The organism is Pantoea sp. RSPAM1, from assembly GCF_038816185.1.
GTDB lineage: Bacteria > Pseudomonadota > Gammaproteobacteria > Enterobacterales > Enterobacteriaceae > Pantoea > Pantoea ananatis.
Genome location: NZ_CP046137.1, coordinates 1378537 through 1436207, shown reverse-complemented (window position 1 = coordinate 1436207; position 57671 = coordinate 1378537). Strand labels below are relative to the sequence as shown.

At 56.4% G+C, this 57671-nt stretch carries 55 protein-coding genes (2 of these 55 only partly in view); 16 read left to right on the top strand and 39 right to left on the bottom strand.

Features of this window, described 5'->3' with window-relative positions:
* Together GKC68_RS07410 and GKC68_RS07405 are read right to left on the bottom strand one after the other, a co-directional pair.
* Window positions 1-664 carry the 5' portion of an ABC transporter ATP-binding protein gene (locus GKC68_RS07410; protein ID WP_028724984.1) on the bottom strand. It extends 422 nt beyond the left edge of the window, so only the first 664 of its 1086 coding nucleotides appear in the window; the start codon lies at window positions 662-664; its stop codon lies off the left edge, out of view.
* A 266-nt stretch (window positions 665-930) separates the two neighbouring features.
* On the bottom strand, window positions 931-2424 hold the full coding sequence (locus GKC68_RS07405; protein WP_064365690.1) for a PLP-dependent aminotransferase family protein: 1494 nt from the start codon (window positions 2422-2424) through the stop codon (window positions 931-933).
* 118 nt (window positions 2425-2542) lie between these two features.
* Between GKC68_RS07405 and GKC68_RS07400 the strand changes: the two genes are divergently transcribed.
* The 4 genes from GKC68_RS07400 to GKC68_RS07385 all read left to right on the top strand — a co-directional run bounded on the left by GKC68_RS07400 (window position 2543) and on the right by GKC68_RS07385 (window position 7093).
* Entirely contained in the window at window positions 2543-3805 is a 1263-nt protein-coding gene (locus GKC68_RS07400; RefSeq protein ID WP_110957342.1) for a 4-aminobutyrate--2-oxoglutarate transaminase, read from the top strand.
* Window positions 3806-3921: 116 nt separating this feature from the next.
* Complete coding sequence (locus GKC68_RS07395; protein ID WP_028724987.1) at window positions 3922-4947, top strand: ABC transporter substrate-binding protein; 1026 nt, start codon at window positions 3922-3924, stop codon at window positions 4945-4947.
* A gap of 45 nt (window positions 4948-4992) precedes the next feature.
* Window positions 4993-6258, top strand: coding sequence for an ABC transporter permease (locus tag GKC68_RS07390; RefSeq protein WP_028724988.1), 1266 nt, complete (start codon window positions 4993-4995; stop codon window positions 6256-6258).
* 10 nt (window positions 6259-6268) lie between these two features.
* Window positions 6269-7093, top strand: a complete 825-nt coding sequence (locus tag GKC68_RS07385) for an ABC transporter permease (protein ID WP_014605373.1) — start codon at window positions 6269-6271, stop codon at window positions 7091-7093.
* A 426-nt stretch (window positions 7094-7519) separates the two neighbouring features.
* On the opposite strand, the gene yfcD is transcribed toward GKC68_RS07385, so the two are convergent.
* Together yfcD and yfcF are read right to left on the bottom strand one after the other, a co-directional pair.
* Window positions 7520-7945, bottom strand: a complete 426-nt coding sequence (gene yfcD, locus GKC68_RS07380) for an NUDIX hydrolase YfcD (protein ID WP_342656720.1) — start codon at window positions 7943-7945, stop codon at window positions 7520-7522.
* 110 nt (window positions 7946-8055) lie between these two features.
* Window positions 8056-8697, bottom strand: a complete 642-nt coding sequence (gene yfcF, locus GKC68_RS07375; RefSeq protein ID WP_029569026.1) for a glutathione transferase — start codon at window positions 8695-8697, stop codon at window positions 8056-8058.
* 182 nt (window positions 8698-8879) lie between these two features.
* Here yfcF and GKC68_RS07370 point away from each other — a divergent pair, with 182 nt between their 5' ends.
* Window positions 8880-9779 carry a TIGR01777 family oxidoreductase gene (locus tag GKC68_RS07370; protein ID WP_014605370.1) on the top strand — a complete coding sequence of 300 codons (900 nt, stop codon included), beginning with the start codon at window positions 8880-8882 and terminating at the stop codon, window positions 9777-9779.
* 33 nt (window positions 9780-9812) lie between these two features.
* Here the strand turns inward: GKC68_RS07370 and GKC68_RS07365 are convergent, their stop codons facing one another.
* Genes GKC68_RS07365 through dalD form a run of 3 tightly spaced genes read right to left on the bottom strand, consistent with a single transcriptional unit; the run spans window position 9813 to window position 13992 of the window.
* The gene (locus tag GKC68_RS07365; protein WP_342656719.1) at window positions 9813-11093 is read right to left on the bottom strand and encodes an MFS transporter; all 1281 of its coding nucleotides are present in this window, start codon (window positions 11091-11093) and stop codon (window positions 9813-9815) included.
* Window positions 11094-11127: 34 nt separating this feature from the next.
* The gene (xylB, locus tag GKC68_RS07360) at window positions 11128-12591 is read right to left on the bottom strand and encodes a xylulokinase (protein WP_058706930.1); all 1464 of its coding nucleotides are present in this window, start codon (window positions 12589-12591) and stop codon (window positions 11128-11130) included.
* A 9-nt stretch (window positions 12592-12600) separates the two neighbouring features.
* A complete protein-coding gene (dalD, locus tag GKC68_RS07355; protein ID WP_342656878.1) occupies window positions 12601-13992 on the bottom strand; it encodes a D-arabinitol 4-dehydrogenase in 1392 nt (463 codons plus the stop codon).
* 192 nt (window positions 13993-14184) lie between these two features.
* Between dalD and GKC68_RS07350 the strand changes: the two genes are divergently transcribed.
* Window positions 14185-15135, top strand: coding sequence for a sugar-binding transcriptional regulator (locus GKC68_RS07350; RefSeq protein WP_342656877.1), 951 nt, complete (start codon window positions 14185-14187; stop codon window positions 15133-15135).
* A gap of 5 nt (window positions 15136-15140) precedes the next feature.
* On the opposite strand, the gene hisP is transcribed toward GKC68_RS07350, so the two are convergent.
* From hisP to pdxB, 14 genes are all read right to left on the bottom strand, one after another.
* Entirely contained in the window at window positions 15141-15914 is a 774-nt protein-coding gene (gene hisP / locus GKC68_RS07345; RefSeq protein WP_028724995.1) for a histidine ABC transporter ATP-binding protein HisP, read from the bottom strand.
* Between the two features lie 8 nt (window positions 15915-15922).
* On the bottom strand, window positions 15923-16639 hold the full coding sequence (locus tag GKC68_RS07340) for an ABC transporter permease (protein ID WP_028724996.1): 717 nt from the start codon (window positions 16637-16639) through the stop codon (window positions 15923-15925).
* Window positions 16636-17322: a histidine ABC transporter permease HisQ gene (locus tag GKC68_RS07335; protein ID WP_013026539.1), complete on the bottom strand. Its 687-nt coding sequence runs from the start codon at window positions 17320-17322 to the stop codon at window positions 16636-16638. The genes GKC68_RS07340 and GKC68_RS07335 overlap by 4 nt, the downstream gene beginning before the upstream one ends.
* 166 nt (window positions 17323-17488) lie before the next feature.
* Window positions 17489-18271 (bottom strand): lysine/arginine/ornithine ABC transporter substrate-binding protein ArgT, encoded by a 783-nt coding sequence (argT, locus tag GKC68_RS07330; RefSeq protein WP_058706936.1) that lies wholly within the window; start codon window positions 18269-18271, stop codon window positions 17489-17491.
* Between the two features lie 270 nt (window positions 18272-18541).
* Window positions 18542-19111 (bottom strand): UbiX family flavin prenyltransferase, encoded by a 570-nt coding sequence (locus GKC68_RS07325; protein WP_013026541.1) that lies wholly within the window; start codon window positions 19109-19111, stop codon window positions 18542-18544.
* A gap of 102 nt (window positions 19112-19213) precedes the next feature.
* Window positions 19214-20731, bottom strand: a complete 1518-nt coding sequence (gene purF, locus GKC68_RS07320) for an amidophosphoribosyltransferase (protein WP_028724998.1) — start codon at window positions 20729-20731, stop codon at window positions 19214-19216.
* Between the two features lie 37 nt (window positions 20732-20768).
* Window positions 20769-21254 (bottom strand): colicin V production protein, encoded by a 486-nt coding sequence (gene cvpA / locus GKC68_RS07315; RefSeq protein ID WP_026021019.1) that lies wholly within the window; start codon window positions 21252-21254, stop codon window positions 20769-20771.
* A gap of 264 nt (window positions 21255-21518) precedes the next feature.
* Window positions 21519-22310, bottom strand: a complete 792-nt coding sequence (dedD, locus tag GKC68_RS07310) for a cell division protein DedD (protein WP_342656718.1) — start codon at window positions 22308-22310, stop codon at window positions 21519-21521.
* Window positions 22300-23568, bottom strand: coding sequence for a bifunctional tetrahydrofolate synthase/dihydrofolate synthase (gene folC / locus GKC68_RS07305; protein ID WP_342656717.1), 1269 nt, complete (start codon window positions 23566-23568; stop codon window positions 22300-22302). The genes dedD and folC overlap by 11 nt, the downstream gene beginning before the upstream one ends.
* Before the next feature lie 91 nt (window positions 23569-23659).
* Window positions 23660-24574 carry an acetyl-CoA carboxylase, carboxyltransferase subunit beta gene (gene accD, locus GKC68_RS07300; RefSeq protein WP_013026546.1) on the bottom strand — a complete coding sequence of 305 codons (915 nt, stop codon included), beginning with the start codon at window positions 24572-24574 and terminating at the stop codon, window positions 23660-23662.
* Window positions 24575-24735: 161 nt separating this feature from the next.
* On the bottom strand, window positions 24736-25386 hold the full coding sequence (locus tag GKC68_RS07295) for a DedA family protein (RefSeq protein WP_342656716.1): 651 nt from the start codon (window positions 25384-25386) through the stop codon (window positions 24736-24738).
* 25 nt (window positions 25387-25411) lie between these two features.
* Window positions 25412-26215 (bottom strand): tRNA pseudouridine(38-40) synthase TruA, encoded by an 804-nt coding sequence (gene truA, locus GKC68_RS07290; RefSeq protein WP_013026548.1) that lies wholly within the window; start codon window positions 26213-26215, stop codon window positions 25412-25414.
* Complete coding sequence (locus tag GKC68_RS07285; RefSeq protein WP_028725002.1) at window positions 26215-27225, bottom strand: aspartate-semialdehyde dehydrogenase; 1011 nt, start codon at window positions 27223-27225, stop codon at window positions 26215-26217. The genes truA and GKC68_RS07285 overlap by 1 nt, the downstream gene beginning before the upstream one ends.
* A gap of 105 nt (window positions 27226-27330) precedes the next feature.
* The gene (gene pdxB, locus GKC68_RS07280) at window positions 27331-28464 is read right to left on the bottom strand and encodes a 4-phosphoerythronate dehydrogenase PdxB (protein WP_064366523.1); all 1134 of its coding nucleotides are present in this window, start codon (window positions 28462-28464) and stop codon (window positions 27331-27333) included.
* A 149-nt stretch (window positions 28465-28613) separates the two neighbouring features.
* Here pdxB and GKC68_RS07275 point away from each other — a divergent pair, with 149 nt between their 5' ends.
* Complete coding sequence (locus GKC68_RS07275) at window positions 28614-29513, top strand: DMT family transporter (protein WP_047714214.1); 900 nt, start codon at window positions 28614-28616, stop codon at window positions 29511-29513.
* Here GKC68_RS07275 and GKC68_RS07270 read toward each other — a convergent pair.
* Window positions 29494-30882, bottom strand: a complete 1389-nt coding sequence (locus tag GKC68_RS07270; RefSeq protein WP_028725005.1) for a sensor histidine kinase — start codon at window positions 30880-30882, stop codon at window positions 29494-29496. The genes GKC68_RS07275 and GKC68_RS07270 overlap by 20 nt on opposite strands.
* A complete protein-coding gene (gene tctD, locus GKC68_RS07265) occupies window positions 30873-31544 on the bottom strand; it encodes a transcriptional regulator TctD (RefSeq protein WP_028725006.1) in 672 nt (223 codons plus the stop codon). The genes GKC68_RS07270 and tctD overlap by 10 nt, the downstream gene beginning before the upstream one ends.
* A 107-nt stretch (window positions 31545-31651) precedes the next feature.
* Between tctD and GKC68_RS07260 the strand changes: the two genes are divergently transcribed.
* The 4 genes from GKC68_RS07260 (at window position 31652) to flk (ending at window position 35757) form a co-directional block, all read left to right on the top strand.
* A complete protein-coding gene (locus tag GKC68_RS07260; RefSeq protein WP_047714216.1) occupies window positions 31652-32644 on the top strand; it encodes a tripartite tricarboxylate transporter substrate binding protein in 993 nt (330 codons plus the stop codon).
* 12 nt (window positions 32645-32656) lie between these two features.
* Entirely contained in the window at window positions 32657-33088 is a 432-nt protein-coding gene (locus GKC68_RS07255) for a tripartite tricarboxylate transporter TctB family protein (RefSeq protein WP_206115121.1), read from the top strand.
* Window positions 33089-33099: 11 nt separating this feature from the next.
* On the top strand, window positions 33100-34602 hold the full coding sequence (locus GKC68_RS07250; RefSeq protein WP_264238313.1) for a tripartite tricarboxylate transporter permease: 1503 nt from the start codon (window positions 33100-33102) through the stop codon (window positions 34600-34602).
* Window positions 34603-34716: 114 nt separating this feature from the next.
* Window positions 34717-35757 (top strand): flagella biosynthesis regulator Flk, encoded by a 1041-nt coding sequence (gene flk / locus GKC68_RS07245; protein WP_028725010.1) that lies wholly within the window; start codon window positions 34717-34719, stop codon window positions 35755-35757.
* 1 nt (window position 35758) lies between these two features.
* On the opposite strand, the gene GKC68_RS07240 is transcribed toward flk, so the two are convergent.
* A complete protein-coding gene (locus GKC68_RS07240; RefSeq protein WP_047714218.1) occupies window positions 35759-36202 on the bottom strand; it encodes a rhodanese-like domain-containing protein in 444 nt (147 codons plus the stop codon).
* An 88-nt stretch (window positions 36203-36290) separates the two neighbouring features.
* Between GKC68_RS07240 and GKC68_RS07235 the strand changes: the two genes are divergently transcribed.
* Window positions 36291-37730 carry a PLP-dependent aminotransferase family protein gene (locus GKC68_RS07235; protein ID WP_264238143.1) on the top strand — a complete coding sequence of 480 codons (1440 nt, stop codon included), beginning with the start codon at window positions 36291-36293 and terminating at the stop codon, window positions 37728-37730.
* Between the two features lie 92 nt (window positions 37731-37822).
* Here the strand turns inward: GKC68_RS07235 and fabB are convergent, their stop codons facing one another.
* Window positions 37823-39043, bottom strand: a complete 1221-nt coding sequence (gene fabB, locus GKC68_RS07230) for a beta-ketoacyl-ACP synthase I (RefSeq protein ID WP_028725013.1) — start codon at window positions 39041-39043, stop codon at window positions 37823-37825.
* 152 nt (window positions 39044-39195) lie between these two features.
* Between fabB and mnmC the strand changes: the two genes are divergently transcribed.
* On the top strand, window positions 39196-41208 hold the full coding sequence (gene mnmC, locus GKC68_RS07225) for a bifunctional tRNA (5-methylaminomethyl-2-thiouridine)(34)-methyltransferase MnmD/FAD-dependent 5-carboxymethylaminomethyl-2-thiouridine(34) oxidoreductase MnmC (protein WP_342656715.1): 2013 nt from the start codon (window positions 39196-39198) through the stop codon (window positions 41206-41208).
* Window positions 41209-41235: 27 nt separating this feature from the next.
* Here the strand turns inward: mnmC and GKC68_RS07220 are convergent, their stop codons facing one another.
* Genes GKC68_RS07220 through prmB form a run of 6 tightly spaced genes read right to left on the bottom strand, consistent with a single transcriptional unit; the run spans window position 41236 to window position 45815 of the window.
* The gene (locus GKC68_RS07220) at window positions 41236-41517 is read right to left on the bottom strand and encodes a YfcL family protein (protein WP_028725015.1); all 282 of its coding nucleotides are present in this window, start codon (window positions 41515-41517) and stop codon (window positions 41236-41238) included.
* Between the two features lie 32 nt (window positions 41518-41549).
* On the bottom strand, window positions 41550-42095 hold the full coding sequence (locus tag GKC68_RS07215; RefSeq protein ID WP_028725016.1) for an elongation factor P hydroxylase: 546 nt from the start codon (window positions 42093-42095) through the stop codon (window positions 41550-41552).
* A 20-nt stretch (window positions 42096-42115) separates the two neighbouring features.
* Window positions 42116-42919 (bottom strand): sulfite exporter TauE/SafE family protein, encoded by an 804-nt coding sequence (locus GKC68_RS07210; protein ID WP_047714221.1) that lies wholly within the window; start codon window positions 42917-42919, stop codon window positions 42116-42118.
* An 8-nt stretch (window positions 42920-42927) separates the two neighbouring features.
* The gene (gene mepA / locus GKC68_RS07205; RefSeq protein ID WP_047714222.1) at window positions 42928-43746 is read right to left on the bottom strand and encodes a penicillin-insensitive murein endopeptidase; all 819 of its coding nucleotides are present in this window, start codon (window positions 43744-43746) and stop codon (window positions 42928-42930) included.
* A 4-nt stretch (window positions 43747-43750) separates the two neighbouring features.
* A complete protein-coding gene (gene aroC / locus GKC68_RS07200) occupies window positions 43751-44836 on the bottom strand; it encodes a chorismate synthase (RefSeq protein WP_028725019.1) in 1086 nt (361 codons plus the stop codon).
* A 46-nt stretch (window positions 44837-44882) separates the two neighbouring features.
* Entirely contained in the window at window positions 44883-45815 is a 933-nt protein-coding gene (gene prmB / locus GKC68_RS07195; protein ID WP_342656714.1) for a 50S ribosomal protein L3 N(5)-glutamine methyltransferase, read from the bottom strand.
* Window positions 45816-45975: 160 nt separating this feature from the next.
* Here prmB and smrB point away from each other — a divergent pair, with 160 nt between their 5' ends.
* Entirely contained in the window at window positions 45976-46524 is a 549-nt protein-coding gene (gene smrB / locus GKC68_RS07190; RefSeq protein WP_047714223.1) for an endonuclease SmrB, read from the top strand.
* Between the two features lie 282 nt (window positions 46525-46806).
* The gene (locus GKC68_RS07185) at window positions 46807-48627 is read left to right on the top strand and encodes a methyl-accepting chemotaxis protein (protein WP_342656713.1); all 1821 of its coding nucleotides are present in this window, start codon (window positions 46807-46809) and stop codon (window positions 48625-48627) included.
* A gap of 76 nt (window positions 48628-48703) precedes the next feature.
* Here the strand turns inward: GKC68_RS07185 and sixA are convergent, their stop codons facing one another.
* From sixA to GKC68_RS07165, 4 genes are all read right to left on the bottom strand, one after another.
* The gene (gene sixA, locus GKC68_RS07180) at window positions 48704-49186 is read right to left on the bottom strand and encodes a phosphohistidine phosphatase SixA (RefSeq protein WP_028725022.1); all 483 of its coding nucleotides are present in this window, start codon (window positions 49184-49186) and stop codon (window positions 48704-48706) included.
* Window positions 49187-49387: 201 nt separating this feature from the next.
* Entirely contained in the window at window positions 49388-51508 is a 2121-nt protein-coding gene (fadJ, locus tag GKC68_RS07175) for a fatty acid oxidation complex subunit alpha FadJ (protein WP_064366517.1), read from the bottom strand.
* Window positions 51508-52818 carry an acetyl-CoA C-acyltransferase FadI gene (gene fadI / locus GKC68_RS07170; RefSeq protein WP_058706946.1) on the bottom strand — a complete coding sequence of 437 codons (1311 nt, stop codon included), beginning with the start codon at window positions 52816-52818 and terminating at the stop codon, window positions 51508-51510. Before fadI ends, fadJ begins: the two co-directional genes overlap by 1 nt.
* A gap of 162 nt (window positions 52819-52980) precedes the next feature.
* Window positions 52981-53277: a YfcZ/YiiS family protein gene (locus GKC68_RS07165; RefSeq protein WP_058706947.1), complete on the bottom strand. Its 297-nt coding sequence runs from the start codon at window positions 53275-53277 to the stop codon at window positions 52981-52983.
* A 358-nt stretch (window positions 53278-53635) separates the two neighbouring features.
* Here GKC68_RS07165 and fadL point away from each other — a divergent pair, with 358 nt between their 5' ends.
* Complete coding sequence (fadL, locus tag GKC68_RS07160; RefSeq protein ID WP_047714228.1) at window positions 53636-54913, top strand: long-chain fatty acid transporter FadL; 1278 nt, start codon at window positions 53636-53638, stop codon at window positions 54911-54913.
* Between the two features lie 163 nt (window positions 54914-55076).
* Here fadL and mlaA read toward each other — a convergent pair whose 3' ends face one another.
* From mlaA to GKC68_RS07140, 4 genes are all read right to left on the bottom strand, one after another.
* Window positions 55077-55841, bottom strand: a complete 765-nt coding sequence (gene mlaA, locus GKC68_RS07155) for a phospholipid-binding lipoprotein MlaA (RefSeq protein ID WP_089528042.1) — start codon at window positions 55839-55841, stop codon at window positions 55077-55079.
* 131 nt (window positions 55842-55972) lie between these two features.
* Window positions 55973-57184, bottom strand: coding sequence for a c-type cytochrome biogenesis protein CcmI (ccmI, locus tag GKC68_RS07150; protein WP_015699817.1), 1212 nt, complete (start codon window positions 57182-57184; stop codon window positions 55973-55975).
* A complete protein-coding gene (locus GKC68_RS07145; RefSeq protein ID WP_015699816.1) occupies window positions 57184-57639 on the bottom strand; it encodes a cytochrome c-type biogenesis protein in 456 nt (151 codons plus the stop codon). Before GKC68_RS07145 ends, ccmI begins: the two co-directional genes overlap by 1 nt.
* On the bottom strand, window positions 57636-57671 hold the end of the coding sequence (locus GKC68_RS07140; protein ID WP_015699815.1) for a DsbE family thiol:disulfide interchange protein. It continues 519 nt past the right edge of the window; 36 of the gene's 555 nt are visible here — the last part of the coding sequence; the start codon falls outside the window, past its right edge; the stop codon is at window positions 57636-57638. The genes GKC68_RS07145 and GKC68_RS07140 overlap by 4 nt, the downstream gene beginning before the upstream one ends.

Here is a 57671-nt window from a genome sequence, read left to right as displayed (position 1 = left end):
TATTCGGGCTGTCCATTTGCTGAATCATGCCGTCGTTAAACACCGCCACCCGGTCAGACATGGTCATGGCTTCGCTTTGATCGTGAGTAACGTAAACAATGGTCAGCCCGAGCATGTTATGCAGCTGCTTAATTTCCATCTGCATGTGTTCACGCAGCTGTTTATCCAGCGCCCCCAGCGGCTCGTCCATAAGTATCAGTTTGGGTTCAAATACCAGCGCCCGCGCCAGGGCCACCCGCTGCTGCTGGCCGCCAGACATCTGTGCGGGATAACGGTCTGCCAGCGAAGTGAGTTTAATCATATCCAGCACCCGTTTAACTCGCTGGGCAATGTCGGCCTTGCTCAAACGGCGAATCGACAAAGGAAACGCCAGATTTTCGGCCACCGTCATGTGGGGAAAAAGCGCGTAGTTCTGGAATACCATACCGATATCACGCTGATGCGGCGGCAACGTGTGCAAAGGTTTATCACGCAGCAGTATCTCGCCATCGGTGGGCGTTTCAAATCCTGCCAGCATCATGAGGCTGGTCGTTTTCCCGGAGCCTGACGGCCCTAACAGGGTCAAAAACTCGCCTTCTGCCACATCCAGATTGAGGTTGCGCACCACCAGCTTGTCGCCGTCGTAGCTCTTTTTGATATTCCGAAAACTGACAAAATTTCTCATGGCGTAATCTCGTAAACAGGATGAAAAAGGGTTTCGGCACGATTCATGCATCATCCTTTTGACGTGCGAATCCTGTCGGGCCTTTTTTTAGCACTACCACAACGCATTTGATTTGCACAAGCAGAATTTGACAATCTAAAAAGAAATGGCTTACAAATTTACCTTGCAGGCCATTGTATTTTATTGCCTTTTTAAATTTAACATTAAATTAACGTGATAACTGTCACAGAATCAGGCAATAGCAGGGAATGCGCACTGATGGTGCATCAGGGCGAGACAGACGCCACCTGCAGGTGATGTTGCAACCGGGTAAGGATAGGCGCGAACGCGGCGGGAATGTCGGCTTCATCAACACAGGCATAACCCAGCAGCAATCCTCGCTGCGGCGTGCCCTGAAGATAATAGGACGACAGTGGACGTGTTAGTACTCCGCCCTGTTCCAGCTCTGCGCTAAAGGCCACATCGTCAATGCTGTCCGGCAGCCTGAGAACCAGATGCAACCCCGCATTGCTGTGATGCACTATCCAGTCGGCGCCCAGCGATGTGCTAATCACCTCCACCAGCGCAGCACGGCGGCGGCTGTAAATCTGCCGCATGCGTCTCACGTGGGCCGCATAGTGCCCTTCCCGAATAAATTCCGCCAGCGTGAGTTGTACTAACCCGTATCCGCCGCGATACAGCTCGGAGTGCGCCATTTTCATGCGTGCCGCCAGGGATTTAGGCACCACCATGTAGCTGAGCCGGATGCCGGGATACAAGGTTTTACTGAAGGTGCCCAGGTAAATCACCGGGGCATCCGCCGCCAGGCCCTGTAGCGCAGGAATAGGACTTCCGGTGAAGCGGAACTCGCCATCGTAGTCATCTTCCACCACCCAACTGCCGCTGCTTTTTGCGCGCTCCAGTAATTCATGGCGCCGCTGCAGGCTCATGACCGCCCCGAGAGGATACTGGTGAGAAGGCGTCACACAGATCAGACGAGGCACCGGGCTGTCTGGCTGCTCGGGCGGCAAAACCAGCCCCTGATCGTCAACCTGCGTGGGGATCAGCGTGATGCCGTTCACCGCCAGCACATTGCGGATCCCCCAGTATCCCGGCTCTTCGACGATGGCCCTGTCTCCCGGATCGCAAAGCATTTTCGCCAGCAGATCCAGCGACTGATGGGTTCCGGCGGTAATCAGTACCTGTTCGGGAGTGCAGTTCACCGAACGGATCACCCGCAGGTAATCCGCCAGCGCCAGTTGTAACTCAACACAGCCGCCGTGGCTGGCATAGCTCAGGTTCTCAACTGGCAGCCGTCGGCTCAGGCGGAGCTGAATTTTGCGCCAGATATCGTGCGGCATATGGCTGACGTCCGGCACACCGGGCATAAATGCCCCCCACTGATGGCTCCCGGCACCGCTGTTCGCCAGCAGGCGTGAACCCCGTCGCGACAGTCTGACGGGTTTCATCGGCGGCGTGACGGGCCTGATCAGCGGCCCACCCGGCACCTGTTCCGGCAGCACGGCACTGACGAAGGTGCCGCTCCCGGTTCGGGTTTGTACATAGCCCTCAGACTGAAGCTGTTCATAGACTGCCAGCACGGTATTACGTGAGACAGAAAGTTCGCGAGCAAGGTCGCGGCTGGCGGGCAGTCGCGTCGCGGTGGCAATGGATCCGTCCTGAATCGCTGCCTGCAGGACATCATACAATCGCTTATTCAGCGTACCGCTGGAAAGCGAGGCCAGACGTTGTGCAAGCAGGTCACCGAGTAAGCTTCGCAAAATTGGTACCTCAAAATAAAAAAAACTGGCTCTGGATTATAAAACCCTGAAAACGCTAAAAAGCAAGGAGGCAGATTCCACTGTAACAATATGGCAACAAACACCATGAGGTCGCGTTATGAGTAACAGTGAAGTGCAGGTCCGTCGTCTCAATGCTACGCCGCGGGGCGTAGGCGTGATGTGCGATTTCTATGCGGTAAAAGCAGAAAACGCTACGTTATGGGATCACCAGGGCCGTGAAATTATCGATTTCAGCGCAGGCATTGCCGTGCTGAATACCGGACATCGCCATCCCAAAGTGATCGCCGCCATCAAAGAACAGCTCGATCATTTTACCCACACCGCGTTTCAGGTTGTACCTTACGAAAATTATATTGCCCTGGCGGAAAAACTGAATGCGCTGGTGCCGGTAAACGGCCCCGCCAAGACCACCTTTTTCTCCACCGGCGCAGAAGCCGTTGAGAACGCGGTCAAAATTGCCCGCGCGGCAACCGGCCGTCCCGGCGTGATCGCCTTTACGGGGGCCTTTCACGGCCGCACCAACATGACGATGTCGCTGACGGGCAAAGTGGTCCCCTACAAAACCGGTTTCGGCCCCTTTGCCGGCTCAGTATTTCACGCCCGCTACCCGAATGCACTGCATGGCTGTAGCGTCGATGATGCGCTGGAGAGTTTACAAACCATTTTCCGCTGCGATATCAGCCCGCAACAGGTTGCGGCCATTATCTATGAACCCATTCAGGGTGAAGGCGGCTTCAATGTCGCGCCGCCAGCGTTTGTGACCGCCCTGCGCACGCTGTGCGATCAACATGGCATTCTGCTGATCGCCGATGAAATCCAGAGTGGTTTTGCCCGCACCGGCAAGCTGTTTGCGAGTGAATACTATCCTGACGTGCAGCCAGACCTGATCACCATGGCAAAAAGCCTGGCGGGCGGTATGCCGCTATCGGCGGTTTCAGGACGGGCTGAGGTAATGGATGCGCCCCTGCCCGGCGGCCTGGGTGGCACCTATGCAGGAAGCCCGCCGGCCATTGCCGCTGCGCTGGCCGTGCTGGAGGTCATTCGCGATGAAAACCTGTGCGAGCGCGCCCTGCTGTTAGGCGGGCAACTGACGGAAACGCTGCAGGGCGCAGGCTGTAGTGCGCTGGCAGAGGTGCGCGGTCGTGGTTCTATGATTGCAGCTGAATTCACCAACAGCGAAGGCCAACCCAGCGCAGACATCGCCAAAGCTATTCAGCAGGAGGCACTGGACGAAGGGTTGCTGCTGCTCACCTGCGGCGTACACGGCAACGTTATTCGCTTCCTCTACCCTCTCACCATTCCGGACGCGCAGTTCCGCACGGCACTGAATCTGCTGAACCGTATCCTGGGCAAGTATTAGGTTTCGCGGGCTGACGCGCCGCACGTTCCGCGGCGGATCAGCCCCTGGCATCATGATTGCAAAGCAAACACCGGGCAGAGGAATCTGTCTGAACATAATAATGCAGGAGTTCGGGGATGATGAAAAACATAGCGGCACTGGTTCTGGCAGCGGTGGCCATCCAGGCACAGGCCGAAAATCTTACGGTGGTGTCCTTTGGGGGCACCAACAAGGACGCACAGGATAAAGCGTTTTATAAGCCTTTCATGGCCTCGGGGAAGGACAGCATTGAAGCCGGTGAATATAACGGCGAAATGGCGCGCATCCGCGCAATGGTCGAAACCAAACAGGTCGGCTGGGATGTGGTAGAACTTGAAACCCCGGAACTGGAACGGGGCTGTGAAGAAGGGCTGTTTGAAACCCTGGACTGGAGCAAGATTGGCAACAAAGCCGACTTTGCCAAGGGGAGCGTGAGCGAATGTGGTGCAGGCTTCTTCGTCTGGTCGACGGTACTGACCTACGATGGTAACAAGCTTAAAACCGCCCCCACCAGTTGGGCAGATTTTTGGGATGTGAAAAAATTCCCCGGCAAACGCGCCCTACGTAAGAGCGCGAAATACACGCTGGAAATCGCGCTGATGGCGGATGGCGTGAAGCGCGAAGACGTTTACAAGGTGCTGGCAACGCCAGCGGGCGTGGATCGTGCCTTCAGGAAACTGGATGAGCTAAAGCCGAATATTCAGTGGTGGGAATCGGGCGCGCAGCCCCTGCAGTGGCTGGTTTCAGGCGACGTGACGCTGGCGTCAGCCTATAACGGCCGCATCGGCACTGCGCAGGCAGAAGGTCATAATTTCAAAATCGTCTGGGACGGCAACCTGTACGACTTCGATAACTGGGCGATTGTAAAAGGCTCAAAGCACAAAGCGCTGGCAGAGAAATTTATCGCCTTCTCGCTGCAGCCCGAGAACCAAAAAGTGTATGCCGAAAATATTCCTTACGGCCCCGCCAATATCAAGGCAGGCAAACTGCTGACGGCCGATCGTCTGGCTCAGTTGCCAACGGCACCGGAAAACATGGCCAAGGCCGTTCAGGTTAACGCCACATTCTGGCTGGAACATGGCGAAGAGCTGGAACAGCGTTTTAACGCCTGGGCCGCGAAATAACCCGCTGCCGGACCCGCGCCGGCAGCCCTCTTTCAGGAGATCGGCATGAGTCAAAACCCCGTGATGAATTCAGCGCCCGTCAGACGTACGGAAGGCGCGTTCAGTCTGCGCCAGCAATTTAACCGGGCAGGTTGGTTAAAAACACAACGCTCCCTGTTTTTAGTTGCCCCGTTACTGATTTTCGTCGTGGTGTGCTTTTTGTTCCCCATCGGCTCTATCCTCAGTATGAGCGTCAATAACCCTGAGCTGCACGACGCACTTCCGCAAACCAGCCAGGCCCTGGCTAAATGGAACGGCAAGGCGCTGCCGGATGAAAGCCTGTTTGCCACGCTGGCGAAGGAAGTCAGCGCAGCGCGCGAGCAGGGCCAGATCTCTGGCATTGCGAAGCGATTGAGCTATGAAGACACTGCGTTTCGTCGCCTGATCCTGGCCGTGCCCCGCCAGGCCCCCGAGGATGGGGTTAACGTCAAAGCCACCCTTATTGATAAGCAGCCCCTGTGGGGCGAGCTGTCTACCTGGCAAACCCTCAAGCGCGTAGCCAAACCCTATACCAGCTATTACCTGCTGTCAGTGTTTGACCACAAGGTCGATGCAAAGACTGGCGACATCGTCGCGCAGTCGCCCGATCAGGCGCTTTACGTGAACGTTCTGCTGCGTACGCTGTGGATGGCGACCGTGGTCACCTTGCTGTGCGTGGGCCTGGGCTATCCGCTGGCCTACTGGCTGGCGAAACAGCCGTCCAGTCGCGCCAACCTGCTAATGATTATGGTGCTGTTGCCCTTCTGGACCTCACTGATCGTGCGTACCGCCAGCTGGATTGTCCTGCTGCAGTCAGGAGGATTAATTAACCGGACGCTGATGGCGACAGGACTCATCGACAGTCCGCTCACGCTGGTGTTCAACCGGGTCGGCGTGTACATCTCTATGACGCATATCCTGCTGCCCTTCATCGTGCTGCCGTTGTATGCCGTCATGAAAGGGATTTCTCCCAGCTATGTCCGGGCGGCCGTGTCGCTGGGTGCCCACCCCTTTGTGGCCTTCTGGCGCGTCTATGTCCCGCAGACCTATGCCGGGATTACCGCAGGCGCGCTGCTGGTGTTCATGATGGCGATTGGCTATTACGTTACGCCAGCGCTGTTGGGCGGGCCGGACGATCAAATGGTCAGCTACTTTGTCGCCTTTTTTACCAACAGCACCATGAACTGGGGCATGGCCGCCGCCCTGGGGAGCCAGTTGCTGATTATCGTGACGTTGCTGTATGTGGTGTATTCACGTGTCACCCGGACGTCATCCGAGGCGGCAGTACGTTAAGGAGCAAATGATGAAACAACAAGGTTCGACGTTGCTGCGGGTCTGGCGTTACCTGTTTAATTTTTACGGCGCAGCGGCACTGCTGTTTTTGATTGTGCCTGTTCTGGTCATTGTGCCGCTGTCGTTTAACGAAAGCTCATTTCTGAGCTATCCGCTGAGTGGTTTTTCGCTGCGCTGGTACGAGGCCTTTTTTCACTCGAAGGAGTGGATAGGTGCGTTAATGAACAGCCTGCTGGTTGCGCCGCTAGCCACGCTACTGGCTAGCGTACTGGGCGTGCTGGCCGCCATGGGCCTGGTGCGCGGCGAGTTTCGCGGCAAAGGTCTGGTGATGGCAATCATTATCTCTCCCATGGTGGCGCCCGTCGTGATCATCGCCGTTGGCATGTTTTTCTTCTTTGCCAAACTGTCACTGCTGAACAGCTACCTCGGGCTGGTGTTAGCCCATGCCCTGTTGGGCGTTCCTTTTGTGGTGATCACAGTGGTCGCCGTACTGAAAAGCTATGACACCAACCTGACGCGGGCCGCTGCCAGCCTCGGTGCCTCTCCGCTGCTGGCGTTTCGAAAAGTCACCCTGCCGCTGATTGCGCCGGGCGTCTTTTCCGGAGCACTGTTCGCGTTTGCCACCTCATTTGATGAAGTTGTCGTGACGCTGTTTCTTGCCAGCCCAACGCAGCGGACGCTGCCGATTCAGATGTTTGCCGGTATTCGTGAAAACCTCGATCCTACTATTGCGGCGGCCGCCACAATCATGATTGCGGCTTCGCTCCTGTTACTGATCGTCATGGAAGTCCTGCGGCGGCGCGGGGAAAAGATGCGCCAGCCACAGCCGGTTTAGATAACATCCAGGAAACCGGTTCAGGTTGTTAAACCGCCCACAGGGTTAACGTGTGGGCGGTTGTCTGATCTGGGCAGTGCGCCCCCAGCCCCTGTCAGCCTGATCATGGGCAAAATCACGTCAGGCGCTGAACGGGCGGCACCACCATAGTTTGTTGAAACGGGCCAGCATGCTGCGCCGCATGTTCTACGGCACGCGCCACGTCGTTGAGCGCAAACGGCGTTCCATTAAAGGCGGGAAGTTGATAGTCAGGCGAATGAGGCGGCGATCACCGCCGCGTGGCCGCTTTGCGAACGGCCACGACCGCCCGCAAAGCTAACAGAAGGTATCAGTGACTGTTTTCGTTGTTGCGGCTCAGCCACAGAGATAAGGCTTTGAGTGAATCATCGGTAAACTCATCACAGCGGGCGGTGATTTCATCCGGGGTCATCCAGAAAATTTCATCCACTTCTTCTTCCTGCATAGCAAAGGGGCCGTGCGACACACAGCTGAATAATCCCCCCAGACGCGGCAATGCTCATCTTCAAAATAGAATTTGCCATGTTCTGCAAAAGGCACATCCGCAATGCCCAGCTCCTCTTCGGCTTCACGCCGCGCCGATTCAAGCATGTCTTCGCCACTCTGCACTACGCCGCCAGCCGTCGCATCCAGTTTGCCTGGCATAAAATCTTTGATTTCAGTACGGCGCTGAACCAGTATTTTCCCCATACCGTCATGAACCACGATATAGGTCGCGCGGTGACGTAAGCATTGCGCGCGCATCTGCGCACGCGTGGCCTGTGCAACGACTTCATTCTCTTCGCTTACGATATCGACCCATTCGATTTCGCCACCAGCAGTTTGATCCACCATCCGTAACCCTTTCCTGTTTAGCGTGTCTTTATGCACGCGCTGTTTGCCACACCTATATCATAGTGTGTCGTAAGGTAATCACTTATGACAACTTGAGCAAGCGCCGATCGCTAGCGATTTTTGCCGCTTTCCGTTAGCCACAACTGTACTGATGCCCGCTGCCATTGAAACTCAGCATAGTGCTGCAAACGCGCAGGCAAGGTATCGCCATGCAGCGCCAGTCGATTAAGCATGACAGCCAAATCGGTATCTGCAATGCACCACTCACCAAATAAATTTTGCTGACGTTCTGGCAACAGGCGCTGAACAGCGGTAATCAGTTTTTCGGCGGCCTCAACGGCGGCAGGCGACAAGGGCGCAAAGCGCTCACCGGCAAATAACACCTCGGTAGGGCGCTCCTGGCGAATGGGCATCAGATCGCTGCGCAGCCAGGCCTGAATTTGCCGGGCGCGGGCGCGTTTCTCGCGATCTTTGGGATAGAGGCGTTCAAATTCAGGGGCAGCAAAACGCTCTTCGAGGTATTCGCAGATGGCCGATGATTCACTCAGCATAAAGTCATCGACCTGTAAGGTCGGGACGCGGCAGGTTAAGGACAGATCGCGATAGGCCTCAGCATGCTGCTGGTTTTGCGATAAATCGATACGCTTTACGCTAAAAGGCACCCCTTTTTCGCTGAGCGCAACATAAGCCGACATGACATAAGGACTAAAGAAAGATGAATCTGACCACAGGGTGATGGAGGGGTAATTCATCTGCTACCTCAAATAGCTGACAGGGGTGCATCATCTTTACCGATTTTTATTTCTGAAAACAACCAGGCGCTGGTCCGATGTTTACGCTCAACTGACTAAATTACGAAGCGGCTCACGCCACACGGGTACGACTCTTCTATGATGAAGTAAGCAAAAAATAAAAATTCAGACGGAGCCGCACTATGCATATCTTAATTACCGGTGGAACCGGGCTTATTGGCCGCCATCTTATTCCACGTCTGCAACAGCGTGGCGACACGGTCAGCGTGGTCACGCGCGACGTTGCCGCTGCACGAGACATGCTGGGGGAAGATATCGCGCTCTGGTCAGGCCTGGCGCAACAGCACTCGCTGGATGGCGTGGATGCCGTTATCAACCTGGCCGGTGAACCCATCGCGGATAAACGCTGGACAGAGGCCCACAAACGGCAGCTGTGCGAGAGCCGCTGGCAGATAACGGAGCGCATTGCCTCCCTGATTAACGCCAGTACCACGCCACCGCGCGTCTTGATTTCGGGATCGGCAACGGGCTTTTATGGCAACACGGGCGACGTGGTATTAACCGAGGACGATCCCGGACAGAACGAGTTTACCCACGAACTTTGCGCCCGTTGGGAACAGCTGGCGCTGACCGCGCAGAGTGAGCGCACCCGCGTCTGCCTGCTGCGTACCGGCGTGGTGCTGACGCGAGAAGGCGGCGCGTTGAGTAAAATGAAACTGCCGTTTAAGCTGGGAATTGGTGGCCCGATTGGCAGCGGCAAACAGTATATGCCGTGGATCCACATTGATGACATGGTCAGCGGCATTCTGTGGCTGCTCGACGATGATGCCTGTAGCGGCCCTTTTAACATGGTTGCGCCCTACGCCGTGCGCAATGAGCAGTTTGCCGCTACCCTGGGTGAGGTGATGCACCGCCCGGCTTTCATGCGCACGCCCGCCAGTGCCATCAAGCTGATGATGGGAGAATCGTCTGTACTGGTGCTGGGTGGGCAACATGTGCTGCCAAAACGGCTGGAGGCGTCGGGTTTTCGCTTCCGCTGGTATGAGCTGCAGAATGCATTACAGGATGTGGTGAAAAGCTGAGGGTCAGGGGAGCACTCGCTCCCCTTCCCTTTTTTACTGAGAGGTGACCGCGGTTTTCGACTTCACCGTGGAACGCAGCGCGCCGTGATTCGGTTGCGGTACGCGGATGATAAACGTCAGCACACCGGCAAACACATACAGGCAGGTGTAGGCCCACACCACGCCGACGATATCAAAGAACGGCAGCATCATGGAGGCGATGGCGGGCGCAACAAAATTGCTCATGCCTGCAGACAGGTTATACACCGAGACGGCCGCGCCCTGATGATGGGGCTCCAGCGTAGGGAAAACCGCCGTCATGGGCACAAAGGCCGCCACGAAAATGCCCAGCATCACGGCAGGAATCAGGGCGACCAGGAAATTGTGACCGGCATAGACAGGCAGGTAATAGAACGCCAGGCTGGAGATCGCCATGCCGAGGCAGCCAAACCAGCGCACCTGGCGAATCCAGCCAATACGTTCACCCATGATGCCCCAGAAGATATTGGTAAAAATGGTGACAAAAAAGAACACCGCCCAAATCTGCAGCCACTCTGAGAGCGTAAACCCAAGCCGATCCACAAACAGCAGCGGCATAATGATGGCAAAGCCAAACAGCGACAGCGTATTAATAATGCGGATCAGACAGGCGTAAAACACATGCTGGTTGGTGAACAGGATAGTCACCGCACGCGACATTTCCGTCATTTTTTCCCGCAGGGGTAAGTTGACGCGAGAACGATCGACCGGCACGTTGCGCAGGCTAAAAAAGGCCAGCAAGCCGCCACAGGTTACCCAGCCAATCGCCAGCCAGAGCGTGCCGGTTTCACCAATGGAAGGAATAATCAGGCTGGGCAGATAGCTCCCGACCACGCCGATGCCCACCGAATACATCGCCCAGAACCAGCCCGTAGCGGCCGCCAGCCGTTCCCGTGGCAGCACCTGCACCAGCAGCAGCATAAATGAGTAGATAAACAGCGGATAGGCCAGGCCGCGGATGCCGTAAAACAGCAGCATTAGAGGATAGTTACGCATCCCCAGCCCCAGGCTCATAAACAGGGCATGCATGACCACCCACAAAACAAAACCGATCAGCATAGCGCGCTGCGGCGTAATCAGCTCCGCCACCACACCGGAAGCCCAGGCGGCCAGCGCCACCGCTAAGCCGTAAAAGGTAAACACCAGCGCCGACTGCCCCGGCGTGAATCCCATATCGGTAATATGGCGTGACAGGAACGCCATCTCGAAACCGTCACCTGCCATAAAAACAGCGATGGCGACAAATCCCCAGATCAGATGTTTGGGCAAGCCAAACCAGTACGCAGTAGAGTGCATGACGATCGTCCTTCTCTGTTTGGTGACAGGTTAATCAGGCCAGCGAACGGGACTGAGAGTGTTGACGGTAAAGCTCACGGAACTGAGCCAGCCGTTGCTGCAGCCCCTGATGAACCTCAGGATTGGGCAGAAAGCGCGCCTGTATCGGGGGTTTAAGACATACCTGCGCTTCATCACCGCCCGCAGCCAGCCAGGCCAGGCGCGCCGCGCCCAGTGCACCGGATGCGCTGGCAGGATGCGTCACGACAGGCAGCGCCAGTACATCGGCGATCAGCTGCGCCCACAGGCTGCTGCGCGCGCCGCCGCCGGTCAGGCTGAACCGGGTAATGGCACGCCGTCCTTCCCCTAAGACGGTCAGGCCGTCGGCCAGGCCAAAGGCTACGCCTTCGAGCACCGCATAGCCCAGTAAGGCACGCTGGGTTTCGTGCCGCAGATAAAAAAACGCGCCCGACGCATCAGGATCGTTGTGCGGGGTACGTTCTCCAGAGAGGTAAGGCAAGAAAAGCGGGGCCTGCTGTTTTTGTGCCGAATCCAGCGCAGCAATCTCTTCCAGCAGTTGGTTTTCACTGACTGAGAGCAACTGGCACAGCCAGCGCAGACAGCTTGCGGCGCTGAGCATGACGCTCATCTGATGCCAGCGGTCAGGCAGCGCATGGCAAAAAGCGTGCACGCCTGACTGCGGATCGGCCTGCAGCCGGTCATTAACCACAAAGATGACGCCAGAGGTGCCAAGTGAAATAAACGCATCGCCAGGATTCACGGCGCCCACGCCAACCGCCGAGGTGGCATTATCCCCGCCGCCGCCTGCAATAATGACCGACGAGGAGAGCCCCCATTCGTCGGCAATCGCCGGCCGTAACGTACCGCTGACGGCATTCCCTTCGACGAGTGCAGGCATCTGGTCACGACGCATTCCCGTTGCGGCCAGCAGTTCCGCTGACCAGTCGCGTTTGGCGACGTCCAGCCATAAGGTGCCTGCGGCATCCGAGGGATCGGTGACAAAGCGCCCGGTCAGGCGCCAGCGCAGGTAATCTTTTGGCAGTAACACTTTGCTAATGCGGCGAAAGCAGTCAGGCTCATGCCGGGCCACCCAGCACAGCTTTGGGGCCGTGAAGCCCGGCATGATCATATTGCTGCTAATGTGCATGATTTCGGGATGATGCTGACCCAGCCAGTGGCATTCTGCCGCGCTGCGCGTGTCATTCCACAGAATGCAGGGCCGTAAAACCTCACCCTGCTCATCCAGCAGCACCGCTCCGTGCATTTGCCCTGACAGCCCAATCGCCTCTATCGCAGACCAGGCCAGAGGTGCCTGCTGACGCAGACGCGTGATAACCTGACGGCAGGCGCGCCACCAGTCATGCGGGTCCTGCTCTGCCCAGTGCGGATGGGGGCGCTGCACGGCCAGGGCGGCATGTTCCGATGCCACGATCTCGCCCTGCGCATTCACGATCAGCGCTTTAAGCTCAGAGGTGCCGATATCGATACCCAGATACATATTCGCCCCCTAAACCACGGCCAGCGGTTGTTCTGGCTGGACTTGCCACGTTTCCAGCCCGGCGACGGTGGTGCTAAGCCGCGCATGAAAATCCTGTGATGTGGCCAGCTCAGCAAACAGGGACGTCTGGGTCATATAAGCCTGTAACGGATCGGCATGGGCAAACCACTGCTGAACCACTTCAGGTTGCAGCACGCCATCCTGATAGTCATAAGGCAGGTCGCCACTGGCCCAGCGTTGCAAAAACAGATAGAACAGCGCCGGGAGCACCAGGCTGGCCGCAGGCGGCGTGCCGCGCTGATAGCATTCCCGCAGTGTCGGCGTCACCATGGCGGGAATTTTTGACAGACCGTCAGCCGCTACCCGTTGATTAGTGTCTTTTATCCACGGATTGCTAAAGCGGGACAGGACAACATCCCGATACTCCGCCAGGTTGAGCGGGCTGGGTGAAAGTGAAGGTATGACATCCTGTGAGACATATTCCCATGCCATCTGGTGGATGGCTTTCTGCCGGGTGCTTTCATCAATGTAAAGCAAACCGATAAGCGTGCCCGCCCAGGCAATGGCGCTGTGGGTGGCGTTAAGAATACGAATCTTGGCTTCTTCCCAGGGCAACACCGACTCGACCAGCTCGACGCCTACCTGCTCCAGCGCCGGACGCCCGGCAATAAAATCGTCTTCGATCACCCACTGGATAAAAGACTCCGCCATTACCGGCACCGCATCGTCTTTACCGGTTGCCGCCAGAACGCGCTCCGCGACGTCAGGCGTAGGACGCGGAGTGATCCGATCCACCATGGTATTGGGCGAGGTGGTGTTATCACGCACCCAGGCGGCCAGCTCACCTGCCCCTTTTGCCGCAAGGAAGGCCAAAAAACCCTGACGGAAACGCTCACCGTTGTGGCGCAGATTGTCGCAGTTCAACAGGGTCACGGGCGCCCCACCGTTGGCGACGCGTGCCGTCAGGATACGCGCCAGTGCGCCATACAATGTTCGCGCCTCGCCATTCAGATCCGCCAGAATATCGGGCTGCTGCAGGTCAAGCTCATGTTCCGGTGTTAAATAGTAACCCGCTTCAGTCACGGTGAAGGCGATCACCCGGGTGCATGGATCGGCGCCCTGCTGCACCAGTGCGTGGATCTCTTTGTCCCACGGCAGAACCTGCCGAATGGAGGTAATGGTTTCGTAGTGACGCTCGCCCTCAGGCGTGACCGTCTCCAGCACATATTCCCCTTGCTGGGCGGTTAGCTGCGTCAGTAACGGCGTTGCGTCATCGCGGATATTGCCCAGCGCGATATGCCAGCGGCTGTCGCCCTGCTGCATCAGGCGGTGCAGATACCATGCCTGGTGGGCACGATGGAAAGAGCCTGCGCCGATATGCATCCAAACTGATGGTGTCATCATGACCTCTTTAGGCATTTGTTTAAATTAAGGGCATTTGCCCGATGCGCATATGTTAATCAGAGGTAACGTCGAGGTTCTGTGATTAATTTCACATTTAACACATTGGCCCATTAATTGAGCTTTTGCCCTAATAGGCTTTTGAACAGATTGCGCGATAAAATGGCGATCCGCAGAGAAGGGAATGCCGCAATGAACAAAGAAGAGAAGAAACAGGAGTTGGCGGCGCGTGCCGCCTGGATGTATTACGTCGCGGGGTTGACACAGCAGGAGATCGCCCGGGCACTGGGATTGTCACGTCAGGTGGCCCAGCGTTTGATTTCCGGGGCGCGTGAAATGGGTATGGTCAGCGTAAAGATCGCCCACCCCGTGACGCACTGCCTGCGTCTGGCGCACGACGTGCAGGAGAAATTTGGCCTGCAGCACTGCCGCGTAGTGCCTTCCGGCGATCTGGACGACAATGCCATACAGCAAATGCTGGCGGTAGAAGGCGCAGAGGTGATGTCGCAGTTTATCAATAACGACGAGCCGCAGGTGTTTGGCATCGGTTCGGGGAAAACCCTGCGGGCGATTATTGATGCGCTTCCCTGGGTTGAACGACCGCAGCACCACTGTGTTTCCATGATTGGGGCTATCGCCCGCGACGATTCAGGCACCCGCTACGACGTGCCGCTTAAGCTGTCTGAAAAAATGCAGGGCAAGTATTTCTTCATCCCCGCCCCGCTGTTCGCCGACAGCCCAGGCGATAAGCAGATGTGGTGCCAGCACCAGGTCTATCAGCGCGTGGTCAACCGTGCACGACAGGCCCACGTCACCTTTCTAGGAATTGGGGAGGTCAATCCCGGCTGCCCGCTCCATGCCGAAGGCTTTATCACAGACAGCCAGGTGCAGGCGCTGAATGCGCGCGGCGTGGTCGGGGAAATGCTCGGTCATTTCTTCAATCAGCAGGGCGAACGCGTGTTGGGGGAAACTGATGCGCTGTTAACCAGCGTGGCGCTGGAAAGCCAGACAACGCGCAATATCATCGGCTTTGCCGGCGGGGAGCGAAAATATGCCGCTATTCAGGCGGCGGTGAACGGCGGCTGGATATCGGGCCTGGTGACCGATGAAGCCACCGCCGTGCGCCTGCTGAATAACCAATAGCTTGCCTACTTAAGCGAACCCTTCAGGAACTGCTGTAAGCGCGGGCTCCTTGGCTGACCAAATAATTCAGCCGGTGGCCCCTGCTCCTCAATTTTCCCCTGATGCAGGAAAATGACGTGGCTGGAGACGTGACGGGCAAATTCCATTTCGTGCGTGACCACCACCATGGTTTTCCCCTCTTCGGCCAGCTTCTGCATAATACGCAGTACCTCACCGACCAGCTCAGGATCCAGGGCTGAGGTGGGCTCATCAAATAACAGCACCTCCGGTTCCATCGCCAGCGCGCGGGCAATGGAGACGCGCTGCTGCTGCCCTCCTGAGAGATGGACGGGATATTTTCCCTGCGCCCGCTCGTCGATGCCGACCTTGTTCAAATAGGTAATCGCGCGCTCGCGTGCCTGCGCTTTACTCAGGCCCAGCACCTGAATCGGCGCTTCCATAACGTTTTCCAGCACCGTCATGTGGCTCCACAGGTTGAAATGCTGAAAGACCATGGTCAGACGGGTACGAAGCAGGCGCAGCTGCTCCTTGTCTGCCACCTTCAGCTGGCCGTCCGTATCGCGTACCAGGGTAATAGCGGTGTTGTTGACCACAATGGTGCCTTCACTCGGCTTTTCGAGGAAGTTAATACAGCGCAAAAAGGTACTTTTCCCGGAACCCGACGAGCCAATAATACTGATGACATCGCCCGCATTGGCGTTCAATGACACACCTTTTAATACTTCATGTTCACCGTAACGTTTATGCAGGTCGGTGACGCTTAATTTGTTATCAGCCATAGTCTTACTCAATGCGATGAAGAAGGTTTCACGTGCGCCAGCCAACGACGTTCCGCAAGACGAAACAGGCTAATCAGCACGTAAGAAATAATCAGGTATAACACGGCCGCAATGCCGAACGCGGTAAAGGGCTGATAGGTTGCCGCGTTAATGTCCCTGGCGATTTTTAGCAAATCAGGCACGGTTGCGGTAAAGGCCAGTGCGGTAGAGTGCAACATCAGTATGACTTCGTTGCTGTAAACCGGTAAGGCGGTGCGCAGCGCAGAAGGCAAAATAATGCAGCGATACAGTTTAAAGGTCGAGAAGCCATAGGCTCGCGCCGCTTCGATTTCACCGTGCGGCACGGCACGAATCGCCCCGGCGAAAATTTCCGTGGTGTAAGCGCAGGTATTAAGGGTAAACGCCAGTAGCGTACAATTCAGGCCGCTGCGGAAAAACGCATTCAGTAGCTCTGTGCCTTTCACGATTTCCAGCGTGTACATGCCGGAATAGAACACCAGCAGTTGCACATAGAGTGGCGTACCGCGAAACACATAGGTAAAGAGCCACACCGGCAGGCTGATAAAACGATTGGGTGATACACGCGCAATCGCCAGCAACACGGCCATGCAGCCGCCCAGTACGACCGAGACAATCAGCAGCCATAGCGTAATCGCCACGCCGGTGAAGCGATAACCGTCTGTCCAGAGCAGCGACTGCCAGTATTCGTGAATAATCTCGATCATAGCTCCGCCCTCTTCACGCCGACGGTGTAGCGGCGATTGAGCCACCAGAGAATGCCGTTAGACAAGGTGGTAAAGACCAGATAAATCACCCCCGCCACGATAGCAAAATAGAACGGCTGCCAGGTGCTTTTACCTGCCAGCTGCGTGGCTTTTACCACATCCTCCAGCCCCAGCAGGGAAACCAGCGCCGTGGCTTTCAGGATCACCTGCCAGTTATTACCGATGCCGGGCAGCGCGTAGCGCATCATCGCCGGAAACAGGATACGGCGGAAAACCTGCGAACCGGTAAAACCAAACGCCGTGGCGGCTTCAATCTGCCCTTTTGGCACCGCCATAAAAGCACCGCGAAACGTCTCGGTAAAATAGGCGCCATAGATAAAGCCCAGGGTGATGATGCCGGCCACCATGGGATCGATATCGAACTGGGTCAGGCCAAGCGCATCGGTGAGATGGTTGAGAGCGATCTGCAGGCCGTAGAAAATCAGCAGCATCAGAACGAGGTCGGGCACGCCACGAATCAGCGTCGTGTAGCCCTCAAAAATCAGTGACAGCAGACGATTGCGCGAAAGCTTCGCGCCTGCGCCAATCAGACCCAGGATCACCGCCAGCAGCACCGAGCTCAGGGCGAGCTCAAGCGTGACCAGCGTGCCTTTTAAAATGACATCAGAGTAGCCATACAACATGGAAAAGGTCCTGTCGTGGGGTGGAAACGACGCTGTGCCGTCGTGCAGACGGGCAGCGCAGCTTCTGTTCTCGCATAGCCGATAACACAGGGTTGCCCCGACCAGAGGGGGCAGGACAACCCTGTGCGTATTCTGTTATGCGAGCAACAGAGGCGAAGACGACAGATCAGTCACCGTACACGTTGAAATTAAAGTATTTCTTCGCAATTTTGTCGTAGGTACCGTCTTTACGCATTGATTCGAATGCTTTATCGATGGCCGCTTTCAACTCGGTATCGTCTTTACGTAATCCCATACCGGTTCCGACGCCGAAAATTTTATCGTCTTTCACGGCTGGGCCAGCAAAGGCGTAGTCTTTGCCAACAGGTTGCTTCAGGAAGCCTTCAGCCGCCTGTACCTCATCCTGGAATGCGGCATCAATACGGCCTGCGGTCAGATCCTGATACACCAGATCCTGGTTGGCGTAAGGCGTGACGGTGACGCCTTTTGGACGCCAGTACTGATTCGCGTAGGTTTCCTGCGTAGTGCCTTGCAGCACGCCGACATTTTTGCCTTTCAGGGATTCAACGGTCGGCTGAATTTTAGACCCCTTAGGTGCAACTAAGCGTGCGTTAGCGGCATACAGTTTGTCTGAGAACGCAATCTCTTCCTGACGTTTAGCGGTGATGGACAGCGAGGAGATGATGGCATCAATTTTCTTCGCTTTCAGCGAGGGAATCAGCGCATCAAAATCGCTTTCTACATAGGTACACTTGGTCTGGATACGTTTACAGATTTCGTTAGCCAGGTCGATATCAAAACCAACCAGCTGTCCTTGCGCGTTTTTCGACTCAAACGGCGGGTATGTTGGGTCAGTGCCGACACGAATCGAGGCCGGTACTGCTGCAAATACGCTGGCCGCACTGGACAGGCCCAACATTAAAGAAAGAGCCAGAACACGCTTCTTCATAGATTACCCTCAAGTGAATTGCTTATTGTTATGTGATGCATGATGTGTGTTTGCGACGAACACTGCCTTTTCCTGTGCATGTTTCATGCCAGTTCTGCAGTTTTGCCGTCTGCCCAGCCGCCCGTTTAGTGACGAAAAGACTGGGTTTGTGAAAGGAATATATCAGTGATGTCGCAGAGAAAAAGCGATGTTGTGAACTTTTAGTTCAAGAAATGCAGGAACAGTGATCGCCCCCGCGTTTCTGCACCAAAGAAGTGCGCAAGAAGACGATTATGCACCTTGCCAGCGCACAAACAAGTCCTGGGGCAGTTCAATATCAAACTGGTCAATGACCCGATTAACAGTCTGATCGACAAGCTGCTCGATAGTGGTTGGACGGTGATAAAACGCCGGCACGGGCGGCATGATGATGGCCCCCAGTTCGGCTGCGGTTGTCATCATACGCAGATGACCAATATGCAGCGGGGTTTCACGTACGCACAGGACCAGTTTACGCTGCTCTTTCAGGACTACGTCTGCTGCGCGCGTCAGCAGCGAATCGCTGTAGCTGTGAACAATACCGGACAGGGTTTTCATTGAGCACGGCAGGATCACCATGCCCAACGTTTTGAACGATCCGGAGGAGATACTGGCGGCAATGTCCCGCACGTCATGAACCACGTCGGCCAGCGCCTGAACATCCCGCAGACTGTAGTCGCTTTCCAGGCTCAGCGTCTGACGGGCCGCATGGCTGATGATCAGATGGGTTTCCACGTCGCTGATCTGCTGCAAGACCTGCAAAAGCCGGACGCCATAGATCACGCCGCTTGCGCCCGAAATACCAATAATGAGTCGTTTCATCGTTCAACCTTGCAGTGGCAAAGTGCACCATAATAGCGCAGACCGGCAGAAAACACAGAGGGCGGGATTAGACCCGCCCTCTTTTTTTGCATTCAGGCAAGATTAGCCTTCGTTATGCAGTTCAAGATTTTCGACTTCGTTTTGACGGGCGATAGCTTTCGCATCGTCGTTACGCAGGGATTCCAGATATTCAAGATAGCCCTGATCAACATCTTTGGTGACGTAGATGCCGTTAAAGACCGAACATTCGAACTGCACGATATCCGGGTTCTCTTCCCGTACGGCTTCGATAAGGTCATCGAGATCCTGGAAAATCAGCGCATCTGCTTTGATAATCTGGCGAATCTCTTCCACTTCACGGCCGTGGGCAATCAGCTCGGTCGCGCTGGGCATATCAATGCCGTAGACGTTAGGAAAGCGCACTTCCGGCGCGGCAGACGCAAGATAGACCTTTTTCGCCCCCGCCTCTCGCGCCATCTCGATAATCTGCTCGGAGGTGGTGCCACGAACAATGGAGTCATCAATCAGCAGCACGTTCTTATCGCGGAACTCCGCGCGGTTAGCGTTAAGCTTGCGGCGAACGGCGCTGCGGCGCAGTTGCTGGCCCGGCATGATAAAGGTGCGGCCCACGTAGCGGTTTTTCACAAACCCCTGACGGTAAGGCTTATCAAGGATGCGGGCGATTTCCAGCGCGGTATCCATCGAGGTTTCCGGAATGGGAATTACCACGTCGATATCCAGATCTTCCCACTCGCGGGCGATCTTCTGGCCCAGCTTGGTGCCCATGCGCACGCGGGCGCTGTAGACCGAAATCTTATCCAGGAAGGAGTCCGGACGCGCAAAATAGACGTATTCAAACAGGCAAGGATTGTTTTTGGGGTTTTCGGCACACTGACGGGTTGAAAGCTGCCCCTGCTCAGTGATGTAAACCGCTTCACCCGGTGCCACGTCACGGATAAATTCAAAACCCAGGGTATCCAGCGCCACGCTTTCGGAGGCGACCATGTACTCGGTACGGCCATCGGCAATGACGCGTTTGCCCAGCACCAGTGGCCGAATGCCGTTAGGATCGCGGAAGGCGACCATGCCGTGACCGATGATCATCGCCACCACGGCATAGGCGCCACGCACCTGCTGGTGGACGGCAGCGATGGCGGTAAACACGTTATCGGCTTCCAGCGGATAGTGCTGAAAACGATCCAGTTCCTGCGCAAAGATATTCAACAGGATTTCAGAATCGGAGGTGGTATTAACGTGACGACGGCCTTTTTCGAACAGCTGCTTACGCAGCTCGTGGGCGTTAGTCAGGTTACCGTTATGGGCAAGGGAAATACCGTACGGCGAGTTGACGTAGAACGGCTGGGCTTCAGAAGCGCTGGAGCTGCCCGCGGTAGGATAGCGTGCGTGACCAATCCCCATGTTGCCTTGTAAACGTTGCATATGACGCGCTTCGAAAACATCGCTGACCAGACCATTCGCCTTACGCAGGCGGAAGCAGTTCAGGGCATCGATGGTACAAATGCCTGCGGCATCCTGCCCGCGGTGCTGGAGCACCGTTAACGCGTCATAGATCGACTGGTTGACCGGCATGAAACCGGTGATACCGACAATACCGCACATGTTGTCATTTCCTCATTAAGCCGTACGCCCGGTGGTCTCACCGGGGCAAAAAACTCGACGTGCTTTTCAGGTAGTCAAAAAACCACCTGATTATAGAACTGAACTCGGGAATAAGTTGAGACTGCTGCCAGTCCGGGCTTTTTGAAAAGCCCGTGAATGTATCCAGGAAGAACAGCAGAGCGGCCACGATGAGCACACCACGCAATGCCCCGAAACAAACGCCTAATACCCGATCGGTTCCCGACAGGCCAGTTTTCTCAACCAGCGAGCCGATAACGTAGTTCACAATTGCGCCCACAATCAGGGTCGCGATGAACAGCACCGCAATCGCGATTCCGTTACGAACCAGTTCGTCGTCAAAACCTGTGAACCAGACTGCAAGGTAGGCATAGTAATGACTGGCGACAAAAAACGCGCATCCCCAGGTAACAAGAGATAAGGCTTCGCGGACAAACCCTCGAACCAGGCTGACCAAAGCCGAAAAACCAACTACCGCAATAATGACGTAATCAATCCAGATCATGAACTCTTCCAGCGCCAGTGCCATTGCACCCCTGCTTCCAGTTCGGGGCGCATTCTAACAGAAAAAGAAAACGTTTGCGTAGGGGTTTTCAGGTTCTGCATCCATAAAAAAGGCGATGAAAAAATCCGTCTTCGCCTGTGTCATTTTCACCCTGCTAACAGGCTGAAAAGTGGTCAAATTTTAGCATTGAACTGGGTCAGACACTGCCGTTCTCATCCCGATTGACGCTGCCTGTTATTCCTATCGGCAGCGTCAATCGGCGCTTTAGCGGACGCTGTAAGACTTAACCACACCGCTCAAGCCTGAGACGTTCTTCAGCTCGCCGACGGCCGCCTGCATCTTCGCTTTTGACGCATCCGGCCCCACATAAATGCGGGTGATTTGCCCCTGCACGGGCGTAGACGGCACGGTATAGGCCCGGTAACCCGACAGGCGCAGCTTCGCCACAATCTCGTTCACCTTGCTGGCGTTCTTGAGTGCGCCTAACTGAACAACATAGGCCTGACCGGCAGGCTGCGTTTCTTTAGGCTGCTCCGCAGGCGCGGTTTTTTCCGCAGGCTGCGACTGCTCGGCCGGTTTGGTTTTTTCAACAGGTTTAGCCTGCTCAACCGGTTTGTTTTTTTCTACCGGTTTGCTCTGCGTCTGCTCGACCGACTTCGGTTTAGCCTGCTCAACCTGTTTGGGTCGGGTTGGCTCAACCGGCCTGGCTTTCGGCGCTGTCGTGGCCGAAGACGAATGAACCGGTGGCGGTGAGACCACGCTCGGTTCGCTACTCTGCTCGGGCTGACTACTGCCCTCGGCGGCGGCGGCATCATTCGTTTCAGAATGGCTGACCGCACTGCCTGCGCCTGCTGGCGGATGCGCAGGCAGCGACTGCGTCACCGGCGGTACCATTTCGCTGTCCTGCTGGTCATCGGGTTTGGGCACCAGCGGGATCGCGGCAAATTCTTCTTTGTAATGTTTTTTCTGACCATCCAGCAACCCCGGCAATACGATCACGCCGACGGCCACCAGAATAACGGTACCGACTAAACGGTTTTGAAACTTACTCGCCACGTCCTTTCTCCGTTTCAATCGATTCCATAACCTGCGCCACCGTCAGGAAAGAGCCGCAGACCAGAATAATATCCTGCGCTTCCGCCTGCTGGCGCGCCTGGTGCCAGGCCTGTTCAACATCCGCAAATGCCTGAGCGGACGTGACGTGCGCCATGAGCTGCTCCGCACTGGCACCGCGCGGACCGGCCAAAGGTGCGCAATACCAGCAGTCCACCTGAGGGGCCAGGGCCGCCAGGGTGCCGGCAATGTCTTTATCGTGCAGCATCCCCACGACCGCATGGACGCGTCCGCTTTGCGGTAATGCAGCCAGTCGCGAGGCCAGATAGGTCGCCGCATGCGGATTATGGGCAACGTCCAGAATCACCCGTGGGGATTCGCAGATGGTCTGAAAGCGCCCCGGTAAAATCGCCAACGGCAGATGCGCACGAATGATTGACTCGCTCACATTCAGCCCGGAGGCGCGCAGCGCCACCAGTGCGGTAGCCGCATTCGGCAACGGCACCTGAGGCAGCGGCAAATCATTCAGCTCGCCTCGCGCATCGCGCAGCGACCAGCTCTCTGCCTGCTGATGATAGTGCCAGTCGCGCCCGTGCTGCATTAACCGCGCACCTGTTTCACGGGCGACCTGCGCTATTGTGGCAGGCATATCAGGTTCACCGACCACGGCGGGTTTCGCCTGGCGGAAGACACCGGCTTTTTCCCGGCCAATACTGTCACGATCCGGGCCAAGCCAGTCGGTATGATCCAGCGCGATACTGGTAATCACCGCGACATCCGCATCGACAATATTGGTCGCGTCCAGCCGACCGCCCAACCCGACTTCCAGAATGACGACATCCAGCCCCGCCTGCTTAAACAGGTTAAGCGCCGACAGCGTGCCAAATTCAAAGTAGGTCAGAGAAACCGTACCCCGTCCGGCCTCAATGTCGGCAAAACTGGCGCTGTGTTGGGCTTCACTGAGTTCCTGCCCCTGAATCCGGACGCGCTCGGTGTAGCGCACAAGGTGCGGCGAGCTGTAAACCCCAACCCGATAGCCGGCTGCTATCAGTAAGGTTTCCAGGGTGCGACAGGTAGTACCTTTGCCATTGGTGCCCGCAACGGTAAAAATAAAGGGTGCAGGCTTGAGCAGGTCCAGACCTTGCGCCACCTGGCGAATACGATCCAGGCCCAGTTCTATCGTCTGAGAGTGGAGGTGCTCAAGATAATAAAGCCACGTGGCCAAAGGCGACGTGGCTTGAGGAAGGTGAAGATTGTCCATATGTCCCGTTTTGCAAATTTATACCCGATGAAAGCCGCAAGGTATACGGTGCATTGGTGGAAGGCGCGACCTGCGCGCCTTCTGTCTCCTGTCAGGCCTCGTTGCTCTCCGGATGGCTCGTCGCAGGTGCGAACGCTTCACCGTCGTGCAGCGGTGCGGGCAGATTCATCATTTTTGCCAGCAGACTCGCCAGTTTATAGCGCATTTCCGGACGACGAATGATCATATCAATCGCCCCTTTCTCGATCAAAAACTCACTCCGCTGGAAGCCCGGCGGCAGTTTTTCACGAACGGTCTGCTCAATCACACGTGGACCCGCAAAGCCGATCAGGGCTTTAGGTTCGGCAATATTCAGATCGCCCAGCATCGCAAAGCTGGCAGACACGCCGCCCATAGTCGGGTCGGTCAGCACCGAAATATACGGCAGACCGCGTTCCTGCATTTTCGCCAGCGCGGCACTGGTTTTGGCCATCTGCATCAGCGACATTAACGCTTCCTGCATACGTGCACCGCCACTGGCGGAGAAGCAGATCAGCGGGCAGTTATCTTCCAGCGCCTGCTCAACAGCCCGGACGAAACGTGCGCCAACCACCGATCCCATTGAGCCGCCCATAAAGGCGAATTCAAAGGCGGCCGCCACAACCGGCATACCGTGCAGCTGACCTTTCATCACAATCAGCGCATCTTTCTCATTCGTGGCTTTCTGTGCAGCAACCAGACGATCTTTATACTTTTTGGAATCCCGGAACTTCAACAGATCCTTGGGTTCCAGCTCGCTACCCAGCTCAACCAGCGTGCCCTGATCGAGCAGGCTCGCCAGGCGCTCACGGGCATGCATGCGCATGTGGTGGTCGCACTTAGGGCAGACCTCAAGGTTACGCTCCAGCTCGGCACGATAAAGTACCTGGCCACAGCTGTCGCATTTCGTCCACACGCCTTCCGGAATACTGGCGCGACTTGTGGGCGTAATGTTGCTTTTATTAAGAATGCGTTCAATCCAGCTCATTGATGACCTTTCTGTTTAAAACTGACCTGGTCCAGTCGTCTTGATACTGCTGAAAACCGATTCAGCAGACGGTAAATGTCGCTCATTAAACCACAACCAATTAAGACTGTGGATAAAAATCTGGTCTTACCCCTGAGCAACCCGGCTACTCAGGGATAATTTTACTGCTTAGCCTGGCGGCGATGGCGCCAGATTTCAATCACACCTGGCAGAATCGACACCACGATAATCCCGAGGATAAGCAGCTTAAGGTTTTCCTGTACCACGGGCAAATCGCCAAACAGATAACCCGCATAGGAAAACAGCAGCACCCAGGCCAGCGCACCCGCGACGTTAAACAGGGCGAAGTGGCGGTAGGACATGTGCCCCATTCCGGCGACGAAAGGCGCAAAGGTCCGCACGATGGGCACAAAGCGGGCCAGGATAATGGTTTTCCCACCGTGCCGGGCATAAAACGCATGGGTTTTATCCAGATAGCTACGGCGGAAGATCTTTGAGTTCGGATTGCTGAACAGCCGTTCGCCAAAGAGTTTGCCGATGGTGTAGTTCACGGCGTCCCCCAGAATAGCGGCGATGACCAACAGCGTCACCATGAGATGCACGTTGAGATCGTTACCCGGCAACGCGGCCAGCGCCCCTGCCACGAACAGCAGTGAATCGCCCGGTAAAAACGGCGTGACGACTAAGCCCGTTTCGCAGAACAAAATCAGAAACAGGATGGCGTAGATCCAGATGCCATACTGCGCGACTAATTCGGCCAGATGCACATCAATGTGCAGAATAAAATCGACCAAAAAATGGATAAACTCCATAACGATCCCTTGTATGTAAGGTTAATTAATCCGCGAGGAACAATGGCCCCATCGCCGGCTGTGGTAAAGCAAAATGCACGGGATAATCCACCGCAACCAGATAAAGCCCTTCGGCTTTCGCCGTTGCCGCCGCCAGCGTGCGATCTTTTGCCGCCAGCAGTTCCGCCATCCAGGATTCTGACTGATTACCGCAGCCAATTTCCATCAGACTACCGACAATATTGCGCACCATATGGTGCACAAACGCATTGGCTTTAATATCGACAATCACATAAGGCCCATGGCGCGTGACGTTCAGGTGCATCACGTTGCGCCACGGCGTTCGCGACTGGCACTGCACGGCGCGGAAAGAGGTAAAATCATTTTCGCCCAGCAGGCACTGTCCGGCGCGCTGCATCTTTTCCACATCCAGAGGATAGTAAAAATGCGTCACGCCATTACCCAGAATCGCCGGACGGAGCCGCTGATTGTAGATCAAATAGCGATAACGCCTGGCGGTTGCGCTAAAACGCGCGTGAAAGTCGTCCGGCACCGCCTTGACCCAACGTACGGCGATATCGTCTGGCAGATTGGCGTTCACGCCCAGCGTCCAGGCAGCATCGGCGCGCTGCGCAACGGTTTCAAAATGCACCACCTGGCCGGTACCGTGCACGCCGGCATCGGTGCGGCCGGCACAGAACACGCTGACCGGATGGTCAGCCACTTTCGACAGCGCCCGTTCCAGCTTTTCCTGCACGCTGCGCACTTCCTGCTGACGTTGCCAGCCATAGTAGCGGCTGCCGTCGTACTCGATGCCCAGTGCCAGTTTTTGTGTCTGACCTTCTGACATCAGTACATGTACTCCTGAACCAGCTTCTCAGCGGTCTTCACCGCCATCAGCGCACCGCCGAAACGGACGTTGTCGGCCACCGACCAGAACTGCAACAGCTCCGGAATGCCATAGTCGTTCCGCACACAGCCAATGCTCAGTTCATCGCTGCCCGAGGCATCGGTAACCGGCGTCGGCACCGCATCCTCTTCGCTCAGATGAATATCCGCCGCCAGCGCCAGCTCTGCCCTGGCCTCATCCGCCGACAGCGGGCGCAGGTTTTCAATATGGACGATCTGCGCATTGCCATAAAATACCGGCGCCTGAATGCTGCTGACAGCCACGGGCAAACCCTCGTCCTGCAGGACTTTACGTACCTGATCGACCAGGCGGCGCTCGCTTTCTACGCTGCCCTCGCTATCTGCCTGCTGCGGCAGAAGGTTAAAGGCCAGCTGGCGGCCAAAATGGTGTTCGTCAGCGGGCACGCCGTTCAGCAGACGCGCACTCTCACCGGCCAGCGCATCCACGGCCACTTTGCCGTGGGTGGAGACAGAGATCAGATTGGTGACCTGTAAACGACCCAAACCTGCCGCATCCACCAGCGGTTTGATCGCCGTCAGCAGTTGGCTCACCAGATTATCCGCCACGCTGATGATGTTGCGATTACGGTAATCGGCCAGCACCTGTGGATTCACATCCGGCACCACCAGCGGCACGTCCGGTGACAGGGCAAACAGCTCGCTGCTGTCGATCACCAGGCAACCGGCACTCGCCGCCTCTTCGGCATAGCGTTCTGATGCATCGCGACCGGCAACGAAAAAGGCCAGCTGCGCCTGTGACCAGTCAAATCCGGCCGCGTCTTCAACGCGCACAGAACGTCCTTCAAAACGTTTACTTTCACCGGCACCGTTGTCGCTCGCCAGCAAATACAATTCACCAACCGGGAACTGGCGTTGAGCCAGTAGTTCCAGTACAGCGTTCCCTACTGCGCCTGTTGCGCCCAGTAGCGCAATATTCCAGCCGTCAGACATGTTGGTTTACCTCAGACAATGACATAAAAACAGAAGGCGGTGATGTCACCGCCCGGGGATTCAGACTTATCCCTACCTTCAGCCGCGCGTTACCCGGCTGAACCCTCAGGTTGAGGATAATATGGCGTTAAAGCCCAGCTGAATAAGCTGCTCAGCGGTGGCTTCATTATCACAGTTCACCTGTAATGATGACCATTCGCGACGCTCTTCATACTGTTTGCGCAGGCGGTCAAACTCGCCCGGTTTTGCCGCCACTTTTCGCAGGGGCGCATCATCGCGGCGCACATCATACACCAGATGCACTAACCGTTTCAGCGTTGGCTGATCGAGCGGCCCGTTCAGGCTGATCTGGCTGAATTCCGGCGTCGGTAGCAGGCTACTCAGCGGCACCTGCTGCGGTTGACCAATAAAGTCACACCAGGCCTCAAAAACCTGGGTCGTGCCGCGCGCCTTGCCCTCCAGGGTGTAACCGGCGATGTGGGCGGTGGCAATATCCACCTTATCCAGCAGCGCCAGAGAAAGATCCGGTTCAGGTTCCCAGACGTCCAGCACCACGCTGAGATCGTGGCGCATGTTAAGGACTTCAAGCAGCGCGGCATTATCCACCACCGGGCCGCGGCAGGCGTTAATCAGAATGGCGTTGGGCTTCAGCGCCATCAGCCGCGCAGCATCGGCCAGATGCCAGCTCTTGTAGGGGCCAGATTTAAACAGCGGCGTATGAAACGTTAAAATATCGGCCTGCTCCACCAGTGCATCAAGCGAACGGAAATCGCCTTCATCACCGCGATCGGCGCGCGGCGGATCGCACAGCAGGGTTTTCACGCCCCAGGCTTCGAGGCGTTTCTGCAATCGCCCGCCCACGTTACCGACGCCCACAATGCCCACCGTGCGATCGCGCAACTGAAAACCGTCGCGCTCTGCCAGCAGCAGCAAGGCAGAAAAAACATACTCTACGACGGCGATCGCGTTACAGCCCGGCGCGGCAGAAAAGGCAATGCCCGCCTGCTCAAGCCAGTCTTCGTCAATATGATCTGTGCCCGCAGTTGCCGTGCCGACAAACTTTACGGGCTTGTCCTGCAGTAACGCAGCATTCACCTGGGTCACGGAACGCACCATGAGGCCATCGGCATCTGCCAGTTGGGCTTCAGGAAGCGGCCTGCCAGGGACAGCGACCACCTCGCCCGTGCGGCTAAAGAGTTCACGGGCATAGGGCATGTTTTCATCGACGAGAATTTTCACCACGGCTTTCCTGTGTGTTGCATTTTAGGGCGCTATTTTGGCACAAAAGCGCCGCGTTAGCCTAACCACGCTGTGCAGTGAGTGCTAAGGCTGGCACAAAGGGGCAACACAGGCGTACACTGCGGCGGGTCTGAGGCTGGAGTCATATTATGTTGTTTTTGTTCCCGCTGTTTGCGGTCTTAATTTGGTCGGTTAATGCTATCGTTAATAAATTATCGGCGAGTGCCATCGAGCCTGCGGCGATTTCTTTTTATCGCTGGTTACTGGCGTTGCTGGTCCTGACCCCGTTTGTGTTACCGGGTGTGATACGGCAATGGCAGACGATCCGGCCGCACCTCTTGCGCTTGATGGTTCTGGGTCTGCTGGGCATGGCGCTATACCAAAGCCTGGCCTACTATGCCGCGCACAGCGTGAGCGCCTTGTTTATGGGTATTATCGCCGCGCTAATCCCACTGTTAACGGTATTGCTCAGTGTGGTCATACTGCGCATTGCCCCGACCGTGGGGATTCTGGCGGGCAGCCTGATCTCTTTTTGTGGCTTAATCTGGTTGGTCAGCGCAGGCAATCCTGACCAGTTGCTGCACCACGGCATTGGAGCGGGTGAAGCCATGATGCTGGCGGCCTCAGCCAGCTATGCGCTTTATGGTGTGATGACCAAACGCTGGTCAATTCCGCTGCCGGTCTGGCAGAGCCTGTATGTGCAAATTGCCTTTGGGGTTCTGTTGCTGTTACCCGGCTTTCTGATGACGCCAGACGTGGCGCTTACGCCGCGTAACCTTCCGCTGGTGGCCTTTGCCGGGCTGTTTGCCTCGATTCTTGCGCCCTGGCTGTGGATCCATGGCGTGCAAAAATTAGGTGCCAGCATCACCAGCATCTTTATGAATTTGACGCCGATTTTTACCGCCCTGATTGCGGTGCTGTTTCTGCATGAGCATCTGCACAGCTATCACTGGATCGGTGGGGGGCTTACACTGACGGGCGTTTTGCTGGCACAGCGGCTGCGCAGGCCGTTAACCCAGCGAAAATCGCTTAAGGCCGATCCGCGCTAAAATTGACGGTAACACGCAGTCCGCCCAGTAACGGACTGCTGTCCAGCGTGACGGCCGCCCCGTGCCAGGCACAAATATCCTGTACCAGCGCCAGCCCAATGCCGGCTCCGGCTTGCATCGCGGCATTATCCAGCCGGATAAAAGGCCGCAGCGCTTTTTGCTGCTCTTCCCGGCTAATCCCCGGTCCTGAGTCTTCGATATGCAGCCTGCCGTTCTCTACGCGGGCCGTAATCATGCCCTGCGCTGGCGTGTACTTAATCGCGTTATCCAGCAGGTTAGCGCACAGCTCGCCCAGCAACAGCGCATCGCCTTTCACATCACAGTGCTCATCCCCTTCGTAACCCAGGTCAATCTGTTTCGCGCGCGCCGCCGCATAACGACTCAGGCAGGCTTCACGCACCACCGCCGCCAAATCCACCCGCGTCATGGGTTTATCTTCCCCGTGGCGGGCTTTGATGCGCGCCAGCTGTAACAGACGGTCGGTGAGCAGAATGGTGTCATCCAGCGTGTAACGCATGCTTTGTAGACTTTCCCGCCACTGTTCGGGCCGATCGCTATCCAGCGCCGTGCTAATCTGCGTTTTCAGGATGGTGAGCGGTGTGCGCAGCTGATGCGCGGCATCGGCGCTGAACCGATCCTGACGTGCCAGCAATTTTCTCAGTCGTTCCAGATAGCGGTTAAAGGCCACAATGAGCGGCTGAAGTTCCGACCAGGGCAGCGAAGGCAGCGGGGTCAGTTCAGCACCGTCGCGGCGCAGCACAATCTTTGACAGCCGACGTAAAGGCCGTAATACCCGACGCAGCATCATGCTCGCCAGCAGCAAGGCGATTAACACCAGCGCGCTCTGGCTAAGTAAGGCTGTCCGCATCAGCCTCTGGGCAAACGCCTCACGGGAATGGATAGTTTCTGCCACCAGCACCAGCGCCATACCTTCGACGCCCGCCTCGCTGACCGGCTGCCATAAGGCCGCGACCCGAATGCGCTGTTTTTGGTAGAACCCGTCATAAAAGTGCACTAACGCAGGATAGGCTTCAGACATCTCGCTGGTGGCCGGAATCGGCGGTAGCCCGTCATAACCGGACAGCGTTTTGCCCTGGGGCGAAATCACCTGATAAAACAGGCGGTCATTCATGTTGCGCTCAAAGCTGTCGAGCACGACCCAGGGCACATCGACCTCCAGGTGTTGATGACGCACCACCAGCCGCTCGGCAACGGTACGCGCTGACGCCAGCAGCGAGCGATCGTAGGCCTGATTCGCCGCCGCCAGGCCGCTCTGATAATGCGTGTAAACCGACAGAATCCACAGCAGAAGCAATGGCAGTCCCAGCCAGGCGAGCAGCTCTCCCCGTAACGAGGTGATTAATCGCATGCCTGGGTTTCCAGGCTGTAACCCAGACCGCGTAGCGTCACAATACCGACATCACTTCCGGCCAGTTTTTTGCGCACCCGATGCACATACAGTTCAATACTTTCCGGGCTGGCTTCATCCGCCAGCGTAAAGGTTTGTTCATACAAATGTTGCCGCGAGACCGGGCGGCCCTGACGCTGCATCAGCGTGGTCAGCACGCTGGATTCCCGCGGCGTCAGCGCCAGCGGTTTTTCGGCCAGCAAAAAGTAACCCTCGCCGTTCAGCACCAACTGGCCCAGCGTTTGGTTTTGTGGCGATTGCCCCTGCGAACGCCGCAGTAACGCTCGCAGGCGCGCGTCCAGCTCATCCAGTTCAAAGGGTTTGGTCAGATAGTCATCCGCCCCCGTGTTCAGACCGCGCACGCGGTCATCCAGCGTAGTGCGCGCGGTCAGCATCAGTACCGGCACAGTTTGTCCCCGGCGGCGCAGCCGGGTTAATACTTCAATGCCGTTCAGACGTGGCAGAGAGACATCCAGTACGACCAGCGCATAGTCTTCACTTTGCAGGCTGTGATCGGCCGCCAGGCCGTCCGCCACCCAGTCCACAGCAAAGCCTTTTTGTGTTAACGCTTTCTGTAACCATCGCGCCAGCTCGGCCGTGTCTTCCACCAGTAAGAGACGCATATCACATCCTTTCACTAAACCTCATCAATGAAAGGTAAATGAAAGGTTGCTGTTTTAACAATTCAATAACGCCGAATAGTCGGTAGTAATCACACTCTGGAAGAAAGATGGAGCGCACGATGAAAAAAATAATCCACACCGCCCTCGCCTCTGCCCTGTTGGCTCTTATGTTGCCCTCATCAGGTTATGCCGCCGCACCCGACAGAACCGAATGCATTGCCCCAGCTAAACCAGGTGGTGGTTTCGACCTGACCTGTAAACTTATTCAGGTCTCGCTAATGGAAACGAAGCAGATTGAAAAACCCATGCGCATCACTTATATGCCGGGAGGCGTAGGCGCGGTGGCCTATAACGCTATCGTGGCCCAGCGCCCCGCCGAAGCCGGTACCGTGGTCGCCTTTTCCGGTGGCTCGCTGCTCAACCTGTCACAGGGCAAGTTTGGTCGTTACTCGGTTGATGACGTGAAGTGGCTGGCGGCGATCGGTACTGATTACGGCATGATTGCCGTGCGTGAAGACGCGCCATGGAAAAACCTGGGCGAACTGATGGCAGATATGAAGAAAGATCCCACCAAAGTGGTGGTGGGTGCGGGTGCCTCTATCGGCAGCCAGGACTGGATGAAAACAGCGCTGGTCGCAAAAGAAGCCGGTATTGATCCGCGCAAAATGCGTTACGTCGCGTTTGAAGGCGGTGGTGAAGTGGTTACCGCACTGCTAGGCAATCACATTCAGGTGATGTCGGGCGATCTCAGTGAGATGGTGCCACATCTGCAAGGCGGAAAGCTGCGCGTGCTGGCGGTCATGGCCGATAAGCGCCTGCCCGATCAACTGGCGTCGATTCCTACCGCCAAAGAGCAGGGCTTTAACGTGGAATGGCCGATTATTCGCGGCTTCTATCTTGGCCCTAAAGTCAGCGATGCCGATTATCAGTGGTGGCAGAGCGCGTTTGAGAAAATGGTGCAAACCCCAGAATTTAAACAGCAACGTGACCTGCGCGGCCTCTTTGAATTCAATATGTTTGGCGCAGAGTTGGATAAATACGTGAAGGATCAGGTTGCCGCGTACCGTGAGCAGGCGAAATCCTTTGGTCTGGCTAAGTAATCGGGAGAGATCATGAGCGATCGTATTTTTGCCACCCTGTGGTTGGTGCTGTGCCTGGCGGGACTGGTTATCGCCTGGCAGATTCAGAGCGAATACAGCTATGAGCCTGTCGGCCCACGTCCTTTTCCGCTTGTGCTTCTCAGCCTGATGGCTTTCTGTGCCGTGATGCTGCTGCTGAGAAAACCGGATACCATCCAGTGGCCCACGGCAGCCACACTGAAACGTCTGGTGGCGCTGGCGGCGATGATGCTGGTGTACGGTTGGCTGTTTGAAACCCTGGGGTTCCCGTTAGCGACCTCGCTGCTGACGTTTGGTATTGGCCTGCTGTTTGGTGCGCGCTGGTGGGCCGCACTGCTGTCCGGCGGTGTGATGGGATGGTCACTGTTTTACGCCTTTGACCATCTACTCGACGTCACCTTGCCTGCTGGCAGCCTGATTAATTAAGGAGAGAAATGATGGAAACCTGGTCTTTCCTGATGCACGGCTTTGCCGTTGCCATGACGCCCGAAAATCTGCTGATTGCCCTCATCGGCTGTTTTATCGGCACCATCGTAGGCTTACTGCCCGGACTCGGTCCGATTAACGGCGTAGCGATTTTGATGCCGCTGGCGTTCGCCCTGCACCTGCCAGCTGAATCCGCCTTGATTCTGCTGGCCACCGTTTATCTGGGCTGTGAATACGGCGGCCGTATCTCATCAATACTGCTTAATGTGCCGGGCGACGCTGGCGCCATCATGACGGCGCTGGATGGCTACCCAATGGCCCAGCAAGGAAAAGCGGGCGTGGCGCTGTCCATTTCTGCCGTCAGTTCATTTGTGGGTTCTACCATCGCTATCCTCGGTATCATCCTGTTCGCCCCGCTACTGGCGCGCTGGTCGCTGGCGTTTGGTCCGGCCGAGTACTTTGCATTGATGGTCTTCGCCATTGCCTGCCTGGGCAGCATGATGAGCCAGAATCCGCTGAAGTCGTTTCTGTCGGCGCTCATTGGGTTGAGCATGGCAACCGTCGGCGTGGATGCCAACACCGGCGTTTACCGCTTCACCTTTGACAGCGTTCACCTCTCTGACGGCATTCAGTTTGTTGTGGTTGTCATTGGCCTGTTCTCAGTGAGCGAAATTTTGCTGATGCTGGAATCCACCCACACCGGACAAAAGATGGTGCGCGCCAGTGGCCGCATGATGTTCAATATGAAAGAGGCCGCTATGTCGACCGGTGCCACACTGCGAGCCTCATTTATCGGCTTCTTTGTCGGTGTGTTACCCGGCGCGGGCGCCACTATCGCCAGTGCTATCGCCTACATGGCCGAGAAAAAAATCACCGGCAGCGATCAGTTTGGTAAGGGCGATATTCGCGGTGTGGCCGCGCCGGAAGCGGCAAACAACGCCTCCGCCTGCGGCTCGTTTATTCCGATGCTGACGTTAGGCATTCCGGGTTCCGGCACCACCGCGGTCATGGTTGGAGCGCTGACGCTGTACAACATCACGCCTGGACCTGCGATGTTTACCGAACAGCCGGATATCGTTTGGGGATTGATTGCGGCGCTGCTGATTGGCAACGTGATGCTGCTGATCATGAACATCCCGATGATCAACGTGTTTGCCCGCATGCTGACCATTCCACTGTGGTTTCTGGTGCCGGCGATTGCCGCCATTTCCGCTGTCGGCGTTTATGCTGTGCACAGCACCACCTTTGACCTGCTGCTGATGGTCGGACTGGGCATTTTCGGCTATATCCTGCGGAAAATGGATTTCCCCATGTCACCACTGATTTTGGGTTTCGTGCTGGGTGAAATGCTGGAGCAAAACCTGCGGCGTGCCTTGTCGATCAGCAACGGTGAGATGGGTATTCTGTGGGAAAGTCCGATTGCGAAAGTCCTGTTGATCCTTGCCGTTGCCGTATTAATCGTGCCGCTGCTATGGAAACGGCTGCGCCGTAAGCTCGCTCCCGCGCATCAGTAAGTAAATCTTTGTTCGAAATACACAAGCCCCGTGGATTTCCCAGGGGCTTTTGTTATCATAGCGTATTCTGTTTCCGGCGCACCCCACGCTGTTCTGTTTCCCAAGGAATCCGCCATGCAACCTGTCAGCGGCCCCGGTGTGCCGGTCGGCGATCGTTCATCTGTTAATCCGCAAACTGACGCCCCGCGTACGGGAAGTGTTGCCGGTGAACAACCCCTTTCTCCTGCCCAGCGCACGACGCTTGAGCGCCTGATTGTGCGCATCATGTCGCTTAGCACGCTTAAAGCGCCCGAGCTCTGGGCCGGCCTGCGTCATGAAGTCGGTGTTAAAAGCGAAGCAGAACTCCAGTCACGCCATTTTCCGGCTGCGGAGCAGTTTCTTAACAACCGCCTGGCGCAGGTGCAGACCGGTCACGGAACACGTCAGTTAATGACGCAACTCACCGACCTGTTGCCCAAAGGCAATAATCGCCAGGCGGTAAGTGATTTTATCCGCCAGCAGTTTGGTCAGACGGTGCTGAGCGCATTAACTCAGGATCAGCTTCGTCAGGTGCTGACCATGCTGCAAAATGGTCAGATGGCCATTCCGCAACCTCAGCAGAGTCGCAGCAGCGATCGCACGCTGCTGCCTGCCGAGCATCAGGCGCTGAATCAGCAAATTGTTCGTCTGGCTGCCGCAACGGGCGAATCCAGTGGCAAAATATGGACCGCCGCGCTGAAGCTGGTAAACCTGACCAGCGGCGATCCGATCCCGTCACGCCACTACCCGCTGCTCACTCAGTATTTACAGGTCCGTCAGACGTTAAGCCAGCACAGTGCGCCGACGTTGCAGCTGATTGAAACCTCACTGAAACACCCGCTGGATCAGCGTGAACAGCAGATGCTGGAAGACTACAGCCTGCAACGCTTTCAGGCTACGCCGCAAATGGTGCTGACCCCGACACAAACCCAGGATCTGCTTAACTTCCTGTTTTCACGTCGCGCCGAGCGGGCCCATGAGCAGGCCCTGGCCGACAGCGAGTTAAATCCGCACCCCATTTGGGCGCCGATCACCTCCTCGCTGCCGCCTGCGCTGCAACCGCTGGCAGCGCGCCCGGTGCTCGCTGCGGTTGTCTGCCTTATTGTGCTGGCCTTTTTGTTGTGGCTGGTGCTGTAATCTAGCAACCACAGGATGCCGCAGCGGCTGTCTGCGGCCATTCACCTGCCTCGTCGCCCCATGCCATGGGATGGCCATCGCGCTTCCAGAAATCCAGCCCGCCAATCAGTTCTTTGACCTTAAATCCCAGCAACGCCAGCTGATAAGCCGCTTTGGTCGAACCATTGCAGCCAATGCCATCACAGTACGTCACATACAGCAGGTCGCGATCCAGTCCGGCCGTGCTGGCTTCATTCATTTCCCGATGCGGGAAATTCAGTGCTCCGCAGATATGACCGGCGCGGTAGGCCTCAATCTGACGGGCATCAATGACGACAACGCCCGGTCGCTGATGGGCCAGATCGTCAGCCAGATCCCAGGCATCGGTGTAATAAGCCAGTTTGGCCTGCAAATACGCAAGGCTCTGCTGCGGTGACGCGGGGGGAAAACCTAAAACAGATGACATCGTTTTTTCTCCTGTTGTGACAGACAGGCAGTTTAAGGCAAAGTGGACTGCTGGATAATACCGCTTTCAATGGGCTAATAAGACCACGATGACTTCCCCGCTGCTGCAACTGTTTCATCATCAGGCAACCGGCGGTCTGCGCGACCGCCTGTGCGCCACGCTTCGCCAGTGGATAGCGACCGCGCACATTCAGGCGGGTCAGAAACTGCCCTCCAGCCGTCAGCTGGCTGCCGATTTGAATCTGTCACGCGTTACGGTTGAAGCGGCCTACGCCCAGCTTGAAAGTGAAGGTTACCTGCGGCGGGTGTCCGGTCGCGGTAGCTTCGTTGCCATCACGCTGCCGTTCAGCGCGCCGCGCCCCCGCGCTGACCGTATGGCGCATTTCTCGCAGCGCGGCCATCAGATGCTGGCGACGGGCGGTTGTCAGGATGCGCCCTTTCCGTACGCCTTTGCGGCAGGATCGCCAGATTTGCGCGCCTTTCCTCATCCTCTCTGGCGGCGCTTAACCGCCCGCGTGCAGCGCACCGCAGGCCCTACCGTCATGGGCTATGGCGATCCGTTGGGGTACCTGCCACTTCGCCACGCGCTTGCAGACTACCTTGCTCTGTCTCGTGGGGTTCACTGCGAGGCTGAGCAGGTGATTATTTTGACCAGTTCACAGCAGGCGCTGCAGCTGCTGTCGTTAATGCTGATTGATCCCGGTGATGAGATCTGGATGGAAGAGCCGGGCTATGCGGGGGCGCGCAATGCCTTTCTTGCTGCAGGCGCACGGGTGCGCGGCATTCAGGTGGATGCCGAGGGGGCGATTCCTCAACCCGGAACAGCAAAGCTGATGTATCTGACGCCTTCGCATCAGTATCCCACCGGCGTGTCATTAAGCCTGCCGCGCCGTCTGGCCTGGCTGGACTGGGCACGGCGCAACGGCAGTTGGCTGATTGAAGACGATTACGACAGCGAGTTTCACTATGACGATCGCCCTGTGTCTGCGCTGCACGGGCTCGACAACGATAACCGGGTCATCACTCTCGGCACATTTTCAAAATCGCTGTTTCCGTCGCTACGTCTGGCCTGGATGGTGGTGCCCGGCCCGCTGGTCGCGCCCTTAGGTCGCGCGCGCAGCCTGCTTGACGGTCACAGCGCCCTGCTGCCCCAGGCGGTAACGGCGGAATTTATGCAGCAGGGGCATTTTGCCAGCCACCTGCGTTTGATGCGCCAGCTTTACCATAGCCGCCGCGATCGCTTACTTGAGCAGTTAGCGCAACGCCTGGCACCCTGGCTCAGGCCCTTTCCCTGCCCGGGTGGACTGCAGACAACCGTTGCTCTGCGTCAGGGCAACGAAGCGAGGCTGAGCTTACAGGCCGAGAAGATGGGGTTATTACTGCCTCGCCTGAGTCCGCTCTACGGCGACGGCGCAGGTCAGCAAGGCTGGATTCTGGGTTTTGCGGCGCTCACGCCGGATGAGATTGTGGTCGGGTGCGATAAGCTTGTGAAGCTGCTTTCATCGGACTTATCACCCAACCGTCGCTGAGGGATAATCAAAACAAAAAAGGCCGGCAAGCCGACCTTTTCGCAGGGTTCACGTCGCGCCGGGTAGCGCGACGTCACGTTTTTAACCGGGCATTAAGCCTGGTATTTACGCATTGTCAGCGTGGCGTTGGTGCCACCAAAGCCAAAGCTGTTTGACATCACCGTGGTCAGCGCTTTTTCAGTTGGCTGAGTCACAATATTCATGCCTTCTGCCGCCGCGTCCAGCGAGCTGATATTGATGCTTGGGGCAATAAAACCGTGCTCCAGCATCAGCAGCGAGTAGATCGCTTCCTGCACGCCCGCCGCCCCTAAGGAGTGGCCGGTCATCGCTTTGGTTGCAGAAATATACGGCGTGTTTTCGCCGAACACTTCGCGAATGGCACCCAGCTCTTTCACATCACCGACTGGCGTAGAGGTTCCGTGACTGTTCAGGTAGTCGATTGGTGTATCCACGCCGTGCATCGCCATCTTCATGCAGCGCACTGCGCCTTCACCGGAGGGCGCAACCATGTCTGCCCCGTCCGACGTTGCGCCATAGCCCACGATTTCAGCGTAGATGTGCGCGCCGCGCGCCAGCGCATGTTCCAGTTCTTCAACCACGACCATACCGCCGCCGCCCGCAATGACGAAGCCATCACGTTCGTTGTCATAGGTCCGCGAGGCTTTTTCTGGCGTATCGTTGTAACGCGTTGAAAGTGCGCCCATTGCATCGAACTCACAGGCCATTTCCCAGCAGAGTTCTTCGCCGCCGCCGGCAAAAACGATATCCTGTTTGCCCAGTTGAATCTGTTCAACCGCGTTACCGATACAGTGCGCGGAGGTCGCACAGGCAGAGCTGATTGAATAGTTCACGCCGTGGATTTTAAACGGCGTAGCCAGACAGGCTGAAACGCCTGACGCCATTGCCTTAGTCACCACATAAGGCCCTACGGCTTTCAGACCACGTGGGCTGCGCATCGCATCCGCACCAAAAACCTGAAAACGTGGGGAACCACCGCCAGATCCTGCAATCAGACCTACGCGAGGGTTATTCTGGTAAGCTTCGTTGCTCAGGCCAGAATCTTTGATGGCTTCTTCCATAGACAGGTAAGCATAGATGGACGCATCACTCATAAAACGCACAACTTTGCGATCGATGAGGCCGGTAGTATCGAGTTTAACGTTACCCCAGACGTGACTACGCATGCCGGAATCTTTCATCTCCTGGGAAAAAGTGATGCCTGAGCGGCCTTCACGCAGAGATGCCAGCACCTCTTGCTGGTTATTACCAATACTGGAAACGATCCCTAAGCCAGTAATCACAGCACGTTTCATTCAATCTTCCTCACCACTTCTGTTATTTGACGAGCACTCTAGCTTACACTTGTACGCCGAACAAGTCCGATCAGCCATTTCCTTTTGTAAATTTGCGTCATGTCACGCCGACCGATAAGATCCTGACACTCCCTGAAAAATGAGCCTTTACTGTGAAAACACCCCAGGTTGAACACGCCAGACTGAGCTGGAACGAACAGGGTACACCTGTTTCCCGAGCGTTTGACGACGTCTATTTTTCCAATGACAACGGTCTGGAAGAGACACGTTATGTCTTTCTGGGTGGCAATAATTTCCCACAACGGTTTCATCAGCACCCGCGCGATCTGCTGATTGTTGCCGAAAGCGGGTTTGGCACAGGCCTGAACTTTCTCACGCTCTGGCAGGCCTTTGATTCCTTCCAGCAACATTATCCTGACGCGCCTGTAAAACGTCTGCACTTCATCAGCTTTGAAAAATTCCCCCTGACCCAGACCGATTTAACGGCGGCCCACCAGCACTGGCCCGAACTGGCCCCCTGGGCCGAACAGCTTCAGCAACAGTGGCCGCTGGCACTGCCGGGCTGCCAGCGAGTGTTATTTGATTCGGGCCGCGTCACACTGGACCTGTGGTTAGGCGATATTAATGCGCTAATTGATAATTTTGATGACAGTCTGCATCGCCAGGTGGATGCCTGGTTTCTGGATGGCTTTGCGCCGTCGAAAAATCCCGATATGTGGACCCCGGAACTGTTTGCGTCGATGGCGAAACTGGCCCGGCCAGGGGGCACGTTCGCGACCTTTACGGCAGCGGGTTTTGTGCGGCGCGGCTTGCAACAGGCGGGCTTCGCGGTGACCCGGCGTAAAGGCTTTGGGCCAAAACGGGAAATGCTGTGTGGTTCGCTTGAGGCCGCGCCTGCGCTGGCTCATCGCCAGCCCTGGTATGCGCGCCCTGCCCTGTCCGGTAAGGAGATCGCTCTGGTCGGCGGCGGCGTTGCCAGCGCGACGCTGGCCCTTGCCTTACTTCGCCGGGGCTTTCGCGTGACGCTCTACTGCGCTGATGAGGCGCCCGCGCTGGGTGCGTCCAGTAATCGTCAGGGCGCGCTCTATCCGCTCCTTAACCAGCACGACCCTGCCCTGGCGGCTTTCTTTCCTGCCGCATTCAGTTTTGCCCGTCGCCTGTATGATCAACTCGATCTGCCTTATGAACATGACTGGAGCGGGGTACTGCAGTTGGGCTGGGACGAGAAAAGTGCCAGTAAGATTGCGCAGATGCTGGATATGGCCCTACCGGCTGACGTCGCCTTTGGCGTCAACCCGGACGAGGCAGCCGCACTGGCAAATGTGGCGCTGGATTGCGGCGGTATCTTTTATCCTCTGGGCGGCTGGCTGGCCCCGGCCGAATTAACCACAGCCCTGTTGTCCCACTGCGAGCAGCTCGGATTACGCATTCACTGGCTGCACCGCGTCACCGCACTCACGCAGGTTTCGCAAGGCTGGCAGTTAACCTTTAACGAAAAGCCCGCAACTCAGCATCAGGCTGTGGTACTGGCTAACGGTCATGCCATGACCAGTCTGCCTCAGACCGAAGCCCTGCCGGTTTACCCGGTCGCCGGTCAGGTCAGCCATATCCCGACTTCACTGGCCCTGTCGGCACTGAAAACGGTACTTTGCTATGACGGCTACCTCACGCCAGCCAGCCCGCAGTTTGGTACGCACTGTATCGGTGCCAGCTATCATCGTGGCGAAACCTCTACCGCCTATCGCGAAGACGATCAGCAGCAAAATCGCCGCCGCCTGCAGCACTGCCTGCCACACAGCGACTGGGTGAATGAAGTGGATGTCAGTCAGGGCGAGGCGCGCAATGGCGTGCGCTGCGCCACACGCGATCATTTGCCCATGGTCGGCAGCGTGCCGGATTACGTGGCAACGCTTGACGTTTATGCTGACCTTGCTCAGCAACGCGCCCGCGAGGCCGAGAGCGAAATGGCACCCTGTTTCCCAGGCCTTTATCTGTTTGGTGCGCTTGGCTCACGCGGGCTGTGCAGCGCCCCCCTGGCGGCGGAAGTGCTGGCGGCTCAGCTGAGCGGTGAACCCCAGCCGCTGGACCTCAGCACACTCGCGGCGCTTCATCCTAATCGTTACTGGGTAAGAAAACTGCTGAAGGGTAAAAAAGCGGGGAAATAGCACAGGGCGGTCTGCCGCCCTGACTACTCAGGCCGTCTGGCGGGCCTGTAAAAACAGGTTATCCCACATGCCAATCACCAGCGCCTGGTCCCGCGGCGATAACTCCCCGGCGGCAATAGCGTTTTGCAGGCTACGGGTGACCTGAATCTGCAGCGCCTGCGGCGTGTGGTCATCCAGTTGTTCCACTTCCGCTACTGCCAGGGTTAAATGGCCACGCAGATAACCGCTGGCAAATAGCTCATCGTCACTGGCGTGCTCAACCATATCGTCAATCAGGGCCAGAATACGCGCCTCAAATTCTGCGATCATCTCAATTCCTCTGTTAAATAATCCCTTCTGCATCACAGGTCGTCCGGCCAGGGGAACTGCGAAGCGGTCAGAGAAGGCCTGCCATAATAGTCAGCCAGGGCTGAAATAAAGCGTGCGGGTCGGGCAGGAATGCCCGACGCCAGATAGCTCATGACCTGGGCATGAACCTTACGCTGAAAGCCAATGCGATCTGGCTCACAATCGCCTTCGAGATTGTCACAACTGACGTTGAAGGGAAAGCCTGCGGCTACACAAAACATCCACTCCAGTGCCTGCGGTTTAACCTCTACCGATTCAAACTGGCTCTGCGTTTGCGCATCGCGTCCGTCCGGGCAATACCAGTAGCCAAAATCCACTAACTTACGCCGGGCTTCGCCAGCAATGCACCAGTGTGAAATTTCATGCAGTGCGCTGGCATAAAACCCATGGGCAAACACCACCCGGTTCCAGGGTGATTCATCATCCGCTGGAAGATAGATCGGTTCGTCATCGCCTTTAATTAGACGGGTCTGAAAGTCGTGGCTAAAGCACTCATCAAACAGCGTAATAAGCTGCGCGTAATTATGTGTTGTTGTCATTAACTCATCACGTAAAAGTATTACAGATTCAGCGTGCTCAGCCAGGCCATCAATTCGCTGCCGTGGCTGTCCCAGAGCAACTTCATGCTCATTACCGCCGAAACGATGACCACCATCGGGCGAATCAGCCTTTGTCCGCGTGCCAGCACCAGTCTGGCGCCCAGTCTTGCACCACAGATGGCGCCCAGCATCATAATCAGGCCAGTGCCCCAGACCACTTTCCCACCAAAGATAAAGAACAGCAGGCTGCCGAAGTTCGAGGTAAAGTTAAGCAGTTTGGCATGCGCGGTCGCTTTCGCCAGATTGAAGCCACACAGCGTGACAAAACCCAGCGCATAAAATGAGCCTGCGCCCGGGCCGAAAAAGCCATCATAAAAACCAATACAGCCACCGCCAACAAGGGCAAAAGGCAGTCCCTTCAGGCGATGCACCCGGTCTTCTTCGCCGATGCGCGGCATTAACAGGAACCACATGCCGATCGCGATAAGCAGCAGCGGTAAAATCTGCCGCAGAAAATCAGCCTGCAGGTGCTGAATCAGCACCGCCCCGCCCACCGCGCCCAGAAACGTCATGGCGATGTTCAGCCGCTGCTCACGTAGCGTAATGGCACCCCGTCGTACAAAGTACAGGCTGGCCGAGAAAGACCCGCCAACCGACTGCAGCTTGTTGGTTGCCAACGCCTGGGCCGGTGACAGCCCGGCCGCCAGAAGCGAAGGCAGCGTCAGCAGTCCGCCTCCGCCCGCAATCGAATCAATGAAACCGGCCAACAGTGCAATAAAAAACAGCAGGACAATCACCAGCGGGCTGGCAATAAACCACTCCATGGGAACCCTTACAGTAAATGTTTATCCAGTAGCGCCTGGCAGGCTGGGGGCAGCGGCGGTGGTTCACGCTTCACAGGCGCAGAACCGGGCTGCTTCGGCAGGAACCAGCTCTGGAGCTCAGCACCACATCCATCCCCGGCTGGCGGTGGAGCCTGCTCTTCACAATCCGGACTGCCCTGTGGGCAACGTAAACGGACATGCATGTGGGCGCGATGCGCAAACCACGGGCGCACCTTACGCAGCCAGGCCCGGTCCGTGCCGGCATCGGCACACAGCTGCTTTTTAATCGCCGGATTGACGAAGATACGCGTGACATCTTCATCTTTCGCCGCCAGCTTTATCAGGCTGTCAATCTCAGGCTGCCAGTGGCGCGCCACCACGTTCTTGTCGTCAGCGGTGACGAGGTCCAGCGGCTGAGGCTTAAGCAGCTGCTGCGCGCTCCAGCGAGTTTTAGGCAGTTGCAGCCAGATGTCCACGTCCAGGCCGGTTTGGTGGCTGGCATGACCACTGCTGAAGCGCCCGCCCGCCGCCATGCCCATATCGCCAATCAGCACGTTCCCCAGTTGCAGATTGTGCGCCTGGGTGGCGAGACGCTGGATAAACAGGATCAGGTCAGGGTGACCATAATAGCGGCGCTGATCCTGACGCATCACCTGATAATTCGGCGAATTGAGCGGCAGAGCCTGCGCCCCGACGATACAGCCATTGGCAAAGCCGCCAATGGCCGTCGGTTGACCCGCAATCGGGTGCTGGATGCGCTGCCACGGCGTCGCCGCCAGGCTGGCCGCGCTCAACAACAACGCGCTCACCATCAGCATAATTTTCATTGGCTTACCAACGTGGCACGGTGGAGTTCACATCGCCACACTGCGCGCGCTGGCGCAGCAGATGATCCATCAGCACGATGGCCATCATAGCCTCGGCAATCGGCACGGCACGGATGCCTACGCAGGGATCGTGGCGACCTTTCGTGATCATCTCCACCTCCTCGCCGTCGCGGGTGATGGTTTTCCCCGGCACGGTAATACTGGAGGTAGGCTTCATCGCCAGATTGGCGCTGATGGTCTGACCGCTGCTGATGCCGCCGAGAATACCGCCCGCATGGTTGCTCTGGAAACCACTGGCGCGAATTTCATCGCGATGCTGACTGCCACGCTGGTTAACCACGGCAAAACCGTCGCCGATTTCTACCCCTTTCACCGCATTAATGCTCATGAGCGCATGCGCCAGGTCGGCATCCAGGCGATCGAAAACCGGCTCGCCCAGGCCGGGTGGTACGTTTTCCGCCATGACCGTGACCTTGGCACCGATAGAATCCCCCTCTTTTTTCAGGCCGCGCATCAGCTCGTCCAGCGCTTCCAGCTTGTCCGCATCCGGACAAAAGAAAGGGTTCTCTTCCACAATGCTCCAGTCTTTCAGCTCACAGGCCACGTCGCCGATCTGCGCCAGATAGCCGCGAACCACAATATCGTGCTTCATCTGCAGATATTTTTTGGCAATCGCCCCGGCGGCCACGCGCATCGCGGTTTCGCGTGCTGATGAACGGCCGCCACCACGGTAGTCACGCGTACCGTACTTCTGCTCATAGGTGTAATCCGCATGGCCAGGACGGAACAGATCTTTTATGGCACCGTAATCCTGCGAGCGCTGATCGGTGTTCTCAATCAGCAGGCCGATCGAGGTACCGGTGGTCACACCTTCAAACACGCCAGACAAAATTTTCACCTGATCCGGCTCACGGCGCTGGGTGGTATAGCGCGAGGTGCCTGGACGACGACGGTCGAGATCGTGCTGGATATCGGCTTCGGTTAACGGGATGCCCGGCGGCACGCCATCAACAATACAGCCCAGGGCAATACCGTGAGATTCACCAAAGGTGGTGACGCGAAAGAACTGTCCGATGCTGTTTCCGGCCATTGAGATTCCTTGTTACGGTTTGACGGGCGAAAGTTCGCCCATCCTTTTAGTCTTTATAAAATGAGAAATGGTGCTGTGCATCCACGATCTGCTGGCGGGTGAGCATAAAGACGCCGTCGCCGCCGTTGTCGAACTCCAGCCAGGTAAAGGGCACATCAGGATACTGTTCCATCATGTGCACCATGCTGTTGCCCACTTCGCAAATCAGCACGCCCTGTTCGCTCAGGTAGCCCGGGGCGCAGGCAAGAATGCGGCGCACCAGTTTAAGGCCATCGCTGCCCGCAGCCAGCCCCAGTTCGGGTTCATGCTGATATTCGCTCGGCAGATCGTCCATGTCTTCCGCATCGACATAGGGCGGATTCGTCACGATCAGGTCGTACTGCACCGGCGGGAGTTCGCGGAACAGGTCGGCGCGGATTGGCGTGACGTGATGAATCAGGCCGTGCTCTTCAATATTTTGCTCGGTGACCGCCAGCGCATCGTGGGAAATATCCACTGCATCCACTTCTGCGTCCGGAAAGGCATAGGCGCAGGCAATCGCAATACAGCCGCTCCCGGTGCACATGTCCAGAATATGTCGCGGTTTGTCGGTGATCAGACCGGCAAAGCGGTTTTCAATCAGTTCCCCAATAGGCGAACGGGGAACCAGAACCCGTTCATCAACGTAAAACTCATGGCCGCAGAACCAGGCTTTATTGGTGAGATAGGCGACCGGGATGCGCTCGTTCACGCGGCGAATGACGCGCTCAACAATGCGATGGCGTTCGCTGGCGGTCAGGCGCGCATTGCGCATGTCTTCCGGAATATCCAGCGGCAACCACAGCGTGGGCAGGACCAGCTGGACAGCTTCGTCCCAGGGGTTATCTGTGCCGTGTCCGTACCAGATGCCAGCAGCGGTAAAGCGGCTCACTGACCAGCGCAGCATATCCTGAATGGTGTGCAGTTCGTTCACTGCCTCATCGACGAAAATTTTGTCCACGTAGCCCTCCGCAGGCCTTTTACTAATTCGGCCGATAGTTTGCCACGAAGCCGAGCAGAATTCAGCGCAGCAAGATGAAAAAGCTGACAATTAATGACAGTAAACGGTAAGGTAACGGCTTCTGCTGTTAATCAGCCACCTCAGATATAATTCACGACAAATGAGTAAAAAACATACCCTGAGCCAGGATGATCAAGCGCTGTTCCGTCAGTTGATGACAGGCACACGAAAGCTAAAACAAGACACCATCGTGCATAAACCGGTGATTAAAACCCGGGAAGTGCCGATAAAAAGGCTGCTGTCTGAACAGGCGGATAACAGCCATTATTTCTCTGATGAGTTCCAGCCGCTGCTGTCCACTGAGGGCGCGACGCGCTATGTGCGCGCGGACGTCAGCCATTTTGAGCTGAAAAAGCTGCGTCGGGGCGACTACACGCCAGAGATTTTTCTCGATCTGCATGGATTAACACAGATGCAGGCTAAACAGGAGCTGGGCGCGCTAATTGCCGCCTGCCGACGCGAACACCTTTTTTGCGCCAGCGTGATGACCGGACATGGTAAACATATTTTAAAGCAACAAACGCCGCTTTGGCTGGCCCAGCATCCCTGGGTGATGGCGTTTCATCAGGCACCCAAAATGTTTGGTGGTGATGCCGCCCTGCTGGTGCTGATTGAAGTTGAAGAGTGGCAGCCGCCCGCCCTGCCCTGACATTCGGGTACAAAAACGTTATCCATATCTTGTCCATCTTCCTCGCTTTTCCCCTGATCCGGGGGAAAACGCGTTACCCGACGCTGACTTAATGCCACTTTTTCACCGCGCGCGTTCCCGCATTTACCCGTTTGTTCTCCCCACTTATGTTCAGGCAGACGCAGACTATTTGCTTAAGTAATTATTTATACTGAATACAATTTGCCCGCTGCCGATAACGTCTAAGTATTTAGGCACATGACGTTGGTGTATTTTGGCACATTGACCAAGGGAACATTTTGAATGAGTGGGTTAAGTCGTTTTTTTGAGAATTTAAACGTGGGCAAAAAGCTCATGCTCGGGTTTGGACTGATTTTGCTTTTAAGTCTGGCCGTCGCGATATGTGGTATTAAAAATCTTAACGATATCAGCATCCGGGCCGAAAAACTCAGAGAGCTGAAAAGCGTTAATGACCGGTTTTCTCAGGCCAAAGATGCCCGACTGCAGTTCGTTAAAACGCATGATGAGAAATTCATCGACATAAACGAAACCATGCTGAAAGAGGTGGATCAGAATCTGAAAAACCTGGGCGCTTTCCGCTGGGATGCCAGTCAGCAGGCCATGATTACGGCGATGCCGTCCGCCATTGCCACTTACCGGCAGAAACGGGCCGAAACCGTGCAGGCCGTCCGTAACGGTACGCAGGCGTTGCAGAATCTGTCCGTGGCAGATGAGATGCGCGAAATCAGCCAGCTTGCCACCAGCAACAGCGGCGACCCACAGACGGGCCCGGCGTTACAGGAAATTAATAAGCATCTGGGCGGCGTGGCGGTGCGCGTGAAACTCTTCGGCCTTGAGCACAAAGACGATGACCGCAATGCCTTGAGCAGCTTCCTGTCGGAAACAGCGCAGCTGATTGCGCAGGTTAAACCACGTCTCAATCCTGCAGATGGTGCGGCCCTTGAAAAAGTCAGTGCACAGCTTGAGGCGAAACAGGGTGAAATCTCTGCGCTGATGGCATCAGTGGCCTCGGGCGATGAGGCCACCGCGCAACTGGCGGTGGCGGGCAAAACCCTGACCGACATGAGTAACGCACTGTTTACGCAGCAACTCGATGCGACCAATCACGATGCGAACCAGGCTGTCTGGCTGATGACGGTGATCATTATCGCCGCTGTCGTCGCAGGCATTCTTATTGCCTTGTTTATTACCCGTCAACTGACGCGTCCTCTCTCTGAGCTGCTGAACGTGGCTAATGAGATGGCGCGTGGCAACCTGAGCATTACGCTGAAATCATCCCGTCGGGATGAACTGGGCGAATTAATGCATGCGGTCGCTGAAATGAGCGATGAACTGCGTCGCATTATCAGCGGCATCCGCAGCGGCGTAACCAGCGTCAGTCAGGCTTCAGCCGAAATTGCCTCGGGTAATAATGATCTGTCAGCCCGCACGGAAAGTCAGGCGGCGGCCCTTGCGCAGACAGCCGCGAGCATGGAGCAACTGACGGCGACGGTCAAGCAGAACGCAGACAACATCCATCATTCAAGCCGTCTGGCGCAGCAAACCTTCGACACCGCCAGTCGCGGCGGACAGCTAGTTACGGATGTGGTGACGACCATGAATGAGATCACCACCAGCTCCGGTAAAATCTCAGAAATCACCTCTGTCATCAACAGCATCGCCTTCCAGACCAATATTCTGGCCCTGAATGCCGCCGTAGAAGCAGCACGGGCCGGTGAGCAAGGTCGTGGCTTTGCCGTGGTAGCCAGCGAAGTGCGCAATCTGGCGCAGCGCAGCGCGCAGGCAGCGAAGGAGATTGAAGCACTGATTCACGATTCCGTGGCGCGCATCAATGCGGGTTCACAACTGGTTAGCCAGACGGGCAATACCATGGGGGAAATCGTCAACTCGGTGAGTAACGTAACAGATCTGTTAAACGAAATTTCTCACGCATCGGAAGAGCAGAATCGCGGCATTGCGCAGGTTGGCGTGGCTATCGTTGAAATGGATAACGTGACGCAGCAAAACGCGGCCCTGGTGGAACAGTCCTCTGCGGCGGCAAGCGCGCTCCATGACCAGGCGCAAACGCTTGCGGGATCAGTATCACGTTTTGTGATTGCCTGACCTGCAGGAAAGAAGCGGACGGGAATGACGTTCGGTGGTCGTTTTCATAGTCGGGCCAGTAAATGGCCCGACAGCATTACATTGCTTTCGCGAGTTTTTTGGGGCTGACCTGCCATAGCAGCTTGCCCTGACTTTCAGCCGGATCGAAGTCAACGCAGGCAATGGCTGAGGTGGCAAACATCGGTGGGGTTTCCTGGGGGCAAAGCTCCGACACCAGATAGCCCACCAGTGGCAAGTGAGAGATAACCAGCGCTGATTCAACCCCTTCATTCGCCAGTGCCTGCAAATAGCATCCGACCAGACCGGGGTCGCCGCCGGGCGTCAGTTCCGGCAAAATATCCTCCCCTTCTGGCAATGGGAACGCCTCACGAAATGTGGCAAGCGTCTGCTGCGCACGGAGATAGGGGCTGACCAGTACACGTTCAATGTCAACAGACTGATCTTTTAACCAGTTTGCCATTTGACGTGATTCATCACATCCACAAAGCGTTAAAGGCCTGACTGAATCACTGGCAGCCTCAAGAGCCGCATCGCCGTGACGCATGATAAAAACTTGCATAAAGCACCGCTGTTGTTTGTCGACATCGCCTGATGCATTCGCGTCAAGCGCTTCATTCTGCGAATGAACGTCGTGTTGTACCCTAATGACTTCAGTATAGTCAACCGGTTGTTTATTAAATAAGCACCTGTCAGATTCGTGCAGCGCCTCACGCTTGTGCGGCGCGATTCTAACCCCCTGAATCGGAGTGGGTATTCGAATTTATGAAGAAGTGTAAAACTTTGTCTGCTGCTCCGCTGCGCGCAGTAACGCGTCACAGGGCGCAAAACGGTCTCCGTACTGTTGCTGAAGCCGCGTTAATCTGTTGACGATTTCTGCCGCGCCCAGCCTGTCGATATAATGGAACGGGCCGCCCAAAAAGGGGGGGAAACCAATGCCAAATACTGCACCGATATCGCCGTCCCGCGGCGAGCGGATAACCTGCTCATCCAGGCAACGCACCGCTTCGTTTAACATCATCATCATGCACCGTTCGGCAATCTGGACGCCGCTTTGCTTTGCCACCGGCCGGGTCTTCACTAAGCCGTACACCGCCGGATCGACCTTTTTACGCGCCAGACGCGACGTTCCGTACAGGTAGAATCCCCTACCGTTTTTGCGTCCTTTGCGACCGTCTTTGATCACGGCATCCAGCGCGGAAGGCGCGGCAAACCGCTCACCATAAGCCTGCTGCAGGCCCGGTGAAATCTTACTGCCGACATCAATGCCAACTTCATCCAGTAGCTGAACCGGCCCCACCGGGAACCCCGCCTTTACCAGCGCCCGATCAATATGATCGATCGGTTCCCCCTCCACCACGCAGCGCATAGCCTCGTTGATGTAAGGTGTGAGGATACGGTTGACGTAAAATCCAGGTTTATCGGCCACCACTATCGGCGTTTTACCCTGTTTTCGCGCCAGCATTACCGTACTGGCAAGCGTTTCAGGCGATGTTGTGGCATGCGGGATCACCTCGACCAGCGGCATTTTTTCCACCGGGCTAAAATAGTGCAGGCCGATGATGTTCTCCGGGCGCCGCGACGTCGCCGCAATCTCCGCAATGGGAATCGATGAGGTATTGGAAGCAAAGATCGTTTGAGGCTGACAGTTCGCCTCGACGTCCGCCACCATCTGTCTTTTCAGATCCAGGTCCTCGAAGACCGCCTCAATCACGATATCGCGCTGGGTGAATCCCTCATAGTCTGTGCTGCCGCTGATGCGCGCCATCTGCTGCTGACGCTGTGCCGGACTGATTTGCCGGCGTTTCACTTTTTTACTCAGCACATCCCAACTGGTTTGCAGGGCATGGTTGATGCCTTTAAGGCTGATATCCTTGATGCGCACCGGTAGCCCCGCATTAACGGCACTGACGCTGGCGATCCCGCCGCCCATCAGCCCGCCGCCCAACACACCGACACGTTGGATTGGTCGTGGTTCAGCCTGGGTGCCGTTCTCTTTCTTCATTGCAGTGGAAGCAAAAAACAGGCTGCGCAGCGCGGCCGACTCTGGCGTCATCGCCAGTTCGCCAAACGCCCGCGCTTCCGCGGCATAACCCGCCTGGCTGCTCTGCTCCAGGCCGATGCGAACCACCTCGATAATGCGTCGTGCCGCTGGGTAGTTACCCTGGGTTTTTCGATCGGTTTCGCGTCTGACCAGTGCGAACAGCGCCTGACGCGCCATCGGGCCCTGCAGCAGACGATCGCGCAGGGGCAGCGGCGCTCTACGGTATTTACCCTTCTTCACCAGTTCAACGGCAGCGTCAAGCAGGATGGCCTGCGGCACGGCATCATCAACAATGCCCAGCTTTTTCGCCTGTCTGGCCCGCAGGTTCTTACCGGTAAGGATAAGCGGTAAGGCTTTCTGTACGCCGATTAAGCGAGGCAGGCGTTGCGTGCCGCCCGATCCCGGCAGTAGTCCCAACTGCACTTCAGGCAGGCCAATACGGGTTTTATCGTCCAGCGAACAGATGCGCGCGTTGCAGGCCAGCGCCAGCTCAAGCCCGCCGCCCAGACAAGCACCATGGATTGCCGCCACCACAGGAAATGGCAATGCCGCAATCGCCGCCATCACGTCCTGCCCTTGTCTGGCCAGCGCTTCTGCCTCGTGGGCGCTCTGGCAGCGATCGATCATGCTGATATCGGCCCCTGCAACAAAGTTGTCAGGTTTGCCTGAAATCAGCACCAGCCCCAGCAGTTGCGGATGCTTGCGTGCTTCCGCAATAATTGATGCAATCTGTGCCGCGAATGCCGCTTTAAGCGTATTCATCTTTTCATTGGGTACATCAATGGTGATCACGCCTACATGATCGTCCCGCATCTGTAATGTGAACGCGCTCTGTTCCATTATTCGGCCTCCAGAACCATTGCTGCCCCTAAACCCCCGGCGGCGCAGGCGGTGACTAAACCCAGCCCTCCGCCCCGGCGGCGTAATTCATTTAACGTCTGGGTAATCATGCGTGCGCCGGTTGCGGCAAACGGATGCCCAAAGGCGATCGATCCGCCCGAGACATTAAAACGCGCCTCGTCAACTTCGCCCAGCGCATGGGCGCGGTTTAACACGTCACGGGCAAAACCTTCATCACGAAACATTTTCAGGTTGCTTAACGTCTGAGCGGCAAAGGCTTCGTGCATATCAATCAGGGTCAACTCCTTTAAGGTTATCCCGGCACGATCCAGCGCCAGCGGCGAGGCGTAGGCCGGCCCTAGCAGCATGTCCTGCCAGACGTCGATGGCAGTAAACGCATAGCTGCGTAAATAGCCCAGCGGCTGTATTCCAAGCTCTTTTGCCCGGCCTTCACGCATTAAAATGACTGCAGCGGCTCCATCGGTAAGTGGCGTACTGTTTGCCGCAGTAACGGTACCGTGCTGACGGTCAAATGCCGGACGCAGCCGGGCATAGTCGGCGGCTTTTGCATCCATACGCACATTATTATCTTGCTCAATGGGCGCTTTCCACGGCGGCACGAAGGCGGCCATCACCTCCTGACTCAGTACGCCTGACTGCCAGGCCTGGGCCGCGCGCTGATGCGAGCGCAGGGCCAGCGCATCCTGCTCTTCCCGGCTGATGCCATGCGTTTTGGCCATCTGCTCGGCGGTATCCCCCATACGTAATCCCGTTGAGTACTCCGCAACGGCTGGCGGAACCGGTAACAGATCTTTAGGGCGCAGCCGCCGGAGAATGTGCAACTTCTGTGAAAAGCTACGCGCTTTATTCATATCCACCAGCGCGCGCGCCAGCGTTTTACTGACCCCAATAGGCAGCACAGATGAGGAGTCTGCCCCGCCTGCGATGCCGGCAGAAATCGTCCCTGCCAGTAAGCTTTCGGTGACGTTTGCCACCGCCTGAAAGCTGGTGGCGCAGGCGCGGCTGACGCTGTAAGCATCGGTATTGACGCTCAGGCCACTGCTTAAGACGATCTCACGTGCAATGTTTGGCGCTTCCGGCATTTGCACCACCTGACCAAAGACCAGTTGCTCAATCACCTCAACCGGGAGTTCGCTTCGGGCCATGATTTCGCTGATCACCATGCGGCCCAGTTCAACCGCAGGGATGCCGTGAAAACCCGTGGCCTGGCGAAGAAAAGGGGTGCGTAATCCGTGGGTTATGGCGATGCGCTCGCCATTACGCGTCAGCAGTGACTGCGCTTTGCTCATTGTATCCACCTGTACATCGTGACCGAGGCATCATTGCCGAAAGAGGTCTGACCTGATCCACAGTGTTAACCACAAGCGGGTGCGCCGCCAACATCAGGAGGAGAAAAGTGAGATAAGAAACACGAAAATGAAAAACGCCGCAGAGCAGCGGCGCCGAAATGTTTAACGTAAACCCAGTTGGAAAATCAGGGTTTCGGCCTGACAGCTAAAGGTAAAGTCGATATTAAGCTGCACGCCACCGGCTTCTTCCACCATGCTGGAATCAATAACGCAGGGTTCTGACTCGACCTGGCGCGCCCTTTCCGTCAGCTGCGCCAGTTTCGTTTCGGCATCGGCGCGATTTTTACACCATGCTGACCAGTTGGCCGTACAGTCTGAATTATCCATCACCGTACCAACATCAACGCAACAGCACGCAGCCGTTTCCGTCGCGCTACATTTTTTTAAAGCATTTGTCATGATTTTCTCCTGACATCACATCATAAGGTGGGTGAGTTTTGTGCTGAAAATTTTACGCGCTCGCTTATCAACCCGCTACACACACCGCGCTAAGTGACGAATATCACAATAAAATTTGATGTGGATCAGTTTTGCGCCTGCCGCTCTGCCTGTTTATTCCTGAGAAGTGTTAAGCAGATCGAATTTTCACCTATCAAATTGGAAATATTTTAAAAACAATATTGCAACATGTGTACAGGTCGGACCTATACTCTCCGCACTGGTCTGATATGTGCATTTGACATCAGTCCATACAATCCGCCGTTCCTTGTTACGCGACGTCACAACGTTAAATAATAATTCACATGAGGTTGTGGTCATGAACCATAAAAACCTGTTCGCAAAGTCAGCCGTGGCAGCTGCAGTAGCGCTTATTTCCTCTAACGTATATGCAGCCGGATTTCAGTTAAATGAATTTTCTTCCATTGGTTTAGGTCGCGCTTATTCTGGCGAGGGCGCAATGGGTGATACGGCGGCCTCAGCCAGTCGTAACCCGGCAACCATGGCACTCATGGATCGCCCTGAATTTTCAATCGGTGCGGTTTACATCGATCCTGAAGTGGATATCAGTGGCCAAAGCCCGACGGGCCGCAGCCTCGACGCGAAAAACATCGCACCGAACCAGTGGATCCCTAACCTGCACTATGTCCAGCCGATTAACGATCAGTGGTGGGTTGGCGCGTCAGCGACGTCTAACTACGGCCTGGCGACAGAGTTTAACAACGGTTACACCGCGGGCGGGTTGGGCGGCAAAACTGACCTGATGACGGGTAACTTGAACCTCAGCACGACTTATCGTTTGAATGAGCATTTCAGCTTCGGGGTAGGTTTTGATGCTGTATATGCCAAAGCTAAAATTGAGCGCTATGCTGGTGAAGCGGGCGCACGGCTCGGTATACCCGCAGATACGCAAGTTGCCTATCTTAAGGGAGATAAATGGGGCTACGGCTGGAACGCTGGCGTACTCTACGAAGTCGATGACAATAACCGTTTTGGTTTTACCTACCGCTCCGAAGTGAAAATTGACTTTGATGGAGACTATAAAAGTAGCCTGCCATTCAATCCTCGTAATAACCCAGAAGTTACTAATCTCCCGACAGGTACAAACGGCTCTACAGTTCCCGGCGCGTTAACCTTAAACCTGCCGGAAATGTGGGAAGTTTCAGGCTGGCATAAAGTGGCACCACAGTGGGCCGTGCACTATAGCCTGGCCTACACCAGCTGGAGCCAGTTCCAGGAGCTGAAAGCCACGGGCTCAAACGGCCAGACGCTGTTCTATAAAGATGAAGGTTTCCACGATGCCTACCGCATCGCACTGGGTACCACCTACCAGTACGACAAAAACTGGACCTTCCGCAGCGGTATCGCGTTTGATGACAGCCCGGTGCCGGCTGACAAGCGTTCTATCTCTATCCCGGATCAGGACCGTTTGTGGCTGAGCGCCGGTGCCTCTTATGCGTTTAACGACGATGCATCGGTAGACGTCGGCGTGTCTTACATGCACGGTCAGAAAGTGACCGTGCAGGAAGGCACCTATACCTTTAACTCGAGTGGTAAAGCCTGGCTGTATGGCGCAAGCTTCAACTACAAGTTCTGATGCGCGAAATGCATAAAAAAAGCGACACTGAGTGTCGCTTTTTTATTGCTCACAGGAACGTCACACGTCATGCAGCCTGGTGCCCCTGTAACAGCTTCACTTCATCACTCCGGGCCGCTTATCAGGCCGCCCTTGCGACAGGCGGCTTCTGACGAGTCATGATTTACTGCGAATCAATGTCTTTCAGATCGTCCTGGATCGCCGCCGCATTCGGATTGTCTTCTGGCTTCAGCTTGCCGCCGCGCGCCAGGAAGTCGTAGCGCTGGAAATAGGCGCTACGGATAAAGGCGTAAGGATCGCGTTGCTGTTTCAGGATAGCATCCGAGTCCAGCAACTGTGCGCGCGATTCGATGCCTTCCAGCGTCCATTTACCGATGGACATGGGCCAGGTCAACCAGCCAAGCACAGGATAAAGCGTATCGACGTAATCGCCGCCGTCCTGACGTATCGTGAAGCTGCCATAGGCCGGTAACTGCACATAAGGGCCATAGCCCACGCCATAGTGACCGAGCGTGGTACCAAAACGCTGCGGTCCCTGGCGCGCCAGTTCCGGATTGGCTTTACCGGCGACATCAATGAAACCGCCCAGCCCCAGCACCGTATTCAGGAAGAAACGTGTAAAGTGGATACCTGCATTGCGCGGCTCGCCGACCAGAATCGCATTTACCATACTGGCAGGTTCGCTGAGGTTGCCCAGGAAGTTGCTGAGGCCTGCGCGGGCAGGCACGGGAACATAGTCGCGCCAGGCCACTGCCACAGGGCGCAGCACGTAAGGGTCCAGCACGTTATAGTTGAAGTTAAACATTGTGCGGTTAAAACCTTCAAGCGGATCGCTACGCCCTGCAGGCGCATCGTCAACAGGCTTTGAACTGGCACAACCAACCAGAAGCACACTGGTCAAAGCCAGGCTGGTCAGGCGGTGATCCATTTTTTTCTCCCTGTGCATATAAGTTATTTATACCCTGCTACGTTTCAGCGGGCAGATCAGCGCAGTCCAGCAAGCATAGCTGATATCTCCCATGCGGTTGGCAGATTCAGACATTGCCAGACGCCAGCCGGTTAAGGCTGCTGTTTATCAATCGCGACGTCAATGTGCTGATGACCATCCCAGGGGACGACCGCGCTGACGCCAAACCAGTCACCCGTCTCAGGATTTGCGCGGCCATTACGTGAAATTCTGACGCGAACCTGGATCTGTTTCTGCGCCGAAAGACGTCGGTCCTGTAACATAGCATTGCTGTCATCCAGCGTCAGCGACACGGGAAAATGTCCGGGCGAAACCCGTTTCACCGCCACCGGTACCGGCGAGACGCCGTCAGTCACCGAAATATACATGACTCCGCCCGGCGGTAACATTTTTTCTGCCTGGGGGGAAAGCGTGACCTCCACGGCCAGCTGCGTGCTTTGCTGCCCGGCATCGGTTTTAGCCTGTTCAATGCTGCGTGCTATGCCGTCGCGTCGCGCATCGTTGGCGGGTAACGCATTCAACAATTCTTGCCAGCTGTCTATCGCCTGCGAATACTGCTGTTGTTCAAACGCATTATAGGCCAGCAGGCTCAGGGTGCGGATATCCTGCGGATGCTGTTTGAGCAGTTCGTTAAGCAGCAGCCCGGCCTGGCGGTTATCCTGAGGATCGCCCGATCGCGTCAGCACCTCGGCATAATCCTGCTGCAGAGCAAAATTATTCGGTGCCAGCTGCAACGCATGCTCGAAAGCCTGACGCGCACCCGTGGCATTATTGAGTACCATACCGAGGCGGCCCAGCATCGCCCAGCCACTGAGGTTATCAGGTTCGTTTTGTAGCTGGCTGCGCAAACCGAGCTGCAGGCGAGAGAGCTGCTCTTGGGTAAGTGGCCGGGCATGGGGATCCATGAGCTGGGCGCGCAGCGCCGGATACGCTTCCTGCACCTGGAGCCAGCCACTTAACTGCGTTAAGCCACCGGTTTTAAGATAGCTTGCCAGTGACACGACAACTAAAACGATCAGGCCGGGTAACAGCACCCAGCGGCGGCTGCGGTGTGAGTGGGCATCCGAAGCGGGCGGAATATCGCTAAGCAGGGTTTGCTGTAACTCCTGCTCCATCACGACGCGATCGGCAATCACCCCCTGCTCTTCATCCTGCGTCAGTTCAGCCAGCCGCTGCTGATAAAAATGCGTATTAAGGTTGTCGCGCGCCGCTGTATGGGTTTCACGTTGACGCCAGCCTGCGGCTAAAAACAGTATGCAGGCCGCCAGCAGCAGCACAAAAATCGTGATTAAAAAAACGGCCATTATCGTTTCCTGTCCGATTTCAGAATCGCCGCCAGACGCTGTTGTTCCTGGTCATCAAGCTCGCTTCGGGTTTTACGCTGACGACTACGCCACACGATCACGGCACCGCCCACAATCACAAACAGCGCCGGGCCGGCCCAGAGGATCAGGGTTGAGGGCGTGACAGGCGGCTGATAACTGACGAAATTGCCATAACGCGCCACCATATAGTCGATGATTTGCTGACGGCTCTGCCCCTGCTTCATCAGTTGATAAACTTTCAATCGCATATCTGACGCAATCATCGCATTAGAGTCGGCGATGCTGTTGTTCTGGCATTTGGGACAGCGCAGCGAGGCCGTGATCTCACGGTACTGCTCTTCCTGTGCCACGGAGTCAAACGCATAGGTATCAATCGCGGCCCACAGGCTGGCGCTGAACAGCAGTCCACAGAGCATCATCATCAGGAATTTCATGCGCCGCTCTCCTTCGTGTATTTATCCCACAA

Coding starts and splice junctions, on each gene's coding strand:
- GKC68_RS07400 (WP_110957342.1), top strand. CDS start 2,543: ATGAGTAACAGTGAAGTGCAGGTCCGTCGTCTCAATGCTACGCCGCGG.
- GKC68_RS07395 (WP_028724987.1), top strand. CDS start 3,922: ATGATGAAAAACATAGCGGCACTGGTTCTGGCAGCGGTGGCCATCCAG.
- GKC68_RS07390 (WP_028724988.1), top strand. CDS start 4,993: ATGAGTCAAAACCCCGTGATGAATTCAGCGCCCGTCAGACGTACGGAA.
- GKC68_RS07385 (WP_014605373.1), top strand. CDS start 6,269: ATGAAACAACAAGGTTCGACGTTGCTGCGGGTCTGGCGTTACCTGTTT.
- yfcD (WP_342656720.1), bottom strand. CDS start 7,945: ATGGTGGATCAAACTGCTGGTGGCGAAATCGAATGGGTCGATATCGTA.
- yfcF (WP_029569026.1), bottom strand. CDS start 8,697: ATGAATTACCCCTCCATCACCCTGTGGTCAGATTCATCTTTCTTTAGT.
- GKC68_RS07370 (WP_014605370.1), top strand. CDS start 8,880: ATGCATATCTTAATTACCGGTGGAACCGGGCTTATTGGCCGCCATCTT.
- GKC68_RS07365 (WP_342656719.1), bottom strand. CDS start 11,093: ATGCACTCTACTGCGTACTGGTTTGGCTTGCCCAAACATCTGATCTGG.
- xylB (WP_058706930.1), bottom strand. CDS start 12,591: ATGTATCTGGGTATCGATATCGGCACCTCTGAGCTTAAAGCGCTGATC.
- dalD (WP_342656878.1), bottom strand. CDS start 13,992: ATGACACCATCAGTTTGGATGCATATCGGCGCAGGCTCTTTCCATCGT.
- GKC68_RS07350 (WP_342656877.1), top strand. CDS start 14,185: ATGAACAAAGAAGAGAAGAAACAGGAGTTGGCGGCGCGTGCCGCCTGG.
- hisP (WP_028724995.1), bottom strand. CDS start 15,914: ATGGCTGATAACAAATTAAGCGTCACCGACCTGCATAAACGTTACGGT.
- GKC68_RS07340 (WP_028724996.1), bottom strand. CDS start 16,639: ATGATCGAGATTATTCACGAATACTGGCAGTCGCTGCTCTGGACAGAC.
- GKC68_RS07335 (WP_013026539.1), bottom strand. CDS start 17,322: ATGTTGTATGGCTACTCTGATGTCATTTTAAAAGGCACGCTGGTCACG.
- argT (WP_058706936.1), bottom strand. CDS start 18,271: ATGAAGAAGCGTGTTCTGGCTCTTTCTTTAATGTTGGGCCTGTCCAGT.
- GKC68_RS07325 (WP_013026541.1), bottom strand. CDS start 19,111: ATGAAACGACTCATTATTGGTATTTCGGGCGCAAGCGGCGTGATCTAT.
- purF (WP_028724998.1), bottom strand. CDS start 20,731: ATGTGCGGTATTGTCGGTATCACCGGTTTCATGCCGGTCAACCAGTCG.
- cvpA (WP_026021019.1), bottom strand. CDS start 21,254: ATGATCTGGATTGATTACGTCATTATTGCGGTAGTTGGTTTTTCGGCT.
- folC (WP_342656717.1), bottom strand. CDS start 23,568: ATGGACAATCTTCACCTTCCTCAAGCCACGTCGCCTTTGGCCACGTGG.
- accD (WP_013026546.1), bottom strand. CDS start 24,574: ATGAGCTGGATTGAACGCATTCTTAATAAAAGCAACATTACGCCCACA.
- GKC68_RS07295 (WP_342656716.1), bottom strand. CDS start 25,386: ATGGAGTTTATCCATTTTTTGGTCGATTTTATTCTGCACATTGATGTG.
- truA (WP_013026548.1), bottom strand. CDS start 26,215: ATGTCAGAAGGTCAGACACAAAAACTGGCACTGGGCATCGAGTACGAC.
- GKC68_RS07285 (WP_028725002.1), bottom strand. CDS start 27,225: ATGTCTGACGGCTGGAATATTGCGCTACTGGGCGCAACAGGCGCAGTA.
- GKC68_RS07275 (WP_047714214.1), top strand. CDS start 28,614: ATGTTGTTTTTGTTCCCGCTGTTTGCGGTCTTAATTTGGTCGGTTAAT.
- GKC68_RS07270 (WP_028725005.1), bottom strand. CDS start 30,882: ATGCGATTAATCACCTCGTTACGGGGAGAGCTGCTCGCCTGGCTGGGA.
- tctD (WP_028725006.1), bottom strand. CDS start 31,544: ATGCGTCTCTTACTGGTGGAAGACACGGCCGAGCTGGCGCGATGGTTA.
- GKC68_RS07260 (WP_047714216.1), top strand. CDS start 31,652: ATGGAGCGCACGATGAAAAAAATAATCCACACCGCCCTCGCCTCTGCC.
- GKC68_RS07255 (WP_206115121.1), top strand. CDS start 32,657: ATGAGCGATCGTATTTTTGCCACCCTGTGGTTGGTGCTGTGCCTGGCG.
- GKC68_RS07250 (WP_264238313.1), top strand. CDS start 33,100: ATGGAAACCTGGTCTTTCCTGATGCACGGCTTTGCCGTTGCCATGACG.
- flk (WP_028725010.1), top strand. CDS start 34,717: ATGCAACCTGTCAGCGGCCCCGGTGTGCCGGTCGGCGATCGTTCATCT.
- GKC68_RS07240 (WP_047714218.1), bottom strand. CDS start 36,202: ATGTCATCTGTTTTAGGTTTTCCCCCCGCGTCACCGCAGCAGAGCCTT.
- GKC68_RS07235 (WP_264238143.1), top strand. CDS start 36,291: ATGACTTCCCCGCTGCTGCAACTGTTTCATCATCAGGCAACCGGCGGT.
- fabB (WP_028725013.1), bottom strand. CDS start 39,043: ATGAAACGTGCTGTGATTACTGGCTTAGGGATCGTTTCCAGTATTGGT.
- GKC68_RS07220 (WP_028725015.1), bottom strand. CDS start 41,517: ATGATCGCAGAATTTGAGGCGCGTATTCTGGCCCTGATTGACGATATG.
- GKC68_RS07215 (WP_028725016.1), bottom strand. CDS start 42,095: ATGACAACAACACATAATTACGCGCAGCTTATTACGCTGTTTGATGAG.
- GKC68_RS07210 (WP_047714221.1), bottom strand. CDS start 42,919: ATGGAGTGGTTTATTGCCAGCCCGCTGGTGATTGTCCTGCTGTTTTTT.
- mepA (WP_047714222.1), bottom strand. CDS start 43,746: ATGAAAATTATGCTGATGGTGAGCGCGTTGTTGTTGAGCGCGGCCAGC.
- aroC (WP_028725019.1), bottom strand. CDS start 44,836: ATGGCCGGAAACAGCATCGGACAGTTCTTTCGCGTCACCACCTTTGGT.
- smrB (WP_047714223.1), top strand. CDS start 45,976: ATGAGTAAAAAACATACCCTGAGCCAGGATGATCAAGCGCTGTTCCGT.
- GKC68_RS07185 (WP_342656713.1), top strand. CDS start 46,807: ATGAGTGGGTTAAGTCGTTTTTTTGAGAATTTAAACGTGGGCAAAAAG.
- sixA (WP_028725022.1), bottom strand. CDS start 49,186: ATGCAAGTTTTTATCATGCGTCACGGCGATGCGGCTCTTGAGGCTGCC.
- fadJ (WP_064366517.1), bottom strand. CDS start 51,508: ATGGAACAGAGCGCGTTCACATTACAGATGCGGGACGATCATGTAGGC.
- fadI (WP_058706946.1), bottom strand. CDS start 52,818: ATGAGCAAAGCGCAGTCACTGCTGACGCGTAATGGCGAGCGCATCGCC.
- GKC68_RS07165 (WP_058706947.1), bottom strand. CDS start 53,277: ATGACAAATGCTTTAAAAAAATGTAGCGCGACGGAAACGGCTGCGTGC.
- fadL (WP_047714228.1), top strand. CDS start 53,636: ATGAACCATAAAAACCTGTTCGCAAAGTCAGCCGTGGCAGCTGCAGTA.
- mlaA (WP_089528042.1), bottom strand. CDS start 55,841: ATGGATCACCGCCTGACCAGCCTGGCTTTGACCAGTGTGCTTCTGGTT.
- ccmI (WP_015699817.1), bottom strand. CDS start 57,184: ATGGCCGTTTTTTTAATCACGATTTTTGTGCTGCTGCTGGCGGCCTGC.
- GKC68_RS07145 (WP_015699816.1), bottom strand. CDS start 57,639: ATGAAATTCCTGATGATGATGCTCTGTGGACTGCTGTTCAGCGCCAGC.